This window comes from Oricola sp. (genome assembly GCF_022763245.1).
In the GTDB taxonomy this organism is placed as follows: domain Bacteria; phylum Pseudomonadota; class Alphaproteobacteria; order Rhizobiales; family Rhizobiaceae; genus Oricola.
The window spans coordinates 566,580-620,757 of record NZ_JALEGV010000040.1; the positions used below are offsets into that span (position 1 = coordinate 566,580).

The window sequence follows — 54,178 nt, forward strand, 5'->3', positions numbered from 1 at the left end:
TCAGGCCTTCGGGTCGCTCGCGGCGGCATGCGCGGCCGCCTGCCTGCGCCACATGCGCAGGCTATAGGGCAGGAACGCCCAATAGGCGAGAACCGAGAGCGTCAGCGTTTCCCAGGTGAAGGTCGCGAGCATCGCGACATAGAAGACCACGCCGAGGATCAGCGGCATCACCTGCGCGCGCGGGATGCGCGCGCCGAGCGTCTTGCCCGACCAGACCGGCAGGTTTGACACCATCAGGAACGCGACGAGCAGCGTGTAGACGGACACGATGCTCGCATAATACCAGTCCGGCGCGATGCCGAGGAAACCCAGATAGACCGGCAGCAACACCAGGAACGCGCCCGCGGGGGCGGGAATGCCGGTGAAATAGGCGCCCTGCCATTGCGGCCGTTCGCGGTTTTCCAGCATGACGTTGAAGCGCGCCAGCCGCAGGCAGCATGCGATCGCGTAGAGAAGCGCGGCGATCCAGCCGAGCGACCGCGCCTGGTCGAGCACGAAGGCGTAGAGGACCAGGGCCGGCGCAACGCCGAAATTGACGATGTCGGCAAGCGAATCCATCTCCGCGCCGAATTTGGAGTTGCCCTTGACCAGCCGGGCGACCCGGCCGTCGATGCCGTCGAGACAGGCGGCCAGCAGGACCATCAGCACCGCGTGGTCGAAGCGGAATTCGAAGGCCAGGCGGACGCCGGTCATGCCCGCGCAGATGGCGAGCACCGTGATGATGTTGGGCAGGACGAAGCGCAGCGGTATGTCGCGCAGGCGCTGGTTGTTGCTGTTGTTGTTCGCGGTCTCCTCGCCGTCTTCGACGGGGCCGTCGGGTTCAAAGGGCGGAAACGGGCCTTCGGTCTGCATGGCTCAGCTCGTGCGGCTGGGCGGGCGAACCGCCTCTGCGTGATAATCGGCGACCACGGTTTCGCCGGCGATGGTGGTCTGGCCGGGAAAGACGCGAGGCACGGCGCCGGCCGGCAGATAGAGGTCGAGGCGCGAGCCGAAGCGGATCATGCCGAACCGGGCGCCGGCCGAAATCTCGTCGCCCGGCTTGACCCAGCACAGGATCCGGCGTGCCACGAGGCCGGCGACCTGGACGACGCCGAGCTGGCCGCGCGGCGTTTCAATGACCAGACCGTTACGCTCGTTTTCGGTGCTCGCCTTGTCGAGATCGGCGTTCAGGAAGCGGCCCGGCCGGTATTCGACCGAGGCGACGCGGCCGCGCACCGGGGCGCGATTGATGTGCACTGAGAAGACGTTCATGAAGATGGAGACCCGCATCATCGGCGTCTCACCGAGGCCGAGCTCCGCAGGCGGAACGACCGGGGACACCGCCGAGACCCGGCCGTCTGCCGGGCTGATCACCAGATCGTCGTCGACGGGCGTGACGCGCGGCGGATCGCGGAAGAAATAGGCGCACCAGGCGGTCAGGAACAGGCACGGCCAGAACAGCGGCGCCCAGAGCCAGCCGAGAAACAGCGTTGCGGCGGCGAAGGCGCCGACGAAGGGCCATCCCTCCCGGTGCACGGGCACCAATGTCTTTCCGATCGTCTGGACGAGGCTCAACTCAGCTCTCCGGCAATTGCGACAAGGGCTCCATCTATGGCCAAGCACGGCGCGATGCAATCCGCCCGCGTGGATGGACGCAACCAATCCGCCGCCTCCGCGTTGGATCAGCGCACAGGACGATGGAGGATATCATGACCACGATCTACGACGAAATCCGCGAAGACCACGACAAGCACCGCGACCTGCTGAACCTACTGGCCGAAACGACGGGCGACAGCGAAGAGCGCCGCGACCTCTGGGCCGCCTTCTATTACGACGTCAAGGCGCATGCGGCCGCCGAGGAAGAGACCTTCTACGCGAAGATCATGGCCAAGCCGGACGGGCAGGACGACGCGCGCCATTCCGTCGCCGAGCACAAGGAGATGGACGACATCATGGAGGAGCTCAACACGATGGGCTTCGACAACCCGGGCTGGCTGACGCGCTTCAAGACGCTCAAGCACGATTACGAGCACCACATGGAGGAAGAGGAGGAAGACATCTTCTCGACGGCCCGCGAGGTGCTTTCCGACGATGGCGACGGCAGCTACGCCGAACGCTTCCTCGACCGCAAGGCGAAGGAACGCGAACTCGTCGACGAGAAGGCGGAAGCGAGCCTGGAGGAGTAAGCCGCTCCGACCACCCGGCGCGGCCGGCCTCTTTCACTCGGCCGCGTGCTGTGGTTCAATCCGCGCATGCTCATATTCACGAAGATCATCCACTTCCTCAGCTTCAGTGTCGGCATCGGCGGCGGCGTCGCCGCGATGCTGGCCGGCATTCGCGCCAAGGGCGCGCCGGCCGACGCCGTGCCGTTGCTTCGCAGCCTGCAGAAGACGCTGGGCCGCCTCTCCTTCGGCGCGATCGTGCTGCTGTGGGTGACGGGCATTGTGCTGGTTTATGCGGCGAGAGGCGGATGGGGCGAGCTCAACGTCGTTTTCTGGCTCAAGATCCTGGCGGTGATCGTGCTGACCGCCGCTTCACTCACCGGACAATATTACGGCCTGACGGCCGCCAGGCGCGATCCGGCCGTGATGGGACCGCGCATGGCGAAGATCGGCATGACCGCGAGCACCGCCGGCGTCGCGGCCTTGATCCTCGCGGTCCTCGCCTTCAATTGAGCGATCTCACGAGCCGCTGGTGAAGCCGCGCGTCGAGATGCGCTGACGCGGCGCCGTCTCCTGTTCCTCTTCGCCCGGCTGCGGCACCCGCTTGCGCACCAGGATCCCCATCTCGTCGGTTTCGCGTGCTTCGCGCAGCTTGCGCTCGGCTTCGATGGCCTCCGACTGGCGGGCCCACATCTGCGCGTAGAGGCCCTGCTGCTCCAGCAGTTCGGAATGGGTGCCGCGCTCCGCGATCTGGCCTTCGCGCAGCACGATGATCTCATCGCAGCCGATCACGGTGGACAGGCGGTGGGCGATGATCAGCGTCGTGCGGTCCTGCGAGACGAAGTCCAGCGCCTGCTGGATCTCCTGTTCGGTCGCCGTGTCCAGGGCTGAGGTCGCCTCGTCGAGCACCTGGATCGGCGGCGCCTTGAGGATCGTGCGGGCGATCGCGACGCGCTGCTTCTCGCCGCCGGAGAGCTTCAGGCCACGCTCGCCGACCATGGTCTCGTAGCCGTCGGGCAAGGCGCGCAGGAATTCGCCGATCTGCGCCAGTTCGGCCGCCTGCTCGACCTCGGCGTCGGTCGCGTCGGGACGGCCGTAGCGGATGTTGTAGCGGATCGTGTCGTTGAACAGCACGGTGTCCTGTGGAACCATGCCGATGGCGGCGCGCAGGGATTTCTGCGTCACCTCGCGCACGTCCTGCCCGTCGATCGTGATCGAGCCTTCCTGCACGTCGTAGAAGCGGTAGAGCAGACGCGAGATGGTCGACTTGCCCGCCCCCGACGGCCCGACGATCGCCACCGACTTGCCGGCCGGCACCTTGAAGCTGATGCCCTTGAGGATCGGGCGCTGCGGATCATATGCGAACTTGACGTCATCGAAGATGATGTGCCCGTCGCGTACGACGAGATCGCGCGCATCCGGCTTGTCGACGACCTCGGGCTCGACGTCCAGGAGATCGAACATCTGCTCGATGTCGGTCAGGCCCTGACGGATTTCGCGATAGATGAAGCCGATGAAGTTGAGCGGAATCGAAAGCTGGATCAGCATCGCGTTGATGAACACGAAGTCGCCGAGCGACTGGGTTCCGGCCTGCACGGCGCTGGCCGACATCCACATCATGATCAGCATGCCGGCGCCGAAGATGACGGCCTGACCGAAATTTAGCCAGCCGAGCGAGGTCCAGACCTTGGTCGCGGCCTGTTCGTAGCCGGCCATCGCACCGTCGAAGCGGCGCGCCTCCATCTCCTCGTTGCCGAAATATTTCACCGTCTCGAAGTTGAGGAGCGAGTCGATCGCCTTGGTGTTGGCGTCCGTATCGGAATTGTTCATGTCCCGGCGGATCTGGATGCGCCAGTCGCTCGCGCGGATGGTGAACCAGCCGTAGAGCCAGATCGTCACGGCGGTCACGGCGACATATTGCCAGCCATAGGCGAAGCCGAAGATGACGGCCACCAGCAGGAATTCCAGGATGGTCGGCGCGGTGTTAAGGATCGTGAAGCGGACGATCGATTCAATGCCCTTGGTGCCGCGCTCTATGATGCGCGACAGGCCGCCGGTGCGGCGCTCAAGGTGGAAGCGCAGCGACAGGCCGTGCATGTGCACGAAGGTGCGGTAGGCGAGCTGGCGGACGGCATACTGGCCGACGCTCGCAAACAGCGCGTCGCGCAACTGGTTGAAGCCCGCCTGGGCGACCCGGAAGAAATTGTAGGCGACCACCAGCATGGCCGGCGCGAGGACGAGCGCCGGCACCCAGCCAGGTGCCTTGAGTTCGCTGTCCAGCGCATCGGTCGCCCATTTGAAACCGTAGGGCACGAGCATCAGCACGAGCTTGGCGATCACCAGATAGACGGTGGCATGCACCACGCGCAGCTTCAGGTCGGGCCGTTCGGTCGGCCACATGTACGGCCAGAGATTGCGGATGGTCTGCAGCGTCGAACCGCTGTCAGCAGAAACCGTTTTTGATGCCAAGGATCAGTCCAGTCCGGATTTGCCGGCGGTGCAGCAGTTGTCGGCGCAACACCGGTCGATAAGGGAATTGAGTTCGCGCGACACGCTCATCAGCGCCTCGCGGTTCAAGCGGTAGGAGGAGCGCGGTCGCTGGCGCTCGTGAATGATCAGCCCCGCGTCGAGCAGGACCTTGAGATGTTGCGAGACGGTCGATTGCGCCAGGGGCAACGTATCGACCACATCGCGGCAGGCGCAGCCCTCATTGCCCGACAGATGCGCCAGGATCGCCAGCCGCGCCGGATGGGCGAGAGCCGACAGGCGTTCCGCGATGGTCTCGGTATCCATGACGCCTCACTTCATCGTCTATCGGCGATATACGATCAGCAAGGCCGCCAAACAAGGCCGCCGAAACGAAACAGGCCGGAAATTTCCGGCCTGTCGATCACGTCACTCTTCGGCTGCCTTTTTCGGTAGCTCGAAAATCTGCCCGGGCCAGATCCGGTCGGGATCGCGGATCTGGGGCTGGTTGGCGAGATAAATCGTGGTGTAGCGAATGCCCTGCCCGTAGACCCGCCGCGAGATGTGCCAAAGCGTGTCGCCGCGGCGGATGATGACCGCCGAATTCGTGCGGTGCAGCGTTCCGCGCACGACGATGTCCTCGCGCACCTCCGGCGGGCCAGCCGGCAGTTCAACCGACGGCTTCGGCGGCACGACGACGGCGACCTGCTTCGGCTCGGCAGCCTCCGCCTCGCCCTGCGCCGACGCGACGGCTTCGGCTTCCGCCTGGGCTTCGGCGGCGGGTTCCGTCACGTCTTCGGACGCGCTTTCCTCGGCCACGCGCTCTTCAGCGGCGGGTTCCCCGGTCGTGCTTGCCTCGGCCACACTCTCCTCGGCGACCGCGTCTGGTGCGGCCTCCGTCTCTGCCTCCGCGGACGCCGTCTCGGACGGCTTTGCGGGCTCGGCGTCGGCCGATGCGACCTCGGCGTCGGCCTCCGTGGAGGCCTCTTCCGGTGCGACGGCAGCTTCCTGGGTCTCCTCGGAGGCAGGCTCGCCGGCTGCCGCGACATCCTGCGAAGCGTCGGCCGGGGCGGCGTCAGCGGCGGCTTCCGTGCCTTCAGAGGTGGCCTCGACGGTTGCGGCCGGCTCGGCCTCCGCCGATGCGACCTCGGCATCGGTGTCGGCCGTGTCAGGCGATCCGGCGGGAAGCGCTTCGGCCGTCTCGGTCTGAGCGTCCGGCGCCGTCTCTTCGGTCGCGGCCTTCGGGGTTGCCGCGTCCGCGGTCGCCTCCGGTGCGGCGGGTTCCACCTGCGCCGTCTCCGGCTCGCCCGCCGGCTGCTCTTCACTCACGGTCGCGGGACCGGCGACCGCGGCGATCCGCTCGCCCTCGGTGCGGGTGAAGGGCACGGCGGCGCGCGCCAGCACCTCGGCCGTGCCGGGATCGATGACGTCGGCGCGAATGATGTAGTCGCCCACGGGAAGGCTGCGCCGGGCCTCGACCAGGAACTCGCCGCCGGGACCGGCGACCGTGTCGCCGAGCAGGAATTCATTGGCGTATACGCGCACCTGCGCGCCCGACGGGGCGACGCCCGCGACGAAGACCATGTCGTTTTCGATCTCGACGGCGGCGATGCCGACCACGGGCTGAGACGCGGTCTCGGCCGGCATGGTCTCGCGCGACGTGTCGGCGGCAGCGACTTCCGTTTGCTCTTCAGCCGGTTCAGCGCTTTCAACCTGCGCCTCGGCGGTTTCGTCGGTCGCTTCGGCGGTCTCGCTTGCGGCTTCTTCAGTCGCAGTCTCGGACGGCTCTTCAGCGGCGGCGACCTCGGTCGCTTCCTCCGCGGCTTCGACAGTCTCGGTCTCGGCGACCTCTTCCGCGTCGCCGGTCTCGGGCGCCGCTTCGGCGGTTTCGGTGTCCGACGGCTTCGGCGTGTTGATCAGCCGCGACGGCTCGCCCGGCCTTTCGACCAGCGCCAGCACCTCGCCTTCGCGCCCGGGTTCGGGCACCGAGACGATCGCGGTCTCTTCCGACATCGCGACGTCGCCGTCTTCCTGGATCGCGCGCAGGACGATGTCGTAATCGCCCGGTGCGAGCGGTTCGTCGAGAACCGCAACGAAATCGCCATTGGGCTCGGCCGTCGTGGTGGCGATCGTGTCGGAGCCCGACAGCACTTCGATCGTGGCGTTCGGCGCGGCCTGGCCTGCGATCACCATCGAGCCGTCCGGCTCGACGCGCAGGAGCCCGAAACTCGGAATGACGACACCGGCCTGAACGGCCCCGTCTGCGGTCGCGGACGGCGTCTCCTCAGCGGCGGCGGCAGCCTCTTCCGGCTGGTTCGTTGCCTCGGCAGCGTCTTCCGCGCCCTTGGCTTTGACAGCCTCGCCTGCCTCGGCGGCAGGCTCTTCCATCGCCGTGGCCTCGGGCGTCTGCTCGTCCGATGCGGCCGAGGGCGCTTCCTCGGTGGCTTCGATCTCGCTGCTCAGCCCGACATGGGCGCCGAACTCCTTCTTGAGCCAGGCATTGATGCCTTCGGCGTTGTGCGGCGCACTCAGAAAACCGACGAGCCCGATGAGCACACAGAAAGCCAGGACGGAAAACTTGTTGCTGTTCATGAATTTCCAACCAGTTGATCACCCCCTTCATAACATCGCGGATCGGCTCTGCTCAACAATTGTCAAGGCGCGGGAAATCGCCGCGGCCGCTTTTGCACAGAAGCGCGCACCTTGACGGGCCGTTCGCCCCCGGCAATAGGAAGAAGATGACCTCCATCGACCCTATCCGCTCCGTCTGCGTCTATTGCGGCTCCTCGCCCGGCAACGACCCTTCCTACATCAATTCCGGCCGCCTGCTCGGCCGCATGCTGGCCGAGGCCGGGCTGCGCCTCGTCTACGGCGGCGGCACCAAGGGAATCATGGGCGCGGTCGCCCAGGGCGCGATGGATGCCGGCGGCAAGGTGACCGGTATCATCCCGCGCTTCCTGATGAACAAGGAAGCGACCGAGGAGGCGCTCGGCGCACTGGACGAGCTGATCGTCACCGAGGACATGCACCAGCGCAAGCATCGCATGTTCGAGGAAGCCGACGCCTTCGTGACGCTGCCGGGCGGCATCGGCACGCTGGAAGAGGTCATCGAAATCATGACCTGGGCGCAGCTGGGCCGGCACACCAAGCCGATCGTGCTCGCCAACATCAACGGCTTCTGGGATCCGCTCTCCACCCTGCTCGACCACATGCGCGACGCGGGCTTCATCCACACCGCCCACCGGGTCAGGCCGCTTGTCATCGACGCGGCCGGCGACATCGTGCCGGCGCTGCTGGCAGCCGGCATGCACGACGAGGGCGACGAAGCCATCATCGAGCGCCTCTGAGGACGGCGGCGGGGTGTCCATGCCAGACGATCCGCGCCGCATCGATCCGGACGAGCCTGACGGGGACGAACTCGACGCGGAAGCCTTCGACAAGGCGGGCCGGCTCTTCACTTACGCCTTCGACACCGAAGGTCACCTCGTTTCAGACGACAGCGAGCCCGCGTGGCGCTGGACCGGCTACGGCCTGACGGACGCCCGCGCCCGCTCCTCGATCACCGCGCTTGAGGACCTGCCGGTCGAGGCGAGGCGCTGCCTTCTCGCGAGCGGGCGGCGCGTCTTCATCAAGCAGGCTGGCGGCTGGATCTACGGGACCATGCCGGACATCCACCATCGCCACTACACCGAATTGCCGGAACTCGGTCTCGTGCATTTCGCGCTCAACGCCCGGACGCTGGTGACGGCGCGCAAGCGGCCGCTGCAGACCGTCGACGACATCCGCCACGACATCGAGAACGCCCGGGCGGCCTTCGCGTCGCCGGCCGCGGTCGTGGACGCGATTCTCTCCCGGCTGCTCGACCAGCTGGAGGACAGGCTGGAGGATCTCTTCGAACACCTCGACAGCATCGAGGACAGGGTGATCGGCGGACGGTGGACGGGCGAGCGCGACCGGTTGGCGCCCTTGCGCCGCCGCGCCATCCAGGCGCATCGCCACCTGTTCCTGGTCGCCGGGATCTTCCGCCCGCTGCCCACCGGCGAGATCGGCAGCGTCGCGCCGCAGATCGTGCCCTCGATCGAGAACAGCGCCGCGCGGGCGGGATCGCTGCTGCATGACAGCGAGCAGTTGCAGGCCCGCGCCCTGCTGGTTCAGGAAGAGATCATGGCGCGGCTGTCCGAGCGCACCAACAAGCTGCTCTATCTGTTGTCCGTGCTGACGGCCGTGCTCATGCCCGTGACCATCATTTCGGGCCTGTTCGGCATGAACGTCCAAGGCATCCCATTCACCCATTCGCCGCTGGGCTTCTGGGAAGCGGCCTTCCTGTCCGCGATCGGCTCGGCCGCGATCTTCCTGTTCGTGCGCCGGCAGCACGGCCGGCGCGAGTGAACGGTCAGGACCGGCGGAACAGCGACAGGGTGTAGAGGGCCAGCGCCGCCCAGATGAACAGGAAGGCGATCAGCTGCCAGTGGGAGAAGGGTTCGCCGAAGACGAACACTGCGATCAGGAAGATCAGCGTCGGGGCGGAATATTGCAGGACGCCGACCGTGGTGAAGCGCAGCGCCCTCGCCCCGTAGGCATAGAGGATCAGCGGCAGCGCCGTGACCGGGCCGGCGAGCAGCAAGAGGCCGACGTCGCCCGCGCCGGTCGGGCCGAAATGGGTGGTGCCGGCAGCGACCTGCCAGACGATCACCACGAGCGCCGGGACGGACAGGAGCAGGACCTCCAGCATGAAGCCCTGGGTCGGGCCGATCGGCACCGTCTTGCGGAAGAAGCCGTAGAGGCCGAAGGAGAAGGCGAGCGTCAGCGACACCCAGGGAAGACCGCCCGCCTTGAAGGTCAGGATCGCGACCGCGATCACCGCGCAGGCGATTGCCACGGCCTGCAGCCGGTTGAAGCGCTCGCCGAGGAAGACGGCGCCGAGCAGCACGTTGACGAGCGGATTGATGTAATAGCCGAGCGCGGTCTCGACGGTGTGACCGGTCGAGATGGCATAGACATAGACGCCCCAGTTGAGCGAGATCAGCCCGGCCGTCAGCGCGGCGAAAGCGAGCGTGCGCGGCGAGCGGAACGCGGCGCGCAGATCGGCGGTGCGCCGCTGCAGAAGCAGGATCAGGCCGGCGACCGGGATCGACCAGATGACCCGGTGGGCGACGACCTCCCAGGCGGGCATGTGCGAGACCGCCTTCATGTAGAGGGGCAGACCGCCCCACAGGAGATAGGCGCCCATCGCATAGGCGAAGCCGGCCAGCGGCTCTCGCGGCTGAGGCTGGGCGCCGGCACTTTCACGGACAATTGTTCGGGACATCGTCGCTGCCTACACCCGGCCCTTCGCCCCGGCAATCGCGCGATTGTCATGGCGACAATCGCGCAAGGCCGTCAGCCGGATCGCCGCCCGCGCGCCAAGGCGCGATACAGCGCCTCGGGCGTGACGCCGATCTCGACGGCGAGTTCCTTCCACTGGCCCTTCTCCGGCAGGTCGCCGAACCAGGCGCGCCAGCGGGCAAGCCGTTCCTCGATCGTTCGGGCGGCGAGGATCTCGGAGCGGGCGCGGGCGTTCTGGATGGACCGGGCGAGATAACGCGTCCACTCCTCCGCGAAAGCGGGGTCGCTGCGCAGCCGCTCGCGGAACCGGGCCGCCGGCACCGAGAGGACCGAGCCCGCCGCGACGCATTCCGCGCTGCAATGATAGACATCGGAATAGATGGAGGCTTCGGCCACGGTGTCGCCGCCCCTCGCCTGCTGGAGGACGACCGCGTCGCCGCCCGCCCCGTAGCGCACCAGCCGGAACATGCCGGACTGAACGGCGAAGAGGGACGACACCGGGTCGCCCTGGCGAAACAGGCTTTCGCCGGGTTCGAGCCGGCGCGGGTCTCCGGCCATCGCGGCAAGGGTCTGGAAGATCGCAGCGGACATGATCGCAATCATGTCGTGCGCGACGCTGCGATGGCAAGGAACGACCGCAGAAATGCGCGTCCGCCATGGAGACCCGACGATGTTGACCCGCCCCCTTCTCGCCGCCCTGACCACCACCGCCCTCACGGTTCCTTCGCTTGCCCGGGCGGAGACGTCCTCGCCCTATGCCGGACAGGAGACGCGGGCGATCAAGAGCCTGTCGGAGGCCGACTTGGAGGAGTTGCGGCGCGGCGGCGGCTGGGGGCTCGCCAAGGCGGCCGAGCTGAACGGCATGCCCGGGCCGGCGCATGTGCTGGAGCTGGCCGGCGAGATCGGCCTCACCGCCGAACAGGTTGCGGCCGTCGAAGCGCTGCGCGACGAGATGCAGGCCGCCGCGATCGAGACCGGCGCAAGGCTGATCGCGCTCGAGACCGAACTCGAGGCGGGGTTCAGCGACGCGACGATCACCGAGGCGGAGCTGAAGAGCCTGGTGATGCAAATCGCCGAGACCCGCGGCGAGCTGCGCTTCATCCACCTTCGCACGCACCTGAAGACGGTGCCGGTTCTGAACCGGCACCAGGTGATGATGTACAACCAGCTGCGCGGCTACGGTTCAGGCGCCGACGGGCATGGCGGGCACACCATGCAGCACGGACAGTAGCGCCTACTCCGCCGCCGCAAGGCCGGCGTGGCCGCGGTTCTTCATCAGCTTGAAGGTGATGGAATCCATCAGGGCCTCGAAGGAGGCGTCTATGATGTTTTCCGACACGCCGACCGTCCACCAGCGCATGCCGGAACTGTCGGCCGATTCGATCAGCACGCGGGTGATCGCCTCGGTGCCGCCATTGAGGATGCGCACCTTGTAGTCGACCAGTTCCAGATCCGCGATCTCGGCCTGGTATTTGCCGAGGTCCTTGCGCAGCGCCATGTCGAGCGCGTTGACCGGACCGTTGGAGGATTCGGCGACCGACATACGCTCCTCGCCGTCGACATTCACCTTCACGACCGCCTCCGCGACGGTGACGATCTTGCCGACGGCGTTGTGGCGGCGTTCGACGAGCGAGCGGAACGAGACGACGTCGAAGAAATCCGGCACCTCGCCCAGCGTGCGCCGCGCCAGCAATTCGAAACTGGCGTCCGCGCCCTCATAGGCATAGCCGATCGCCTCGCGCTCCTTGACGATCGCGATCAGCGTGTCGAGGCGCGGATCGCTCTTGGCGACGACGACGCCACGACGATTCAACTCGTTGATGAAGTTGGACTTGCCGCCCTGGTCGGAGACCATGATGTGGCGCACATTGCCGACCTTTTCCGGCTCGACATGTTCGTAGGTCGACGGATCCTTGATCAGGGCGGAGGCGTGGATGCCGGCCTTGGTCGCGAAGGCGGTCGCGCCGACATAGGGCGCCTGCTGGGCCGGCGAGCGGTTGAGCAATTCGTCGAACCAGCGCGACAGCCGCGTCAGGCCTTCCAGCTTGCCCGAACCGATGCCGATCTCGAAGCGGTCCGACCATGCCGGCTTCAGCGCCAGCGTGCCGATCAGCGTGACGAGATTGGCATTGCCGCAGCGCTCGCCGATGCCGTTCAAGGTGCCCTGCACCTGGCGGACGCCGGCATCGATGGCGGCGAGCGAGTTGGCGACGGCCTGTTCGGTGTCGTTATGGGCGTGGATGCCGAGGCGATCGCCGGGAATGCCGGACGCGATCACCGCGGCGACGATCTCGCGCACCTCGTGCGGCTGCGTCCCGCCATTGGTGTCGCAGAGCACGATCCAGCGCGCGCCGGCATCGAAGGCCGCCTTGGCGCAGGCGAGCGCATAGGCCCGGTTCGCCTTGTAGCCGTCGAAGAAGTGCTCGCAATCGACCAGCGCTTCCTTGCCGACGGCGACGGTCGCCTCGACAGAGTGGCGGATCGATTCCAGGTTTTCCTCGTTGGTGCAGCCTAGCGCGACGCGCACATGCAGGTCCCAGCTTTTCGCGACATAGCAGACGGCGTCCGACTTCGAGCCGTTCAGAGCGGCGACGCCCGGATCGTTGGAGACGGAGACCCCTGCCCGCTTGGTCATGCCGAAGGCGACGAATTTCGCGGCACTGGTGCGCTTGCGCTCGAAGAAGGCCGTGTCGGTGGGGTTGGCGCCCGGATAGCCGCCCTCGACATAGTCGAGACCGAACTCGTCCAGCATCTCGGCGATGGCAATCTTGTCCTCGACCGAGAAATCGATGCCGGGCGTCTGCTGCCCGTCACGCAGTGTCGTGTCGAAGAGATAGATGCGTTCGCGTTTCATGGTCCTACCCGTCGCGGCCGGTGCCCGGCTCCTTATTTTCCGGCGAACTTATCGGTCGCCCGGATCAGCCGGTCAAGGATGCCCGGCTCCGAATATGCGTGTCCGGCGCCCTCGATCAGGTGGAAATCGGCCCTCGGCCAGGCCTTGTGCAACTTCCAGGCGTAGCGGGCCGGGCACGGCATGTCGTAGCGGCCGTGGACGATGACGCCCGGAATGTCGGCCAGGCGGTGCGCGTCGCGCAGCAATTGCCCCTCCTCCAGCCAGCCGCCATTGACGAAGAAATGGCACTCGATGCGGGCGAAGGCCTCGGCGTATTCGGCCTCGGCGAAGGGGTCGCTGGTCTCGGGCTCCGGCAACAGCGTGATGACGTTGCCTTCCCAGACGCTCCAGGCCTTGGCCGCCTCGATGCGCGTGGTGCGGTCGTCGCCGGTCAGACGCCGGTAATAGGCCGACATCATGTCGCCGCGCTCGGCCTCGGGGATCGGCGCGCAGAAGGCTTCCCACCGCTCCGGAAACATCTCCGAGACGCCGAACTGGTAGAGCCAGTCGAGTTCGGGCCGGGTGACCGTGTAGATGCCGCGCAGAACCAGTTCGCTCACGCGGTCGGGATGGGTCTCGGCATAGGCGAGCGCCAGGGTCGAGCCCCAGGAGCCGCCGAAGACCTGCCATTCGTCGACGCCGACCATCTCGCGCAACCGCTCGATGTCCGCGACGAGATGCCAGGTGGTGTTGGCCTCGAGCGAGGCGCGCGGCGTGGACTTGCCGCAGCCGCGCTGGTCGAACAGCAGGACGTCGTAAAGCGCGGGATCGAAGAGGCGCCGGTGGCCGGGCATGATGCCGCCGCCGGGGCCGCCATGCAGGAAGACGGCCGGCTTGGCGCCCGGCGTGCCGACGCGTTCCCAATGGATCTCGTGGCCGTCGCCGACATCGAGCATGCCGCTCTCATAGGGTTCGATCGGCGGGTAGAATGTGCGCAGTTCGGACATCGTTCCTCTCAGATCACGCCGGCATAGAACAGCACCGCGATGACGACGAGCACGACGAGGACGCCCTTGCCGATCAGGCCGTAGAGCAGCCATTTGGGCATCTGGGTCTGCGGATTGCGCTCGGTCATCGGCTCCGTCCTATTCCGGCTTGTGACAGACGGCCTCGATGTTGTGGCCGTCGGGATCGCGCACGAAGGCGCCGTAATAGTTGTCATGGTAATGCGGGCGCAGGCCCGGCGCGCCGTTGTCCTCTCCGCCTGCGGCGATCGCCGCCGCGTGGAAGGCGTCGACCTCGGCGCGGCTTTGCGCGGTGAAGGCGACATGGATGGGCGGGGTCTGTTTCTCTCCCTCGCTCAGCCAGAAATCGGGCTTGCCGCGACCGTAGCCGCCGACCTTGCGGCCGCCCACGAATTGAGGCGGCACGACCATCAGCAGCGAGGCGCCGAGCGGCGCAAGCGCCCGGTCGTAAAAGGCCTTCGCCGCGTCGAAGTCGCTGACGCTGATGCCCATGTGATCGATCATCTCATCGTCTCCTCGTTGTTTCCCATATCGGTGGCCGGAGGCCGTGCCGCCACGCGGCGAAACGTCCCGTCAGGCGGGCGGCCACACGTCCGTGTCGTGGTCCGGATGCTGGCGACTCTCGACGCCCGCCATGAAGGCCGCGCCTTCCGGCGTGTCGGCGGAATTGACCGTCGGGAGCGCCGACAGGCCGTCCACGAAGGACAGCTTGTCATGCGGATTGACCTGAACGACCGGCGGGGCGCGCTCCGGATCGTCGAGCGACCCGAGCGAGACCTCCACCTCGCCGCCCCAATCATAGGTCAGCGGCGTGCCGCACTCCGCGCAGAAGCCGCGGCCGACCTTGTTGGAGCTCGCGAAGATCTTCGGTTCGCCGCGTGTCCAGACGAGGCCCTTCGCCGTGACGAGCGGGCCGAAGAAGGAGCCGAACGCCTTCTGGCACATGCGGCAATGGCAGATCGAGGCGCGGCCGAACCCGTCGCAGCGATAGCGCACCGCGCCGCACTGGCAGCCGCCGGTGATCGGTTCAGCCATGATCGCCCTCCATCGGCCATTCCTCGGTATCGTGATCGGGGTGCTGGTGGTTGGTCGTGCGGATCGTCTCCAGGTCGTCTTCGGAGAAATCGTCCTCGGTGACCTTCTGGCGGGTATCGACCCATTCGGCGAGGAAGGGCAGCCGCGATTCAACCGAGTCCTCGGAGAGGGGCTTGCAGCTCGCCGGATCGTCGAGCGAACCGAGCGTGACGGCGATGTGGTCGCTGTCGAGCGGATCGAAGAACAGCGGCGTTCCGCAGTCGCGGCAAAAGCCCCGCCGGACGATGGCCGAGGAATGGAACCAGCCGGGTTCGCCGCGGGTGACCACGAAATCGGCGCGGGCGACGCCGGCAAGCGGCATGAAATAGTTGCCGGCGGCCTTCTGGCACATGCGGCAGTGACACAGATGCGGGTTTTGCAAAGGCGCGTCGACGCGGTAGCGCACCGCGCCGCACTGGCAGCCGCCGGTGATGCGATCGGTCATCTCAATCCTCCATCGGCCAGCGATCCGTGTCGTGGTCGGGATGCTGGCGGTTCTTCAGCCCGGCCTGGTACTCGGCATAGGCGGTTTCGTCATCGGCGGGGAGCGCCGGCAGGCCGTCGAAGAAGGCCAGCCGCGCGGAATGGTTGACCTGGTGGTTCGGCGCGACCGCCATCGGATCGTCGAAGGCGCAGATCGCCAGTTCGACGCCGCCGTCATGGGTGTAGGTCAGCGGCGTTCCGCATTGCGCGCAGAAGCCGCGCCGCACCTTGTCCGACGACTGGAAATAGGACGGCGACCCGCGCGTCCACTCGACGTTTTCGGTATCGACCTCGACCAGCGCGGCAAAGGGCGAGCCGAACGCCTTCTGGCACATGCGGCAATGGCAGATGCCGGGGTTGTGCGGATCGGTGGCGCGGAAGCGGACCGCGCCGCATTGGCAGCCGCCGGAATATGCGGTCATGGCTCGGCCTCCCCAAGGACGTTTGCGTGTCGGCCCCGAATGGATTGGACAGAACGGCCGGCGGGTCAACCGCGAACATGCCAAGGCGGCCCGTCTCCTGACAGGAGGCGGGCTGACGAAGCCGTCGAAGGGCGGGCGGCTCAGGAGGTGTCGGGGCCCTTCCAGGCGTAGCGGGCGAGGAGATCGCATTCGACGAGCACTTCCTGAAGGCCCGTCTTCGGGCGGCGCATCCAGCCGGGCGGGCGGCCGGGACGCATCGGCGCGAAACGCTTCGGCCGGCAGGTCGCGCGAGACCGCCTCGCCCGCCAGCGGGCAAGCCGCAGGGCCTGGCCGTCGAGATCGGCCATGGCGGTCCGCAAGGCGACGATGCGCCCGCAAAGGCCGCGCGCGTCGACCGGTTCATAGGCCGGCAGCGCAGGCGCGGCCGGCCACGCGGCCGAGGCCGGGCGGTCGAGCGCGGCGATCTCGGCGGATGTCAGCCAGGGATCGGCCGCGGACTTGACCGGATCGAAGAGCCGGAACGCCGGGACTTGCGCGGGATCGGACTTCGGTTCCTGGCGGCCGGGTTTCGGCATTCCGGCCCGAGAGGCCCGCGCGGACGGCGCGGCGACGGCGAGCCTGCAGGCCGCCATCACGATCAGCCGGCGAAGCGCGTATTCGGCGGGGCGCAGGACGGCGAGGATGCGGGCATGGAGGCCGCGCGACACGGTCTCGACGAACGGCCGCCCCGTGGCGATGCCGGCCAGCGCGAAGAGCCGCGCGACGACGAGTTCGAGCGCCTCGAAATTCCTGGCGATCGCGCTCTCCCAGTCGAATTCATGCCGGTTCGCTTCCATGCGGCAAGGCTAGGCCGAAGGTGGCGGAGGTGGATGGAAAAGTGGCGGGGAGCGGGAAAAGTACGGCGGATCAGGGGGTTGGGCGGTGCGTGTGCGGGTGGGTTTCCACCGGGTGCGGCCCCTCAGCCGGCCGGGGCGAGCCAGTTTTCGACCCGCAGGCCGGGTACGCGCTGGAACTCGCGGACATTGTCGGTGACGAGCGTCATGTCCCCGGCGAGCGCGTGGGCGGCGATGAACATGTCCGCGGGGCCGATCGGCGTGCCCGCGCGCGCCAGATCCAGCCGGATTCGGGCGTAGGCCCGGGACGCGTCCGCGCCATAGGCGACGACCTCGATGCGCTCGAGCATGTCCTCGACGAGTTGCGTCAGCCTCGGCGAACCGCGCTTGGCCGCGCCGAAGCGGAGTTCGGAGGCGACGATCGCGCTGACGCATGCCTCCTGCACGCCGGTGTCGACCAGCATCCGCACGGCGTCTCCTTCCGGGAACCGGATCATGTGGGAGAGAATGTTGGTGTCCAGCATGTAGCGGAACGCGGTCACAGCTCCACGTCCTCGGCCGGCAGCAAGCCCTCGTCGACATCCGGGAACTCCTCGTCCCACGGCTCGATGGTCTTGAGCCATTCGACGAGGTCTTGCTTCTTCGCCGGCTCGATGATCAGCCTGTCGCCTTCCTTGCGCATGACCGCCTCGTCACCGGGCAGTTCGAACTCGACCGGAATGCGCACGGCCTGATTTCGGCCGTTCCTGAACAGTCTGACGTGACGTTCCTCGCCCATGGCAGGCCTCCGATTTGGCATATGCCTGAACATATGCCAAACGGGGGCGGAGTTCAACGGCCCGGGTCTTCGCTCGCTGGAAAGGCCCTCATCCGTCTGCGCCGGTTCACGGAACCGGCGCATCCACCTGCCCAGGGTCGAGCCACCGGTCTCGACCCGTCCTTCGGACCCCACCAGGGGGAGAAGGGAGGCGCTTGTTGCGTCTGCCTGCGTCTGCCTGAGCTCGCAGGCGGCCATTGCAACGATATGGCGGAGCATGGGACGCTGGACCTGCCTTCTCCCCTCGTGGGAGAAGGTGGATGCGGGCCTTCCGTGAAGGGCCGCAGACGGATGAGGGGGCCTGCGATGGGGAAGGACGTCCGGCGTTTGCGCGCGTTCGCGCGCGAGATGCGAGGCAATCCGACCCAGGCGGAGGAGCGCCTGTGGGGCGCGTTGCGCAATCGGCGGCTCGACATGCTGAAGTTCCGCCGACAGGTTCCGATCGGTCCCTACATCGCCGATTTCGTCTGCATGGAGGCGAAGCTGATCGTCGAGGTGGACGGGACGCAGCATGCGGAAAGCCGTAGAGATTCCCTTCGCGACACAGATCTCGAAGCGCGCGGCTTCCGCGTCTTGCGATTCTGGAACGACGAGGTGATGCGCGAACTCGACAGTGTCTGCGCGACGATCATCGCTTTTTCGCGGGACGCATCGCTGCGGCAAGACTGGCGCTGAGCCATGCGCTTTTGCTCCAGCAGTTCGTCGCTCGAAAAGCCAAATCGTTGGCTTTTCGTCCGCTAAAGCGGATCGCTCCTCACCCCCTCATCCGTCTGCGCCGGTTCACGGAACCGGCGCATCCACCTTCTCCCACGTTGGGGAGAAGGGGGAGCCCGCGATAGTCCGCCTACCTCTTCACTTCCCAGGTGGTGATGCGCTCTCCGGTTTCGGAGTCTTTTCCGTCCTTTAGCTGGATGCCTTCAGACAGGAGTTCATCGCGGATGCGGTCGGCCTCGGCCCAGTTCTTGTCGCGGATGAAGGCGAGGCGTTCATCGATGCGGGCCTGGATTTCCAGTTTTCTCGCGTCCGAAACAGACGCAATCATCCAATTCGCATCGTAGTTGCGGAGATCAATGCCGACAAAAGACAATGCAGCGGCGAGCTGCGCTCGCCTCGAATAGTCTTCATCAAGCGCTGCCGATGAATCTGAAGTCGCGCCGCCATTTTGATCACTGCGGGCATAAACGGGAGGCTTTGCAGCGAGGTCCCTAAGAACTGAGATCGCCTTCGGCGTGTTCAGATCATCACAGAGTGCATCCACGAAAGCGGCAGGCGGAGCCACCGCTTCGTCAAATTCTGCTATCAGGCGATACTTGCCTAACTCAGTTGCGGCTTCCTCGAGCCTTTGAACTGAGAAGTCGATTGGTTCGCGGTAGTTCGTCATCAGCATCGCATAGCGAAGCACGGCGCCCGGCCAAGAGAATTGGCCGAAATTCTCCGTCGCCATCAGTTCGTGGATGGTGAAGAAGTTGCCCTCGGACTTGGACATCTTCCTGCCTTCCACCTGCAGGAAGCCGTTGTGCATCCAGTAATTGGCCATGCGCTCCGTGCCGTGGGCGCAGCAGGACTGGGCGATCTCGTTTTCGTGGTGCGGGAAGATCAGGTCGAGCCCGCCGCCATGGATGTCGAAGAGCTTGCCCAGGTGATGCTCGCTCATGACCGAGCACTCGATGTGCCAGCCGGGGCGGCCGTGGATGGTCACCGCGCCGTCGGGCGTGTCGAAGGTCGCGTCCCAGCCGGGCTCGTCGGGATCGGATTCCTTCCACAGCACGAAATCGGCCGGGTTCTTCTTGTGCGCCTCCACCGCGATGCGCGCGCCGGCCTGCTGCTCGTCGAGATTGCGCTTCGACAGGCCGCCATAGGCGGGCATGGAGCGGACGTCGAACAGGACCTCCCTGCCCTCGCCGCCCGAAGCGACATAGGCGTGGCCGCCGGCGATCAGCGTGCCGATCATCTCCACCATGCCGTCGACGTGTTCGGTCGCGCGCGGCTGCACGGTCGGCTCCAGGCAGCCGAGCGCGGCGGTGTCCTCCAGATATTGCGCCAGCGTCTTTTCCGTCACCGCGCGGATGGCAGCGTTGAGGCTCATGCGGCCGGCGTCGATCTCGTCGCCATAGTCGCGCAGCGCCCGCGCGTTGATCTTGTCGTCCACGTCGGTGATGTTGCGGACATAGGTCACGTGGTCGGCGCCGTAGACATGGCGCAGCAGCCGGAACAGCACGTCGAAGACGATGGCCGGGCGGGCGTTGCCGATATGGGCGTAGTCGTAGACCGTCGGACCACAGACATACATGCGCACGTTCTCGGCATCGATCGGCGCGAAGACCTCCTTCTGCCGGGTCAGCGTGTTGTAGAGGGTCAGGACGGGTTTTTCGGTCATGTCGCGCTCGTTTGCAGGAATTGCAGAGGTCATTGGCAAGGCTGCCGCCCAAAGGCAACCCGTCGCGAAAACGGATGTGCCCGCCTGAAACCGGAAGTTGTCAATCGCTCCCCAGTTTTTCTTTCATGAGGGGGCAAAATTTTGCGATCACGGAATTATGATGAAAGGGCCTTCACAAGAGGCACGGCTCCGGGAAGTCCTTGGCGGACGCCCCCATCGTCAGCCACGGAAGGTCGCCCCCACGCCCACGGACCAGGGAATTAGGGCGACCGCCCCGGCGCCGTATGCTCCACCACCAGACTGAGAGCCAGGGCGAACATCACCGCAGCGATGGCGATGTCGAGCACCCGCCATGCGGCGGGCCTGGCGAAGACCGGCTGCAGCAGGCGCGCGCCGTAACCGAGCGCGAAGAACCACGCAAAGGACGCGACGACGGCGCCCGCGGCGAAGCCGAGGCGGGCCAGCCCCTCGTGGCCGGCCGACACGCCGCCCAGCAGCACCACCGTGTCGAGATAGACATGCGGGTTGAGGAAGGTGAAGGACAGGCAGGTCGCGACGGCCTTGGCCAGCGACGTGCCCGCCCCGCCCTCGGCCTGCATCGCCGCCGGGCGCCAGGCGCGGCGCAGCGCGATGGCGCCATAGGCGAACAGGAAGGCCGCACCCGCCCAGGCGACCAGCCGCGTCGCGGTCTCGCTGGCGGCGACCAGCGAACCGAAGCCGCCGACGCCGACCGCGATCAGCGCCGCGTCGGACAGCGCGCAGATCATGCACAGCACGAAGACATGCTCGCGCAGCAGGCCCTGGCGCAGGATGAAGGCGTTCTGCGCGCCGATGGCGACGATCAGGGACAGGCCGAACAGGAAGCCCGACAGGCTCGCGGACGCGATTTGCAGTGACACGTGGGAACTCCGGGGCTCAGAGCAGCGACATCTGGCCGCCGCCACCGGTCGGGGCGGCTTTCTTGTCGGCGTCGAAGCTGCGCGGTTCGACCCGGTCCTGGATGTCGGGCGACGTGTTGGCCACCTTGTTGACCCTGTCGGAGACCGGGACCGCCTCGAAGAAGCCTTCCGGCGCAGGACCGAGCAGGTCCTTGACGTCGCGCGGCTCCTGGCTGCGGCAGTCGAGCCAGCGCGCGAATTCCGCCTGCGGGATGACGACCGGCATGCGGTTGTGGATGGCGGCGATGTCGGTCGAGGCCTCGGTGGTGCAGATCGCCGCCGAATCCAGTTCCGAGCCCTCGGGCGACATGTAGCTTTCGGTCAGTGCGGCGAAGCCGACGAGGCCGCCATCGGCCGGCCGGATCCAGTAGGCCTGCGACTGGCCGGACGCCTTGTCGCGGCGCCATTCATAGAAGCCGGAGGCCGGGATGAGCGCGCGGTGATGGCGCATGGCGGCGCGGAACGAGGCCTTTTCGGCGGCCGTCTCGGCGCGGGCGTTGATCAGCAGCGGAAAATCCTTCGGGTCCTTGACCCAGGACGGCAGCAGGCCCCAGCGCACCAGCTTCGCCTCGCGGTCGGAGCGGTTGGAGCCCGGCTCGCGCGGCGGCGCGGAGGTGACGACGAGGATCGGCTGGGTGGGCGCGATGTTGTAGCGCGGCGGAAAATCCTCCACCTCGTCGAGCGCGAAGAAGGCGCCCACCTCCTCCGGCGTCTGCGAAAGCGCGAAGCGGCCGCACATCAGCGGCGCGCCATCAGCCGCGACCTGAACAGTTCGACCGCGCGCTCGGCGGCGTCCAGCCGGTTTTCGGCGGCCTTCAGCTCCTTGCGCTTGACCTCGACGTCGCGGCGGCGATCGGCGATCGTATCGACCGTGGCTTCGGCGAGCGCATCCATCGTGTCGTCCAGCTCGTCGCGCTGCCGCTCGACCGCGCTGCGCGCCGAATGCAGTTCGCTGCCGACCTTGTGGGCCTGTCGGTAGTCGAAGGCGAGATCGGCCGGGCAGGCCTGCGACGCGCCGCTGCCGTTCAGCCCCCGGTCGAGGCCGTTTTCGGGCGTGCAGTGGTAGCGGATGCCGAGATCCCAGCCGGCATGCCAGGCGGCGACATCGACCGCGGCGCCGAATTTGTTGCAGGCTTCCTGGTGGCGGGCGATATAGGATTGCTGCCGGCCGGCATTGCCGTCGGTCTCGCCGAGCTGGCGCCAGTCGGTCGTCAAGCACTGTTCCTCGTTGAGCGTCTGACAGCCCGTCAGGCCCAGCACGACGGCAATCGCCGTCACGGCAAGACCTCCGCTGACAATGGTTGCCGGCGTTGCCTTCATTCCGATGTACCCCGTGTTCGCACGTGCTACAAACTGCATCACAGACGACGCATAAGCAACATGGACAACACGCAATCCTTTCCCCTCATGGCCGTTTCGGCGGCAGTGCAAGACCCCGCGAGCGGCGCGTTCCTGCTGGTGCGGCGCGGCCGTGCGCCGGCCAAGGGCCAGTGGGCCTTTCCGGGCGGGCGGGTGCATCTCGGCGAGACGCTGGCCGACGCGGCGCGGCGCGAATTGCAGGAGGAAACCGGGCTTGAGGGCGCGGACATCCGCTTCCACGCGCTGTTCGAACTGATGAGCGACGGATCGGACGGCGACACGCCGCACCACTTCGTGCTGGCCGTGCATCGCGGCACCGCGTCGGGCGTGCCGGTGGCCGCCGACGACGCCGACGAGGCGCGCTGGTTCGACCTCGACGCCATGGCCGCGCTCGACGTCACCCAGAGCACGCTCGACTGCGCGCGCGCCATCGCCGCGGACAGCTGACGCCGCCTTGATCGCGCCCTCTTCGCGGTGTCGAAGGGCGGGAAATGTCGAATCCCGGCAACCGCATGCGGCAAGGGGCTGAGGAACGGATTCAGGTTGGCGCGTCCCGGCCGATCGGCTAGGAGACGACAAGGCGATGCGGATCGCGACCGGTCCGCGACAGGCGGAGCGAGGCGAGCGTGTTCAGCGGAAAATCGACGATCGGCGCGATCGCACTGGCAACGTCCCTCATGGCGGCCGCCCCCGCCCCGGCACAGATTTCGGCCACCGTCCCCTATGACGAGAGCCTGCTGCGGCTGGCCGAAGTGCTCGGCTCGATCCACTATCTGCGCAATCTGTGCGGCGAGGAATCGAACGAGTGGCGCGACCAGATGGAAGGCATGCTGGCGGCCGAGAACCCCGAGCCTGTGCGCCGCGCGCGGCTGATCGCCAGCTTCAACCGCGGCTACCGCACCTTCGACAGCGTCTATGTCACCTGCACGGAACAAGCACTTGCCGCAGCGGAACGCTACATGAGCGAAGGTGCCACCCTGAGCCGAGAGATCACCAATCGCTACGGCGAATAGGCGAACGTGATCACGTTTTAAACATGCGTTAACGGTTTTTCCGCTTGACGCTTTTTTTCTTGACGCGCACCCGATATGTTAACGGCGAGTAAATGACGTGTGCCATTTTGATCTGGTGCAACCGAGTATGATGGACGTAACGATCAACGAAATGGACGAGCTCATCGCGCGCGAAAAACGCATCGCGGCGATGGAGGTTCACAGCGAAGCCTGGGCCGACGGCACGATGGAAGGCATCGACGCCGCGATCCTCGCCGATGCGGCGATTGCGACGGCGCTTGAGGAAACGATCCGCGACCAGGGCGAAGACGCCGCCCTTGCGCTGGTCGAGACGCTGCGCGACCGTATCCTGTGCGGTGAATTCACGCCGGACCGGACGGTGCAATAGGCTCGCCCGAGCGACCCGCGGGGACTTGATGACGATCTGCGCCCGACGGCCTGGAGATCGCAGGCGACGCGCCGGCCCGGCGACGCGCGCGCGGTCGCGCGCGATGCGCCTATTCGCCCCGCTCATCTGCCTGTCCACATTCGCGCTTCCCCTCGCGGCGCACGCCGGCGAGGACGCCCCCTCGCCCGTCGCGATCGCGCAGGCCGACGGGCTCGCGCCGCCGCCGTCGGGGCTGGTGCCGCTGCCCGACCCGATCCCCCGGCCGAGCTACGAGGATCCCGAGAACCCGCTGGCACGCCCCGGAGGCGCGCCGGGCGGCGCCATGCAAACCGCCGAGCCGGTGATCGGCGGCGACAACGACGCCCTGCCCGAGGCCGTGCGGCGCACGCGCGCGATGATCATGGAGGCCGCGCGCAACGCGGATTTCGAGGCGCTGCGCCCGCTGATCGACGCCGGCGCGACGCAGCTCTCCTTCGGCGACATCGACGGCGATCCGATCGACTTCATCCGCACGCTTTCAGGCGATCCGGAGGGCTTCGAAATCCTGGCGATCCTGCTGGAGGTGCTGGAGGCGCGCTATGCCGTGTTCGACCCGGGCACGCCGCGCGAATACTATGTCTGGCCCTATTTCACCGCGACCTCGCTGGAGACGCTGACGCCGGTGCAGCGCGTGGAACTGTTCAAGCTCGTCACCTCCGGCGACTACGAAGACATGCGCACCTTCGGCGCCTACATCTTCTACCGCGCCGGCATCACGGCCGACGGGCGGTGGATCTTCTTCGTGGCAGGCGACTGAGGGGCGAACGGCGCCTTTGAGGCGGAACCGGCCGATGCTTGTGCGCCCGGTCGCGGCATTCACCTCGCCAAGAGGAATGGACGGCAAGTTCCTGCTGTCAGACCGATAATCCTGCCCGTTCATGCCAATTCATCGAGACGGCATCGCCGCTGACGCAGGTCAAGCGAAATATATCGACGAGCCCTTGCTGCGGCCGCGGGCCCTCAATGCACGCTCCCGGCCTTTCGACCTGTGAATAACTTCAATTCGATGCAACCTGCGGAGTCTTCGCCCCCAATCTCAGGTTGAGAGACCTCTGAAACGGTGCTAGTGAAAATACTTAGTGGGATGTGAGGGGGCGAATCGTTGAGGACTAGTTGTCATTGCGCGCCTGTACGCGCAGCCCTTCCGAGCATTCGGGCCAACACCGTTGCACGTGCGGCAATTCTTGCTTCCACAATGCTTTGTCCATTGCCCGCCGCCATGGCCGCCAATCTCGTCATAAGCAGCACCCAGAACGAGGGCACGAATGCGTCCGTCTCGACGACGGCGCCAGACGACATCATCATACAGTCGGGCGGCACGCTGGATTTCCAGGGCAATGGCGGCGCCAGTTCTCTGACATCGGGGGGCGGCGACCTGACCGTCGACGGCGGCGGCACGCTCAGACACAGCGGAAGCGACACGCTCGGCATCACCGCGACGATCTCCAACAGCGGCACCATCCAGTTCACGTCCGGCGCCGGCGCCACGACGATCGGCAATTCCGTGAACAACAACTCCGTCGGCAGCTTCGACATCCAGGCAGGAAGCGGCACGGTTTCCATCCTCGGCACGGTGACAAACACCGGAACGTTCACGAATGCCGGAACCGCACTGATCTCCTCCGCCCTTTTGAACGGGGGAACCTTCACCAATTCCGGCACGACGGACGTGACCGGCGTGTTCACGACCAATGGGGGCATGATTCAGAACTCCGGCACGCTGAACGCCCAGGGCACCTTCACCTTCAATGGCGGACTGTTCAACAATACCGGCACGTTTGCGGGGACCGGCGCAGTCGACTTGTTCGGCGGCGAATTCGAGAACAACAATACGCTGACGTCCAACGGGCTGCTCAGGGTCGACGGCGGCATTCTCGACAACAACGGCACGCTGAACGCGAATGCCGGAATGAGCTTCACGTCCGGCACCTTCGACCACACCGGCGTGCTGAACCTCACGGGCGACTTCACCGGTTCGCTCACGAACAACGGCACCTATTCTCCCGGCGGAGACGACACGACCGCCACCAATGCCATCTCCGGCAATTTCGTCCAGAATTCCGGCGGCGTTCTCTACATCGACGTCGGCACGACGGATGGCGACGCCGACATGCTCGACATCGCCGGAACAGCGACGCTCGCCGGAACGCTCACGCTCAACCCGCTCGGCGTGATCGCCCCGACGAACGAATATGTGATCCTCGAGGCCGATGGCGGCATCAGCGGCACATTCGACACCGTCACGCAGACCGCCGCCATCACGCAGGAGGTCGAGATCGCCGGCAACCAGGTGATCCTGCAGGCGACCGCCGATTTCGAGGCGAATGCCGGCAACGACAACCAGGAGTCCATCGGGCAGGCTCTGAACGCGATACTCGGCGCCGGCGGCGGCGATGTACAACCGCTCATCACGGCGCTGGCCGGTGTCGTCGATGTCGGCGAATACCAGGCCGACCTGGACCAGCTCTCGCCGGAACTCTTCCTCGCCGAGCAGACGTCGTCGCTGTTCGCCGCCGGAGCGTTCACCGGCACGTTGCTCTCCTGCCCGCAGGCGGGGCCGGGCCTGCCTGCCGCCGTCGCGGAGGGCAATTGCGTGTGGGCGGAGGCCGATCTGGATCGCCACGACCGCGGCGCCACGTCGCAGACCGTCGGCATCTCCAGTGATTTCGGCGGCATCGCCGGCGGCTTCCAGTCGCAGATCGGCGGCCGCTGGTTCGCCGGTGTCGCCTTCGGCTACGAAACCGGGAGCATTGACGCCGACACGGGCGCGACCAGCGATCTGGACCGCTATCACGGCGGCGCGGTCCTGAAATATGTCAGCGGCCCCGCCCTGCTGGCGGCGACCGTCACGGTGGGCTCGACCAGCTATTCGTCCATGCGGGTCGCGAATGTCGGCGCCCTGACGACGACCAACAGGTCGAGCCACGACATGCTGGATGTGACCGCGCAGGTCCGCGCGGCCGGCCTGTTCGAAGCCGGCGGCGTCTATCTGAAACCGATGGTCGATCTCGGCGCGACATATCTGGACCGCGACGGCTTCAGCGAGACGGGAGATGCGTCGACCGCACTGACGGTTGCCGGCGTGAGCGAGACCTATCTGTTCGCCTCCCCCGCCCTCGAAATCGGCGCGACGACGCAGATCGCCGACACGATCAGCCTGCGCACGTTCACGAGGGCCGGCGCGACCTTTTTCGCCGATGACGAAATGGTCTCGAACGCCACCTTCTCGGGCGCGCCGACCGGCACCGGCCAGTTCAGCGTCGCGGCGCCTCTCGACGATTTCTACGCCAATGTCGAAGCCGGGATGATCCTGTCCGCGGGCGACAGCCGCACGCTGGAATTTTCCTACCGGGGCGTGTTCTCGTCCGGCAGCAGCCAGAATGGCGGCGCCGTCAAGGCGACGATCGGCTTCTAGCAGGCCAGCGCCCCGGCAGTCAGGCCGGATGCGAGAAGGTAGCCCTTCAGTCGCGCTTGCAACATGTCCCCGCCTCCAGCGTGGAACCGGCCGGCGAATGCCGATCGGTGTGGAGTGCCCGTCGGCGTCATGTCCGCGTCACGAAGCATCGGTATCCGCCCGTCCGTGATGAATTCGGCTTCCTATATTGTCTGCACCTCTCCGCGCAGCGGCAGCACGCTTCTGTGCAGGATGCTCGCCGCGACGGGCGTCGCGGGGGATCCGGAGTCTCTCTTCTACCGCCCGGCGCTCGACGACTGGATGACAAGGCTCGATGTTCATCCGCAAGGGACGACGGAACGCGAACGCCTGGACCTGATCATGCAGGCGGCGATACGGCGGGGGCGCGGCGAGACGCCCGTCTTCGGGCTGCGGCAGCAACGGCCGAGCTTCGACTTCCTCTGCCGACAGCTGGCGATCCTGCACCCCGGCGCGACGACCGATCTGGATCGCATCGAGCGCACCTTCGGGCCGACGCGGTTCATCCATCTGACGCGGCCGGACAAGCTGGACCAGGCGGTCTCATACCTGAAGGCGCAGCAGACCGGCCTCTGGCACGTGGCCGCCGACGGATCGGAATGGGAGCGGACCGCCCCGCCCCGGGCTCCCGTCTACGATGCGGCCAGGATCAGCGACTGCGTCGACATGCTGGACGGTTATGACCGGGGCTGGAACGCGTGGTTCCATCGCGAGGGGATCGAGCCCGTCCGCATCACCTACGACGAACTCTCCGACGCCCCCGGCGCGACGCTGCGCCTTGTGCTGGAACGTCTCGGGCTCGACCCTCGGGCCGCCGACGGGATCGAACCGGAGGTCGGACGGATGGCCGACGCGACCAGCCGGGACTGGATTGACCGGTTCCGCGCGGGGACGGCGCAGCGCTGACCGACCCGTCCGCGGGACGGCGGACGGGGCGCCATGAATCGCCTGCCCCTACGCCTTTCGCGAGCGGCGCAGGCGCAGGACGAGGGCGACGAGGCCCATGGCGAGGAACAGGAGGGCGACCGGGCGCTCGAGGAAGAACAGCAATCCGTCGTCGCTGAGCAGGAATGTCTGGCGCAGCGCGCGTTCCAGGCCCGGGCCGAGGATGAACGCGATGATGAAGGCGGCGGGGCTCATGCCCAGCTTCTTCATCACGAAGCCAGCGATCCCGAAGACGGTCATCAGCACCATGTCGAAAACCTCCTGTTCGGTCGAATAGACCGCGACGTAGCAGGTCAGGAAGATGACCGGGTAGACGACCCGCGACGGGATCCTGGCGATCAGCCGCCCGAGATACGCCGCGCCCCAATAGCCGGCGACGAAATAGGTGGCGATGCACAGAAGCCCGGCGGCGAAGATGCCGTAGACGAGGTCGTGGGACGTCTCGAAGACGCGCGGGCCGATCTCGATGCCGTGGACGAGCATGACGCCGGACAGGAGCGCGGCGGCCGTGCTGCCGGGGATGCCCAGCGTCAGGAGCGGGATCAGGTTCGACCCCGAGGTGGCGTTGTTCGCGGCTTCTGCCGCCGCGATGCCCTCGATCTCGCCCTTGCCCCAGGTCTCGGGCGTCTTCGACCGGCGCCTGGCTTCGGAATAGGCGACGAAGCTGGCGACCACCGAGCCGAGGCCCGGCAGGATGCCGACGCCGGAGCCGATGACCTGCGACCGGCAGATCGTCGGGAAGACGCGCTTGTAGTCGCTCCAGGTCAGCCGGCTGTCGTCGGGATGGGTCGGCGTGCCCGCGACCGCCTCTTCGGCCGCGCCCGCCTTCGTGTCGCCGGCCTTCTCGAAGACCTCGGAGAGCACGAAGAGGCCGAGGAGCACCGGCACGAGGCCGATCCCGTCGAAGAGGTGGAACGAGCCGAAGGTGAAGCGCTCGCCCGCCGTGATCGGATCGGTGCCGACCAGCGACAGGAGCAGGCCGAGCACAACGCTGGACAGGCCCGTGACGATCGACTTGCCCAGGAGGCCGCCGATGATGAGGAAGGCGCAGGCATAGATTCCGACGAATTCCGGCGGGCCGAGCCGCGCGGCGTAGATCGCGAGGAACGAGGCGCCGAAGATCAGCAGCAATTCGGAAAACACGTCGCCCTGCGCCGAGGCGACGACCGCCATGCGCAGCGCCTTGCCCTGCTTGCCCTGCCGGGTCAGCGGAAAGCCCTCGATCTGGGTGGCGGAGGCCTGCGGCGTGCCGGGCGTGTTGAACAGGATGGCGGGGATGGAACCGCCGAAATCCGACGACTTGCTGACGGCATAGATCATCGCGAGCGCCGGCAGCGGGCCCATGTAGTAGGTGACCGGGATCAGGAGCGAGATCATCGCGCCGGACGACAGGCCGGGGACGGCGCCGCCGATGAGACCGATCAGCGTGCCGATGATCGTGAAGAGAACTGCCTGCCACGAAGAAAACAGCGCAACGAAGCCGTCGACGAGACCCATGGGGATTTCCTTGCCGTGTCCGGGATTATTGGAGGCCGAGCATGTGCCGGATCTGCAGCGCGAACGAGTAGGAGTCGTAGCGCAGGATGCTGCCCGGCTCTTCGAACAGGCCCAGCAGCACGAAGAACACGAAATAGTAGACCGCGACCGCGACGATCGGGAAGACGACGAGGCGGACGATGCCGCGGCTTCCGAACAGATAGAGCATCAGGCTCATCGCGACCGCGGTCGGAAGCGCGTACTGGAAGAGCAGGATCGCCTCGATATAGGCGAAGGCCAGGACGACGAGCGCGGCGACACGCCCGGCGCCGCGCCACTCCGCCGACACCGCCCCGGACCTGGCCCACCGCAGCGCGGCGGGCAGGTTCGACACGATCTGCACGATGGCGAGAAGGAAGCCGGCGCCGATCGCGAAGGACGGGAGGCCCCGGGCCCCGAGGCCCGAATCCGCCGGCTCGACATAGATCTTGCCGAGCTGGGTCGCCATCACCGCGCAGACCGCGAGGATGACGACGCCGACGGCGCATTGCCGCAGGGCGTCGGTCCCCTGCCCTTCGCTGTGGTCGCCGGCCGTCACGAGATCACTCCGCGAGGCTGGCGCGAACCTCGGCCACCGTCGGGGCCCAGGCGTCGGCGAGCGACTGCAGGTAGGCGAGGCTCTCGTCGGCGTCGCGGTAGACGACGGCCTGCTGGGCCTTCTTGGTCAGCGCCTTGAAGGCCTCGTGACCCGTCGCCTGCTCGACCGCCGCGGACATGCAGGTGACGAATTCGTCGGACAGGCCGGCGGGGCCCGCGAGCACGATCGGCGACGAAGTCGGGACGAAGGGAATGTCCTGCTCCTTCAGCGTCGGGATGTCGTCGACGATCGGGTCACGCTCGTCGGACAGCACGCCGACGGCATGCAGCTCGTCGGAGAAGGCCGGCAGGGTGTGCGCGCCGCTGGCGGAGAAGTCGACCTCGCCGGACAGAAGCGCGTTGCGCGTGCCGGCGCCGCCCTGGAACGGCACGTCCTGGGTCATGTCCAGAATGCCGTTCTTCTCCAGGAAGGCCGTCACGCCGACATGGCTGACCGAGCCGCGGCCGGGATGCGACCAGCGGACGGTCTCGCCGGCCTCGTTCTGGGCCTTGATGAAGTCGATCAGGTCCTGCGCGGTCCTGACGTCGGTCCCCTGCCGGACGACCAGCGCCTGGTTGGTGACGCCAAACTGCGCGATCGGCCGGAAATCGTCGAACCAGGAAATGCCCTGGTCACGCAGCATCGTCGACATCAGGCCGCCGCCCATCGCGACGACCTGCAGCGTGACGCCGTCGGGATCGGCCGCCTTGACGAACTTCATCGCCGGCACCTGCGCGCCGCCCGGACGGTTGACGATGACCATCGGCGTCCCGTCGAGAAACTCCGGGATCGCGGAGGCGAGGATGCGGGCATAGCTGTCCGTGCCGCCGCCGGCGCCGTAGCCGACGATCGCCTTGACCGGGCGCGTCAGGCCACAGCTGTCGGCGGCCGCGGGCGCCGCGGCACCGGTGGCGACAAGCGCCGCGCCCATGAAAAGGCCGAGCGTTCTGCGGGTGATGGTGTTCATGAATTCCTCCCTGTTGGATCGTGATGGTTCATTGGTCGTTCGTTGTTTCACTGCCCGTTGTAGCGGGCCCTGAAGAGCGGCTTGAGTTCGCTGAGCGGGCGCTTGTCGCGGATCATCTGGCGCGAGCGTTCCTCGGCGGCCTCGGTCTTCTGCGCCTCGGCGAGGATCGGCTCGACAAGCTCCGGCGGGATGACGCAGACGCCGGAATCGTCGGCGACGACGAAGTCGCCCGGCTGGACGAGGATGTCGTGGATGGTGACGGGGCCGTTCACCTCCATCGCCTCCATGCGGTATTTGCCGGTCTTCGGCGTGCCGCCGCGGCACCAGACGGGGAAGCCGAGGTCGCGGATCGTGTTCACGTCGCGCACGGCGCCGTCGACGATGGCGCCCGACAGGCCCTGCATCTTGGCGACGAGGCAGGACTGGCCGCCCATGTTGGAGGCTTCGACATTGCCGCCGAAATCGACGCAGAGCACGTCGCCCGGTTCGGCGAGATAGTGGCATTCGCGGCTCGACATGCGGATCGGGTCCTTGTCGAGCGTGCCCTGGGTCGGCGTCTTCCGTTCCGGCACGTTGCGCAGCGTGACCGCCGTTCCGGCGATGCGCATCCCGGGCAGCAGGTTGGGCAGGTGCGAATGCGCGATCGCGCCGCAAATGCCGTGCGCGTCGAGGCTGTCGGCGACGCTGGTGGTCAGGTCGGTCAGCTCCAGATAGGCCTGGCGGACGGCTTCCGAGACACGGGGAAAATCGAGCTTGCTGATGCGTTCGATCGGCACCTCGCCCCAAATGCGCCCCGAGCGCTCATACTCTTCGTATTCGTTCCGGATGGTCTGCGACACGGTCATCTTGTTTTCCTCTTTCGTCACGATTGAACCGGCTTCGAGCGCACTGCCGAGGCCTGCGGTATGAGGGCGACCTGCGCGCTCAGAAGGGAGACGTAGTTTTCCGTCAGCGCCTCCGTCAGGCCGCCGCTGGGGCCTGCCAGCGTCAGGACGCCGAGCAGTTCGCCCTCCGTCGAGATCGCCGGACAGGCGACCGCGAAGGCGTCCTGGGTCAGTTCGGAGACGCTGACGTCGTAGCCGCGGTCGCGGATCTCGGCGACGCGCGCCTTCAGGCGGTCGGCGTCGGCTTCCGGCAGGTCCTTCAGGACCCGCTGGCGCAGGGCCTCCGGGCCGAAGGCCAGGATCACGCGGCCCGACGCGCCGGACGCGATCGGGCGGGCCTGCCCTTCGCTCACGGTGTAGCGCAGCGACGTCATCGGCTCCTGCTTGCACAAGACCAGCCGCGACATGCCGTCGGTGATCGAGAACATCGCCGTCTTCTCGGTCTCGGAGACCAGCGTCCTCAGGATCGGCCGCACGGCGGAGGCGAGATCGTCGTAGCGCGGCCTGACGAGCTGGCCCAGCCGGAAGAGGCTCGGCCCCAGGAAGTATCGGCCGGTGTCGGGATCGAGGAACAGGAACCCCCGCGACGCGAGCGTGCCCGTCAGGCGCATGACCCGGCTGTACTGGAGGCCGGTCATCGCCTGCAGGTCGACGGCCCGCAACCCGACATCGTTTTCGAAGCACTCCAGCAATCGGAGCGCAGCGACCACGGCCTCGACATGACGTTCTGACTCTATTGACATCTCTACTCTATAGATATAGTCTCTATTATTGAAATCTGTTTTTCATGCCGGCGGTCCGATGTCAAGAGCATCGGGCCGTGCGAGGCGTGGCTGTGCAGCGGAAATCGGGCCCGCCTTGATGGCCATGGCGCGACTGACCGGCCGGACGCTGAGATGCATGCGGATCAGGTGTTGGAAATTGCGCGGATTGCGGGAGGATGAGGGAGAGGCGTCAGACGCCCCAGCGAGCTACGAGGCAGCTCTAGAAGGACAAATGGAAACCGCGGATCCCACAAAGCAGACACGCGGAATGAGGCGCAGGTCTTGAAGGAGGTCAATCTCACCAGCTCCGGCGGCTCCGCAAACAAGCACTGCTACGGCCTGCACGCTTCTTCGCGTCAGCTTAGCGACTGGCCGGCCTTGGCATCTCCTGGCGCGGAGCTTCAGGTGAAGCACTCGCGATTGAGGGCGATGAACAACTGAGTTGCCCCCCTAGAGACGCCCGCAATCAACACAGCCCACTGCCAGTCCACAAAAGACAGCACTACACTCCAGCCAATACAGCATTTTTACTAAAGATGACGCACACCAGACCACGATCTCTATCTGCACCCTGCTTAGAATCGCGCGCCGATCCTGCCTTCTGCTGAAATTCTAGCGCCGCACAGCGGAACCTCGAATACAAATCATAGTCGTTGAAATTATGATTTGAAAAACATCAAAATCCAACACACTCGGTAAGAACATATTTCAAAATCTATTCGGATCAAACCGCTACGAAACGAATTCACTAGACACGCCACACCTAATTCTGAAGCTCTAATTCAAATTGAAAGTGTCGGAATACCTGCAATTCTCAAAGTATCTAGAAACAAATTCATCTAATATTATTGATTTTGCAACCTGTATTTCGTTCGCATAATCAAGCGAGAATCTCTCGACAACAGTCCAGTCCCAGTCCTGACTGCACTTAACTTCCGCGCGATATCCAAGCGTCGCGGGCCCGATCGCTACTGTTATCGGCTCACCGTTATTCTTATAGACTTGTGCGGCCAACATCGCTCTCGGCACGATCTTTCGCCGGTCCACTACTATAAACCCATCCTGGGCAAAACTAACTACGGGTACGCCGAGGACAATAGCGCCGATTGTGAGCGCAAAAAAACGAGACCTACTACGACACTTTGAAATCACAAACCCACCCCTCTCTAGGTCATCAAAATACCGATTTCTTCGCATGCGTGAATGAAAACTACACCAATATGTACGACAATTGATTAATCATCACAATCAAACACCCTAGGTCACCCAATATGAACACAACCGCGAAGATGATCTCATAGCATCCAATCAACCGACGGGCAGCTTCAATGACCATTGAGATTTTTACAACCCCGCAAAAGATCTTTGATATCATGCACTATCTCTTCGACATCACTCTCTCCGTCATTCTCCCTTCCAGTCCTCACCACCCTTGGAATCCCGCCTCCCCGAACCGATATGTATCGTGAGCGGGCAAATCGGAGGGGTTCGATGGTGGGTGTTCCGAAACTGACGCGGGAGTCCTTCGAGGCGTCGCATGACCTTGCGCGGACGCACGGGTCGTCGCGGTGGTCGCTGTTCCGCCGCCTTGTCATCTTCCAGATCAAGCTTTTCGCCGACGGGTTGCGCGATCTCGTGCTCAGCCCGATCTCGTTCGTCGTGGCCGGGATCGGCATTCTTGTGGGCGGGCGCAATCCGCATGGGGCGTTCGACCGGCTGATGCAGGCTGGCCACATCACCGACAACTGGATCGACCTGTTCGGCCACCACGCCAGCCGGGGCGACCGGCCGAGCCTGGAGCGGATGATCGACCAGGTGGAGCGGGCGTTGCGCGAGGACCACGCGCGCGGCGGCGTCACGGCCGAGGCCGAGAAGCACTTTCGGACGCTGGCTGAGGAACTGCGCCGGCGCGCCGCCGGATCAGGCCGGCAGGGCTTCGCTGAATAGGACCGGCTCGCCCTCGGCGGGCGTGACGATCTCGCCTTCCCACATCACCCGCTTGCCGCGAATGAGCGTGCCGACCGGCCAGCCGGTGACTTGCCTGCCGTCATAGGGCGTCCAGCCCGCCTTCGAGCCCGCCTGTTCGTTGCGGATCGTTTCCTTGCGCTTCAGGTCCACGATGGTGAAATCGGCGTCGTAGCCGGCGGCGATGCGGCCCTTGCGGGCGATGCCGAAGATGCGGTTCGGGCCGTGCGACGACAGGTCGACGAAGCGCTCCAGCGTGAGTTTGCCGGCATTGACGTGGTCGAGCATGATCGGGACCAGCGTCTGCACGCCGGTCATGCCGGAGGGCGAGGCCGGATAGGGCTTCGACTTTTCCTCCAGCGTGTGCGGCGCGTGGTCGGAACCGAGCACGTCGATGACGCCCTGCCCCAGGCCGCGCCAGACGCCGTCGCGATGGCGCGACTCGCGCACCGGCGGGTTCATCTGGATCAGCGTGCCGAGACGGGCGTAATCGTCGGCGGTCAGCGTCAGGTGATGCGGCGTCGCCTCGGCGGTGGCGACATCCTTGTGGTTCTCGAGGAAGGCGATCTCTTCGGCCGTCGAGATGTGCAGGACGTGGATGCGGGCACGCGTCTCGCGGGCGATGCGGACCAGCCGCTCGGTGCACATCAGCGCCGCCGTCTCGTCGCGCCAGACCGGATGCGAGGACGGGTCGTTCTCGACGCGCAGGCCGGCGCGCTCGCGCAGGCGGAACTCGTCCTCTGAATGGAAGGCGGCGCGGCGGCGCGTGTTGCGCAGGACGGAGGCGACGCCCTCGTCGTCCTCGACCAGCAGGTCGCCGGTGGACGAGCCCATGAAGACCTTGATGCCGGCGGCGCCCGGCAGGCGCTCCAGTTCGCCGACGATGCCGGCGTTTTCGCGCGTGCCGCCGACCCAGAAGGCAAAATCGCAATGCATGCGGTGCCGGGCGCGGCCGATCTTGTCGGCGAGCATCTCTTCGCTGGTGGTCAGCGGATTGGTGTTCGGCATCTCGAAGACGGCGGTGACGCCGCCGAGCACGGCCGCGCGCGACCCGGTCTCCAGATCCTCCTTGTGCTCCAGCCCCGGCTCGCGGAAATGGACCTGGCTGTCGATGACGCCCGGCAGGATGTGCAGGCCGGTGCAGTCGATCGTCTCGCCGGCATCGGCGTTGGCGAGCGACCCGATCGCCACGACGCGCCCGTCGCGCACGCCGATGTCGCGGGCGCCCTGCCCGTCGTGATTGACCACGGTGCCGTTTTTCAAAAGAAGATCGAAGGTCTGGCTCATGTCGGTCCTTTGCCTGTCCGTCCGGTGCCGCACACCGCTTGCCGCGCGTCTGTTGCAGCACATCTCTTGCCGCATCACTGCACCGGGATTACGTAGCAGGCACACCGAAAGCAAGCGCACACGGCGATCCCGACCCCATGCCCATACATTTTCCGACAGGCCGAAGCCTGATCAGCGTCACCGGCGAGGAAGCCGAACACTTCCTGCAGAACCTCGTCACCTGCGATGTCGAGACCCTGCCCGAGGACGTCGCCCGGCCGGGCGGCCTTCTGACGCCGCAGGGCAAGATCATGTTCGATTTCCTGGTGTCGCGCGACGGCGCGGGCGGCTTCCTGATCGACATCCGCTCCGATCTCGCCGGCGATTTCGCGCGCCGGCTGACCATGTACAAGCTGCGCGCCAAGGTTTCGATTTCCGAGTCGGACGAAAGGGTTGCGGCGGTTTCCTGGCAGATCGAATCAGGTGCGGGCAATGGACGGGCCGTGAGGGATTCGCGGTTTCCGGAGGCCCTTCGCGTGATGCGTCATCTTGGCGACGCGCCGGCGGGCGACGACGACGCCGAGGGCTGGACGGAGCTGCGCATCGCCCATGGCGTGGCCGAGAGCGGGGCGGATTACGAGGCCGGCGACGCCTTTCCGCATGACGTCTCCTTCGACCAGAATGGCGGCGTCGATTTTCGCAAGGGCTGCTATGTCGGCCAGGAAGTCGTCTCGCGCATGCAGCATCGCGGCACGGCGCGGCGCCGGCTGGTGATCGCCGCGGGCGACGCGCCGCTTCCCGCGCCCGGAACGGCGTTGACCGCCGGCGGCAAGACGGTCGGCACGCTCGGCAGCGTTTCGGGCACGCGGGCACTGGCGCTGGTGCGGCTCGACCGGGCGAAGGACGCGATGGACGCCGGCACGGAGATCGCCGCCGAGGGACATCCTGTCACCTTGTCGCTGCCGGCCGGTGTCGGCTATCGCTGGCCGGAAAACGCAGCCGACCAGGGAGACTGACGATGCCCGACCGCGAGGGCGCGCCGTCGCGCGCATGGCAGCGCATGCTGTCGGGCCGGCGTCTCGACCTGCTCGACCCCTCGCCGCTCGACATCGAGATCGCCGACATCGCCCACGGGCTGGCGCGCGTGGCGCGCTGGAACGGGCAGACGCATGGCGTGCACGCCTTCTCGGTGGCGCAGCACTCGCTGGTGGTCGAGGCGATCATCGGACGGCTGGCGCCGGATTGCGGGCCGGAATTGCGGCTCGCCGCGATGCTGCACGACGCGCCCGAATACGTGATCGGCGACATGATCTCGCCCTTCAAGAAGGTGCTCGGCGGCAATTACAAGACGGTCGAGGCGCGGCTGGAGGCGGCGATCCACATCCGGTTCGGCCTGCCGCCGCACCCGACCAGGGCCGTGCATGCGAAGATCAAGCGCGCCGACCAGGTCTCGGCCTTTTTCGAGGCGACGATGCTGGCCGGCTTCTCCGAGAAGGAAGCCGTCACCTATTTCGGCCGGCCGCGCGGGGTGTCACCGGACGGGCTCGACCTGACGCCGAGACCGGTGGCCGAGGTGCAGGCCGACTATCTGGCCCGTTTCGCCGCCATCGAGGCCGAATTCCAGACCGCGCGGACACCGCGCAAAAAGCGAGCCTGACCATGCCCTATCTCGTCGTCTGCCCCCTGTCTCAGCTTCACCAGACCGCGCTTGCGACTGGCGCGAAACGCATGCTGACCGTGATCAACAGCGGCACGCCGGTGGAGCGGCCGGCGGAGATCGCCGAGGAAAACCACCTGTTCCTGGGATTCAACGACATCGCGGTGGCGATGGACGGCATGACGCTGCCCGGCGAAGAACATGTGCGCGCGATCCTCGATTTCGCCCGTGAATGGGATCGCGAACAGTCGATGATCGTGCATTGCTTCGCCGGGATTTCGCGCTCGACCGCCTCGGCCTACATGATCGCGCTGGCGCTCAATCCGGAGCTCGACGAACAGGAGCTGGCGCATGAATTGCGCTTTCGCGCGCCGTCCGCGACGCCCAATCCGCGGCTGATCGAGATCGCCGACGCGGTGCTCGGCCGGCAGGGCCGCATGGTCGACGCCATCAAGGCCATCGGGCGCGGCGAATACGCCTTCGAGGGCGAACCGTTCAAGCTGAACATTTTCGGTGAAGACGACTAGGCTTGCGCGCGACTTGTGACGGGCGCCGTTGCGGCGCTTGTCTGAAGGACGGTCGTCAGGCTGGCAGATTCGCTGCGTAATGGCGCTCTCGGCCCGGCATGATGTTGACGTTTTCGAGGTCGCCGCCGGCCCAGCGCATCACCTTCGGATCCATCACGCGACGCCAGAGCGGCGGGATCGCGGCGAGGACGAAACAGCCCGGATAACCGCTCGGCAGGCGCGGCAGGTCGGCGAAATCGCGCAGCGCCTGATAGGGGCGCATCGGATTGGCGTGATGGTCGGAATGGCGCTGCAGATGGAACAGCAGCAGGTTGGAGACGATGTGGTTCGTGTTCCATGAATGGCGCGGCGCGCAGGGTTCGTGGCGCCCGTTCTCCATTCGTCGCCGCTTCAGCCCGTAATGCTCGACATAGTTCGCCTGCGTGAGCTGGAGCCAGCCGAACAGGTGATGGATGGCGATGAAGGGCAGCGCCGCCCATCCGAAGACGGCGACCAGCATGCCGGCCACCACCAACGCCAGCGCATAGCCCTGGAGAATGTCGTTGCGCCAGTGCCAGAACGGCAGGCCTCTCGCCCGAAGGCGGGCGCGCTCGAGGCCCCAGCCACGCAGCGCCGTGCCCGGTATCTCGCGGAGCGCGAAACGGTAGATGCTCTCACCCAGGCGCGCCGATGCCGGATCATCGGGCGTGGCGACCAGCACGTGATGACCGCGATTGTGCTCGATCGTGAAATGGCTGTAGGCGGTCAGCGCGCAGACAAGTTTCGCCGCGAACCGGTCGGACGCCGTGCCGCCATGGCCGAGCTCGTGGCCGACGGCGAGGCCGCCGCCGGACGCCGCCCCCGCGCCGATCGCCAGCGTCGCGAAGGCCCAGAGCGGCAAGTGCATCGAGGCCGCGACCGCCGTCGCCGCGATGAAGCTGAACCAGAGAACCGGGATCGAGCAGTAGAGCAGCAGGCGGTAGTAACGGTCCCGGCTCAGCGCCTCGACGACCTCTTCCGGCGGGTTGGCCGTGTCTTCGCCGACCAGCGCATCGAGGACCGGCACCAAGACGAAATAGAAGATCAGCGGAAATGCGGCCCAAAACGGATTTGCGCTTTGCCAGAGAAGCAGGGCGCAGACGCCGGGAACGGCGGGCGACAGGACAGACAGCCACCACAAATGCCGCTTGGTGTCGACATAGCGGATTTCTGCGCCATCGCATCTTGCCGCAACGAAGATCATCCCGGCCTCCTCCGGACGCGCAGTATCCGGCCGGCGGTCGATTTGCGCAAGCGCGGCGGACCTCCAAACGGTGACGGGCGGCCCTTTCGGACCGCCCGCGAGGCGCGATGCCCTCCCGTGAGGCGGCGCGCGGTCATGCCCCTGAACCGCGCGCGCCCTGCGGGGCCGTGATGGTGCTTGTGGCTTACCAGCCGAAGACGAGCGTTGCGCCGGTGCCGTTGTTGCCGTTCTGCGTGACGTTGGCGTTGGTGTTCTCGCCGAACTGGAACACGCCATAGGCGTTGTTGTTGCCGTTCTGCTGCAGCGTGCCGCTGTGGCCGTTGCCCTGCTGGTGAACGACGCCGTAATTGCCGCTGCCGTTCTGGCCGATGCCGGCCATGTTGCCGAGGCCGAGCTGGTTGATGTTGGCGCCGTTCTGAAGGCCGTTGATGATGCCGTAGATCTGCAGGCCGGTGCGCATGGCTTCGGCTTCCTCGGGGGAGCCTGGAACGATGTCGATGGCGATCTGGCCACCGGCATGGGCCGGAGCCGAGAAACCGGCGGTTGCGATGACGGCGGCGGTGAGACCTGCGATGATTGCGTTGCGGGGCATGTTGCTTCTCCTGTCTGGTTTTTTCGGCATTTGCCGTTCGATGACCCCACAATGGCCCACCCGCTCTGAACCGAACCGGAACCCGCCGTTCAGAAAGCGTTCATCGGCACGATTTCCGAAAAAAGAAACGGGCCCCGGCGTGCCGGAGCCCGTTTTCACTCATTGCGCGGCCGGTCAGATGCGTTCGGCGCACTGATAGTCGTGGCCGCCGGCGCTGACCTCGAGGCGCACGTCGTAGGTGGCTCCGCGATTGCCCAGCATCACCGTGCCGAGCCGGACCGTATCGCCGCGACCGGCACTGAAGGCGCCGCCCTGGTTGATGTTGGCGCTGCCGCCGCCACCGGCGCTGGTGACCTTGAGGCGGTAATTGCCGCTGACGGCCGCGTCGGCATGGACGACGCCGCGCAGGACGAGCGCGCCGTTCATGGTGGACTGCTCGATCTCGCAGCTGAGCGCCTGTTGGGTCATGTCGGCTTCTCCGGCGCCCGCGCTGCAGCCGGCCGCGCCGAGTGCGACGAGAATGGCGGCGGCGCTTGCGAAACGCGTCTTGCGTGTCTTGAACATGGTTCTTCTCCTTGTTCGGCTCCAATGGGCGCTGCCGGGCGGAGGGGATCCGGCCCGGCAGCTTCGACGATTTTCGCGACCTGTTACGGGCAGGTCTGGACGAAGGCCGCCACGTTGCCGCCACCGGTCTGGCTGACGCCGGCCGAGCAGCCGTTGCCGACCTGGACGCCGGCCGCGATGTTGCCGTTGCCGTCCTGGCTCAGGATGGAGGTGTGGTTGGTGCCGAACTGGCCGACGCCGGCGGCGTTGCCGTTGCCGTTCTGCCAGGTCTCGCCGTAGTTGTTGATGCCGTCCTGGCCGATCGCGGCGGTGTTGCCGTTGCCGTACTGTTCGCTGACGGCGCCGTTGAAGATGCCGTTCTGGAAGATGCCGATCTGGTTGCCGAAGCCGGACTGTGCGCCACCGGCCTGGTTGCCGAAGCCGAACTGGTCGAGGAAGACGTCGTTGGCGGAAGCCGGAACGGAAGCGATGCCGGCGAGGGTTGCGATGGCGACTGCGATGAGAGTTTTACGGGGCATTGTCATTCTCCTCTGGGTTGCGGTTCTGATCCGCGTTTCGATGCCCCAGTTGTAGAAAGCCGCGTCCGAACCCGGTCTGAACCCGGCGTTCAGAAACCGTTCATCGGCAAAAAAAGTTTCGCAGCCCCCTGAAACGCCCTCCGGCAAGGCGCGAAAAGGCGCCGCGCGGGGCGCGAAAGCCGAGAAAATTGTGGGCGCAGCCGCCTGCGGTTCCAATCGATGGAACCTGCCTTATGTGTTTGGCCTTAACCTAGGCCGCGCGTCCGATCCGGCGCGGCGCGACACTGCGATAAGAAAAAGGGGACACTCATGGACGGCACTCAGGAAACGGTCGCAAACACGGTGACGGGCTTCGTCGGCGTGGTTGAATCGGTCTGGGACCGCGCGAGCGCGCTCATCATTGAATATTCATTCTCGGTCGTCGGGGCGATCCTGATCCTGATCATCGGCTTCATGGTGGCGGGCTTCGTGCGCCGCTGGGTCTATTCGGCCCTGAAGCGCTTCCGCAACAGCGACGAGACGCTGAACCTGTTCCTCGCCAAGTCGGCGCGCTACGCGATCCTCATCCTCGTCTTCGTGACGGTGCTGACGCAGTTCGGGGTGCAGACCGCCTCGATCATCGCCGCTCTCGGCGCCGCCGGCATCGCCATCGGCCTGGCGCTGCAGGGCACGCTGCAGAACATCGCCGCCGGCATCATGCTGCTGTTCCTGCGGCCGTTCCAGGTGGGCGATTTCATCGAGACCCAGAACGCGACCGGCGTGGTCAAGGAGATCGGGCTGTTCGCCACCGAATTCGAGACGCTGGACGGCCTCTATCTTCTCGCGCCGAATTCCGAGGTCTGGGGCAGCGCGGTGACCAACTATTCGCGCAAGCCGAAGCGGCGCTTCGACCTGGTGGTCGGCATCGCCTATGACGACGACATCAACAAGGCGTTTGCGGCGTTCCAGTCGATCGTCGACGGCCACGACAAGGTGCTCACCGATCCCGAGCCCTTCATCTATGTCTCCAACCTCGGCGACAGCGCCGTGGAAGTGACCTGCCGCGTCTGGATGAACACGCCGGACTGGTGGACCGTGTCGCGCGAGCTGATCAAGCTGGCGAAGGAACGCTTCGACGCCGAAGGCCTGTCGATCCCCTTCCCGCAGCGCGACGTGCATCTCTTCTCGGAGACGCCGGCGCCGGCCGCCGCATAAGGCGCGGGCGTCACGCCTCGATGCGGATGTCCAACCCGACATCCAGCGTCGGGGCGGCCATGGTGATCTTCGAGGTCGAGATGTAGTCGACGCCGGTTTCGGCGATGGCGCGGATCGTCTCGAAGCGGACATTGCCGGAGGCTTCGAGCTTCACCCGGCCGCCATTGTCGGCCTTGTTGATGCCGACGGCCTCGGCAAGCTGGTCGTTGCTCATGTTGTCGAGCAGCACGGCGTCGGGCGTGGCGGTCAGCGCCTCGCGGAACTGGTCCAGCGTATCGACCTCGACCTCCACGGCGACCAGATGGCCGGCATAGGCGCGCGCGGCGCGCACCGCCTCGGCGACGCCGCCGCAGACGGCGATGTGGTTGTCCTTGATCAGGATCGCGTCATCGAGGCCGTAGCGGTGGTTGGAACCGCCGCCGCAGCGCACCGCGTATTTCTCAAAGGCGCGGTGGCCGGGGATCGTCTTGCGGGTGCAGGTGACCTTTGCGTGCGTGTGCGCGATCTCGTCGGCGAAGCGGGCCGTGTAGCTGGCGATGCCCGACATGTGCATCAGGTAGTTCAGCGCGACGCGCTCGGCCGACAGGATGGCGCGCGCATTGCCCGAAATGGCGGCAACCACGTCACCGGGCTCCACCCGGTCGCCGTCGGCGCATTTCGCCTCGAAGCTCAGGCCCGGATCCGTCAGGCCGAAGGCGGCCTCCGCCAGCCCCAGACCGGAGATGACGCCGCTCTCACGCGAGGCGAGCACGACGGAAGCCGTGGCGTCCGGCCGGATCGTCGCGTTGGTGGTGATGTCGCCGGCGCGGCCGAGATCCTCCAGGAGGGCGGCGCGGACCGCCTCCTCGACCATCAGGCGCGGCAGGCTCGGAAGAAGGGCGGCGGGCGTCTCGGCGTCGGCGGTCATGGTCAATCCTCCAGAAGCGCGGGAATGGTCGCCTCGGCCTGCTCCAGCGTGGCGAAGGTGCGGCGCCTCCATGCCGGGTCCTCGGCGGGATAATCGGTGCGGAAATGGCCGCCACGGCTTTCGGTGCGGTTGAGCGCGCAGACGGCGATCAGCTTGGCGGTCGCCAGCACGTTGGCGAAGCGCTCGGTGTCGGCCTCGCGCTCCAGCGTCATGATCGTGCGCAGCGCCTGGCGCATGCCGTCGCCATTGCGCAGCACGCCGAGATGCGCGCTCATCGTGTGGCGCAGGCGCTTCATCTGGTCGGTGTCGGGGCGCGGCTGGATGCGGCCGCTGTCCTTCGAGCCCTGCGACCAGTCGGCCGGGGCGTCGGCCAGATCCTCGCCCGGCAGCGCGTCGGCGATGCGGGCGGAGAAGACCACGGCCTCCAGCAGCGAGTTGGAGGCGAGCCGGTTGGCGCCATGCGCGCCGGTGGAGGTGACCTCGCCGCAGGCCCAGAGGCCCGGAAGCGAGGTGCGGCCGTCCATGTCGGTCCAGATGCCGCCCATGAAATAATGCGCCGCCGGCACGACGGGGATCGGCTGGGTCACGGGATCGATGCCGGCTTCGCGGCAATAGCCGTAGACGGTCGGGAACTCCTCGGCGAAGCTCGCGCCGACGGCCGTCGTGCAATCGAGGAAGGCGCCGCGGCCGGCCTGGACCTCCGCGAAGATGCCGCGGGCGACGACGTCGCGCGGGGCAAGTTCTGCGTCGGGGTGGATCGGCACCATGAAGCGCACGCCGTCGGCGTTGAGAAGCGTCGCGCCATGGCCGCGCAGGGCCTCGGTGGCGAGCGGCGCGGGATCCTTGCCGACATTGATCGCGGTAGGGTGGAACTGCACGAATTCGAGATCGGCGAGCCGCGCGCCCGCGCGGGCGGCCATGCCGACGCCGCCGCCGCGCGCCTCGGCCGGATTGGTGGTGACCTCGTAGAGATGGCCGATGCCGCCGGCCGCGATCACCACCTGCGATCCGCGCAGCGTGACGAGTTCGCCGTCGCCGCCCTCATCGTCATGGCCGCGCGCCTCTAGCCCGACGACGCGCCCCTCCTCCACGAGCAGCCTCTCGGCGACGAAGCCGCCGAGCACACGGATCGACGGCGTCTTCTTCACCGTCTCGACCAGCGCCTGCATGATCGCGCGGCCGGCCATGTCGCCGCGCACGCGCACGATGCGGCTTTCGGAATGCGCCGCCTCGCGGCTGACCTGGAGATGGCCCTCGAGGTCCCGGTCGAAGGGCACGCCGTAGTCGAGCAGGTCATGGATGCGGTCGGAGGCCTGCGTCGCCATCATGCGGGCGACCGCCTCGTCGACGATGCCGTCTCCCGCGACCAGCGTGTCGGCGACGTGTTTTTCCACAGTGTCGCCCGGCCCGACCGCCGCCGCGATGCCCGCCTGCGCCCAGGCCGACGACGCGCCCGTGCCGATCGGCGCCGCCGTGATGACGGTGACCGCCTTCGGCGCCAGTTTCAGCGCGCAGAACAGGCCAGCGAGCCCGCCGCCAATGATGAGTACGCTCTCAGTCTCGGTATTCAATTCCGCCCGGTCCCCTCACTGTCGGCCGCATCCACGCGACCGACATCAAATTGTCACGCTACCCCTTACGCCGTAGCGGGGCCCCGGCGCCAGCCCCCCGGCTTCGGCGCACGACGGGCACTCAGTGCTTCAGGTTCACCATGCGCTCCACGGCCAGGCGGGCGCGGTCGGCGATGGCGGGATCGACGAGGATTTCCTCCTTCATCTCGCACAGCGAGTCGAGGATCTTCGGCAGGGTGATGCGCTTCATGTGCGGGCACAGGTTGCACGGCTTGACGAAGTTCACCTCCGGCACCTCCGAGGAGATGTTGGACGCCATGGAGCATTCGGTGACCAGCAGCACCTTGGGCGGCTTGCGGTCCTTGACGTAGTTGATCATGCCCGAGGTGGAGCCGGTGTAGTCGGCGATCTCGACGACCTCGCGCGGGCACTCCGGGTGGGCCACGATCTCGATTTCCGGATCGGCTTCCTTGTAGGCGAGCAGTTCTTCCGCCGTGAAGCGCTCATGCACCTCGCAATGGCCCTTCCAGGTGAGGATCTTCACCTTGGTCTGGGCGGCGACGTTCTGCGCCAGATATTCGTCGGGGATGCAGAGCACCTTGTCGACACCGAAGGATTCGACCACCTGGACGGCGTTCGACGATGTGCAGCAGATGTCCGTCTCCGCCTTCACTTCCGCCGACGTGTTGACATAGGTGACGACCGGCACGCCGGGATAGCGTTCGCGCAGCAGGCGCACATCGGCCCCAGTGATCGATTCCGCCAGGCTGCAGCCGGCCTTCATGTCGGGGATCAGCACGGTCTTGTGCGGATTGAGCAGTTTCGAGGTCTCGGCCATGAAGTGCACACCGCACTGGATGATGATCTCGGCGTCGACCTTGGTCGCTTCCTTGGCGAGTTGTAGCGAGTCGCCGACGATGTCGGCGACGCAGTGATAGATTTCCGGCGTCTGGTAGTTGTGCGCCAGGATGACGGCGTTGCGCTCCTTCTTCAGCCGGTTGATGGCGGCGACATAGGGCGCATAGACCGGCCATTCCATCTTCGGAATGTGATCCTTGACCTTCTCGTAGAGATCCGCGGTCTCCTCGGCGACCTGCGGCGTCCATTCCAGCGTCGGACGCTCGATGACGCCGAACCGTTCGGCGGCGCTCTGCGTGGTCGTGCCCGTGGCAATGCTGCTTACCTGCGGTGAATCGCTCATTTTCACTCTTCCCGTCGCGCCCGCTTTTCGCCGGCTTGTTCTCGCGGTTCGGCAGCTTTCCGCGCCCGGTTTGAGCCGGGCCGGCGCTGCCTTCCGCCAAGGTCTTGGTATCTAGTTGACGCCAAAGCGCCCCGATTTCAATCCCTTGACGCGCATTGGCGCCATGCGCAGGCGGTGCGAGGCTAGCCCGCCAGCGTCCACAGAAGCGCGCTGATGGTGACGAAAGAGGCCACCGTCGTCGCCAGCAAGGCGACCGCGGCCATGCCCTCGCCGCCATATTTCTGGGTGAGGATCGGGTAGACGCCGAAGATCGGCATCGCCGCCGTCAGGATGAGCGCCTCGCGATAGGGCGATTCAATGGGCGCGAAGCCGAGATGGGGCACGAGGAACAGGGCCAGGAGGATCAGGGCCGGGTGGACGAGCAGCTTGCCGACCACGATCGGCACGATGCGCCCCGCGAGCCCGGTGACCGGCATGCCGACCAGCGTGCCGCCGATGAAGAACAGCGACAGGGCGGCGCTCGACTGCGCAAAGAGATCGACCGACCGCATCACCGGCGCGGGCAGCGGCAGGCCGCTCAGCGACACGACGAGGCCGGCGGCAAGGCCGATGACCAGCGGATTGAGGGCGAGCCGCCCGAGCGCGTTCGCCAGGACCTTCAGCGGATGCCCCTCCTGCCCGCGCCCCCTTTCGGCGAGCATCAGCAGGAGCGGAATGATGAAGACGTTCTCGACGACCATGTTCATCGCCAGGACGGTGCCCGCGACGGACGGGTAGATGAGCAGCATGATCGGGAAGCCGACAAAGCCGCTGTTCGGGCAGGCCATGCCCATGACGGAGACGGCGGAGATGCTGCGATCGCGGCCGAAAACCCGACGCACGACGACGTATCCGAGCGCCACCATCGCGATCGATCCGGCGAGATAGGCGGCGATATAGGCCGGATGGGCGATCTCGCCGACCGGCTTCTGCGCGATGGCGCGGAACAGAAGCGCCGGCAAGGCGATGTAGAGCGTGAAACGGCCGAGCGCACGGACGTTGTCGGCGGAAAACAGGCCGAAACGGGTGGCCAGGAATCCGACGGCGATCGTGATGTAGATCGGAACGGTTACGGAAAGAACTTCAAGCACGGTCCGGCACGTGTTGGGCAGGCAGGTCGCGCCCTCTCTAGCGCGCGGCGCCCGCCCGCGCCAGCACCGAATTCCGCCGGCACACGCTTACGTTGCGGCACATGCGCCGGGGTGCCGAAACCGGCCTGACGGTCACATCAGGCGGGCCATCGCCTGTTTGAGGGCGGCGAGCGGCAGCGTGTAGGGCGGGTAGCGCAGTTTCGGGTCGAACCAGGTGGCGCGGCGGACGACGGCGCGGTGGTGGGAGAAGGTGTCGAAGCCGGACTTGCCGTGATAGGCGCCCATGCCACTGGCGCCGACGCCGCCGAAGGGCAGGTCCATGTTGAGCATCTGGGCGAAGACGTCGTTGACGGCAGCGCCGCCTGAGGAGAGCGTGCCGACGATCCCGTCCGCCCATTTCGTGTCGGAGGAGAAGACGTAGAGCGCCAGCGGCTTCGGACGCTCGCGCAGGGCGGCGGCTTCGGCGGCAAGATCGTCGCAGGCGATGACCGGCAGGACCGGCCCGAAGATCTCGTCGGCCATGACGGGATCGTCCCAGGAGACGTCGGCGATCACGGTCGGCGCGATGTAGCGAGAAGCGCGGTCCGTCTGGCCACCGGCAACCACCCTGCCCCGCCCCAGGAAACCCGCCAGCCGGTCGAAATGGCGCTCGTTGACGATGCGGGCGTAATCGGCGCTTGCGGCCGGATCCTCGCCGTAGAACTCGGTGATCGCCGCTTTCAGCGCCTCGGTCAGTTGTGACTGCGCCGCGCGTTCGACAAGGACGAAATCGGGGGCGATGCAGGTCTGGCCGGCGTTGAAGAACTTGCCCCAGGCGATGCGCCGGGCGGCGACCTTCATGTCGGCGTCGGCGGCGACGATGCAGGGGTTCTTGCCGCCGAGCTCCAGCGTGACGGGCGTCAGGTGTTCGGCGGCGGCGGCCATGACGATCTTGCCGATCCGCGTGCCGCCGGTGAAGAAGACATAGTCGAAATCCTGCGCCAGAAGCGCCTGGGTCGGCTCGACGCCGCCCTCGATGACGGCAAGCACATCCGGATCGAAGGCCGCGCCGATCATGCGCGCCATGACCGCCGAGGTCGCCGGCGCGAGTTCCGACGGCTTGATGACGACGCAATTGCCCGCAGCCAGCGCGGCGACGGCCGGCGCGAGGACGAGGTTGAGCGGGTAGTTCCACGGCCCGATGACCAGCGCGCTGCCGAAGGGCTCGCTGACGAGGCGGCTCGACCCCGGCAGGAGAAGCCAGGGCGTGCGCACGCGTTTCGGCCGCGCCCAGCGGGCCAGATGCTTCAGCGCCATGTCGATCTCGATCAGGACGATGCCGATGTCGCTGGTATAGGCCTCGGCGGGCGGACGGCCGAGATCGCGCTTCAGCGCGTCGAGAATGTCGGCCTCGTTGTCGACAAGGCACTGCCTGAGCGCACGAAGCTGGCGCTTGCGGAATTCGAGCGACCTGGTCGCGTCGGTGCGAAAGAGGCGGCGCTGCCTCTCGGCGATCCCCTCGGCCGTGACGGCCCCGGCCGCCTGCGGATCCGGCGTTTCATGCGCATTCATCGCGGCGCCTCCCCTTCGCATTTCTTGCCATTGTCGAGATAATCGCTCCCCGGCCGAACGCCAAGAGCAATCCGCCCCCTCGCCCGCCGGCGGGGTGTTGACTTCGCCGAATATATCAATAATTCTTGAAATATGGATAAATCGAATGCGATCGAAGCGCTGCATGCGCTTGCACAGGACACGCGGCTGGCGACCTTCCGGCTCCTGGTCAAACACGGCGCCGAGGGCATGGCAGCCGGCGACATCGCCGACGCGCTCGGCGTGAAGCAGAATACCATGTCGGCCAACCTCGCCGTTCTGGCGCGCGCCGGCATGGTGCGCAGCGCGCGCGAGGGTCGCGTGATCCGCTATTTCGCGGATTTCGACGGCATGCGCAGCCTGCTCGCCTTTCTCATGGAGGATTGCTGCGGCGGCAATCCCGATCTCTGCAAACCCGTTCTGGACGAAGTCATCTGCGCTTGCTAGCGCCCGTCGGAGGATCCCGCGATGCCTGGTGAAATCTACAATGTCCTGTTCCTGTGCACGGGCAATTCCGCCCGTTCGATCCTGGCCGAGGCCATCCTCAATCGAGAGGGGCTCGGCCGCTTCAAGGCGTGGTCGGCCGGCTCCCACCCCAAGGGCGAAGTGCATCCCTATTCGATCGACCTCCTGGAAAGCCTGAATTTCGACACGTCCTTCGCCCGCTCGAAGGACTGGGAGGAGTTCACCGCGCCGGGTGCTCCTGCGATGGACTTCGTCTTCACCGTCTGCGACCAGGCGGCCGCCGAGGCCTGCCCGGTCTGGCCCGGCCAGCCGATGACGGCGCATTGGGGCGTGCCGGACCCGGCGGCGGCGCAAGGCAACGAGGCCGAGAAGCGGCTTGCCTTCTCCGAGGCCTTCCGCATGCTCAACAACCGCATCTCCGTCTTCACCAGCCTGCCTTTCGCGTCGCTCGACAGCCTGGCGCTGCAGAAAGAGCTCGACGCGATCGGCCGGAAAAACGAGGCCGATCAGTCACATCGGGAATTTTCATGACCAACATTCTCATCCTGTGCACCGCGAATTCGGCGCGGTCCATTCTCGGCGAGGCCATACTCGCCAAGCTGGGCGAAGGCCGCGTGCAGGCCTTCTCCGCCGGCTCCACGCCGCGCGGCACGCCCAATCCGGACGGCATCGCGCTGCTGCAGGCCTACGGGCACGACACCAGCGCTTTCCGGTCGAAGAGCTGGAACGAATTCGCCGGCCCGGACGCGCCGAAGATGGATATCGTGATCACCGTCTGCGACAACGCCGCGGGCGAGACCTGTCCCTTCTGGCCCGGCGCGCCGGTGCAGGCCCATTGGGGGATCGAAGATCCGGCGGGACGTGGCGAGACGGATGCCGAGCGCCGCGCCGCCTTTGCCGACACCTACCGGCTGCTGGAACTGCGCGTGCGCGCCCTGATGGCCCTGCCCTTCGAGGAAATGAACCCCGCCGACCTGAAGACGGCGCTGAACACGATCGGCGCGCTGGAAGGCGCGACCGAGATGGCAGCGGGGAACGCCGGCTGAGACCATGACGGACAAGACGGGACTGGACTGGACGGACGACAAGAGCCTGCCGAACATCGTCGGAGAGGCGCTGAAGCCCATCGATGTGTCGGCGCTGCGCGGCGGCACGGTGTCGGACCACAAGCCGCGCGTGCTGATGCTCTACGGGTCGCAGCGCGAACGCTCCTACAGCCGCTTCCTGACCTATGAGGCCGCGCGGCTGCTCGACCATTTCGGCGCCGAGGTGCGGGTGTTCCATCCCGACGGCCTGCCCCTGCCCGACGCCACCGAGCCGGACCATCCGAAGGTGCAGGAGTTGCGGCAGCTGTCGCTCTGGTCGGAGGCGCAGGTGTGGTGCACGCCGGAGCGGCACGGCGCGATGTCGGCGACGATGAAGGCGCAGATCGACTGGCTGCCGCTGTCGCCGATCGGCGGCATCCGCCCGACGCAGGGCCGCACGCTGGCGGTGATGCAGGTCTGCGGCGGTTCGCAAAGCTTCAACGCCGTCAACCAGATGCGCATTCTCGGCCGCTGGATGCGGATGATCACCATCCCGAACCAGTCCTCCGTCGCCAAGGCCTGGCTGGAATTCGACGAGGCGGGCCGGATGAAGCCGTCGGCCTATTACAATCGCGTCGTGGACGTGATGGAGGAGTTGATGAAATTCACGCTCCTCACGCGCGACATCTCCCCCTACCTGACCGACCGCTACTCGGAGCGCGTTGAAAGCGTGGAAGAGGCGCACAAGCGGGTGAGCCTGAAGAGCATCTGAGGGCTTCGGCGGTCAGGACCGGCGGAATTCAACGTGCAGCGAAATTGAATCGACGTTCAATGAAATTCATCGTTGGCCCGCATTGTTCGCTTGGCCTTCACCCCATTCCGTTCTAGGTCTCTTCGGCTAGCTTGGAGGAAGACGGGATGACGACAGTCTCAAGAAGCGAACCGGGTTTCCCCTGGCTGATCATCGCAAGCGGCTGCCTGATCGCGGCGCTGACCTTCGGTCCACGCTCGGCGATGGGGTTCTTCCAGCTGCCGATGCTCGCGGACACCGGCTGGTCTCGCTCCGAATTCGGCCTCGCCATGGCGATCCAGAACCTCATGTGGGGCGTCGGGCAGCCTTTCTTCGGCGCGCTCGCCGACAAGCGCGGGACCTGGCGGGTCCTGGCGTTGTCTGCCATCCTCTACGCCTCCGGCCTGTTCATGATGTCCGCGCCGCAGAACATCTGGTTCCTGCATATCGGCGGCGGATTGCTGGTCGGGCTCGGCATCGCGTCCGGCTCGTTCGGCATCGTGCTGGCCGCGTTTGCGCGCAACGTGACGCCGGAGCAGCGCTCCATGGCCTTCGGGCTCGGCACGGCGGCGGGGTCGGCAGGCATGTTCCTGTTCGCGCCCTTCAGCCAGATGCTGATCGACGCGATGGGCTGGTCGGATTCGCTGCTCGTCATGTCGGCGATGATGCTGATCGTGCCGGTGCTGGCCTTTCCGCTGCGCGGCAATTCGTCGTCCGGCACGCAGAAGCAGACCGATGTCGAGCAATCCATCGGCGAGGCCCTGCGCGAGGCCTTCGGCCACCAGAGCTATCTCCTGCTCACCGCCGGCTTCTTCGTCTGCGGTTTCCAGGTGGCGTTCATCACCGCGCATTTTCCCGCCTATATCGGCGACATCGGCATCGACGCGCGCTTCGCCGTGATCGGCATCGCGCTGATCGGCTTCTTCAACATCATCGGGTCGCTCGCCTCGGGCGTGATCGGGCAGAAATATTCCAAGCCGATCTTCCTGGCGCTGATCTATGTCGGGCGCTCGATCGCGGTGACGGCCTTCCTGCTGTTGCCGCAATCCGGCACGAGCGTGGTCATCTTCTCGGCCGTGATGGGGCTGTTGTGGCTGTCGACCGTGCCGCCGACCAACGCGCTGGTCGCGATCATGTTCGGCACGCGCTATCTCGGCATGCTCGGCGGCATCGTCTTCTTCTCCCACCAGATCGGCTCGTTCCTTGGCGTCTGGCTGGGCGGGTTCCTCTACGACATCTATGGCAGCTACGATTCCGTCTGGTGGCTCGGCGTGGCGCTCGGCCTGTTCGCGGCGGCCGTGCACTGGCCGATCAAGGAGCGGCCGGCCGCACGGCCCCAGCTGCAGCCGGCGCAGTGACCATGCGCGCGCTGCGGGTCGCCCTCGCCCTGCTCGCGCTGACCACCGGCGCCGTCCGCGCGGACGGCGTCTTCGCGCCGGTGGAGCCGCGACCGGCGGCGAGCGCCGATGTCGAGATCGTCAACTCCATCGGCAAGACGCATGTCCTCGCCGATTTCCTGCCGGTCGGCGAAGCGGCGATCCTGCATTTCTGGGCGACGTGGTGCGGGCCGTGCCGCGAGGAGTTGCCGGGGCTCGCATCCTATGCGCAGGCGCTGTCCGACGACGGGCTGCGCGACCGGCTGATCGTCATCGCGGTGGAACCCTCACCGCGCGAAAAGATCGACCGTTTCCTCGACGATCTCGGCCTGGCGGGTTTCGTTACGCTGCAGGATCGCAAGAACCGCTCCGGCCCGCTGTTCGGCCTGTTCGGCATGCCGGCGACGATCCTGCTCGACGCCGAAGGGCGCGTGGTGGGCCAGCATTCGGGACCGCTCGACTGGGACGACGCGGCGATCCGCACGGAACTGGCCGCCCATCTGGACGGCTGATCCCCGGCTTGCGACCTCGCCTCAGTGCTGATGGCCGACGTGGCTGTGGTTGCGTGCGTCGGCGTCTTCGACCTGGAAGAACATCTCGATGTGCCCGAAATCGAACTCGATTTCGATCAGGTGCTCCTCTCCCTTCGCCAGCGGCCCGTGCAGGCCGTCGAGGCGCAGCGCGAGGCCGTTCGGGGCGAGCGTCATCTCGGTGCCGGCCTTGATCGGCACCGGCGGCAGGACGACATAATCCGGCTCGCCGTCCTTCAACTGGAAACCGACCAGCTCGACCGTGTCGGCGATCTCCGCTTCGCCGCCGGTGATGGCGATGTCGTGATCGGACATGTTGTCGATGTCGACGAAGACGAGCGCGCTGCGGCCCGAAGTCGCGCGGGTCCAGGCATGCAGGGTGCGGACGCCGTCGGCCTCGCCTTCGTGGTGCGAATGGTCGCCCTCGTCGTGATCGTGGTCTTCGGCGTGTTCGCCTTCCTCGTGATCGTGGTCGTGCTCCGCTTCGGAATGCGCCGCGTCCTCGGCGTGCGCGTGATGCACGGAGACAGGCTGCAGAAGATAGATCGATGTTGCCAGAACGGCAGCCAGAGCGCGGATCATGGGAAGCCCCTTCGATGTAATGTTGTTACGCCCGCAGGTCTGTAATGATGTTCCGTGACAGCGCCATGAAGGCCGGCGTCAGGGCGAGGAGAACCGTGAGGCTGACGAAGCCGGCGACGAGGTGGAATTCCGGCCAGCCCAGCGTTGCGGTTACGAGAATGTCGGTGCGCGCGGTGACGACCCGTGAAATCGCGCCGACGGCGGCGAAGCCGACGCCGATGCCGGCAAGCGCGCCGGCGCCGATCAGGGCTGCGGCATAGGACCAGACGACGGAGAAGACGAAGCGGTCGGGCGCGCCGAGCGCGCGCAGCAGCGCCAGCCGGCGGGCATAGAGCCGGGTGAGAACGACGAGCCCCGCCAGAACGCCGGCGGTCACCAGCACCTGGGTCAGCACGGCCATGACGCTCATGACCTGGCGGATGTCGCCGAGCATCGAATGCAGGCCCGCGAGGACCGCGCCCGGAAAGAAGGCCATCGTCTTCTCGGTGGTGAATTCGGAGCGCAGCGCGTAATTCGCCCAGAGCTGTTCGGCGCGCACCAGCACCGCCGGCGTGCCTGGGAAATAGTCCGCGTCGAAGGGCGGACCGATCTGGCCGGCGCGCTCCGGCGCATGGCCGCTCGCCAGCCCGTGCACGGCCCAGACCCCTTCAACCGGCACGAGGAGCGCCTTGTCCCAGGGGCTTCCTGTCAGATCCATCTTGCCGACGACGGTGATGCCGTAGCCCTCATGGGCGTCGTGCTCGGCTGCGTCGCCGACGCCATGGGCCGGCGTGAAGGTGTCGCCGACGGAGAGCGGCACCCGGGCGCCGGCCACGGCCTCCTCCAGCCCGGCGAACATGCGGCCCTGCTTCAACTCGCCGGCCAGATGGGTGACGAATTGCTGAGTGG

Annotated in this window: 60 protein-coding genes (1 of these 60 running past the window's edge); 23 read left to right on the forward strand and 37 right to left on the reverse strand. The window is 66.5% G+C overall.

The features are described 5' to 3' along the window. On the reverse strand, nucleotides 1–852 hold the full coding sequence (gene pssA, locus MRY80_RS20175; protein ID WP_293292912.1) for a CDP-diacylglycerol--serine O-phosphatidyltransferase: 852 nt from the start codon (nucleotides 850–852) through the stop codon (nucleotides 1–3). Nucleotides 853–855: 3 nt separating this feature from the next. Continuing rightward, a complete protein-coding gene (locus MRY80_RS20180; protein ID WP_293292914.1) occupies nucleotides 856–1,554 on the reverse strand; it encodes a phosphatidylserine decarboxylase in 699 nt (232 codons plus the stop codon). 134 nt (nucleotides 1,555–1,688) lie between these two features. Here MRY80_RS20180 and MRY80_RS20185 point away from each other — a divergent pair, with 134 nt between their 5' ends. Beyond that, the gene (locus MRY80_RS20185) at nucleotides 1,689–2,165 is read left to right on the forward strand and encodes a hemerythrin domain-containing protein (protein ID WP_293292915.1); all 477 of its coding nucleotides are present in this window, start codon (nucleotides 1,689–1,691) and stop codon (nucleotides 2,163–2,165) included. 66 nt (nucleotides 2,166–2,231) lie between these two features. Then, nucleotides 2,232–2,654 (forward strand): hypothetical protein, encoded by a 423-nt coding sequence (locus MRY80_RS20190; protein ID WP_293292916.1) that lies wholly within the window; start codon nucleotides 2,232–2,234, stop codon nucleotides 2,652–2,654. Between the two features lie 6 nt (nucleotides 2,655–2,660). Here the strand turns inward: MRY80_RS20190 and MRY80_RS20195 are convergent, their stop codons facing one another. The 3 genes from MRY80_RS20195 to MRY80_RS20205 all read right to left on the reverse strand — a co-directional run bounded on the left by MRY80_RS20195 (nucleotide 2,661) and on the right by MRY80_RS20205 (nucleotide 7,199). Next, complete coding sequence (locus MRY80_RS20195) at nucleotides 2,661–4,610, reverse strand: ABC transporter ATP-binding protein/permease (protein ID WP_293292917.1); 1,950 nt, start codon at nucleotides 4,608–4,610, stop codon at nucleotides 2,661–2,663. 3 nt (nucleotides 4,611–4,613) lie between these two features. Beyond that, on the reverse strand, nucleotides 4,614–4,934 hold the full coding sequence (locus MRY80_RS20200) for a metalloregulator ArsR/SmtB family transcription factor (RefSeq protein ID WP_293292919.1): 321 nt from the start codon (nucleotides 4,932–4,934) through the stop codon (nucleotides 4,614–4,616). Nucleotides 4,935–5,036: 102 nt separating this feature from the next. Further along, nucleotides 5,037–7,199 (reverse strand): LysM peptidoglycan-binding domain-containing protein, encoded by a 2,163-nt coding sequence (locus MRY80_RS20205; RefSeq protein ID WP_293292921.1) that lies wholly within the window; start codon nucleotides 7,197–7,199, stop codon nucleotides 5,037–5,039. Between the two features lie 146 nt (nucleotides 7,200–7,345). On the opposite strand from MRY80_RS20205, the gene MRY80_RS20210 reads away from it, so the two are divergent. Continuing rightward, on the forward strand, nucleotides 7,346–7,954 hold the full coding sequence (locus MRY80_RS20210; RefSeq protein WP_293292922.1) for a TIGR00730 family Rossman fold protein: 609 nt from the start codon (nucleotides 7,346–7,348) through the stop codon (nucleotides 7,952–7,954). A 19-nt stretch (nucleotides 7,955–7,973) separates the two neighbouring features. Next, nucleotides 7,974–8,996, forward strand: coding sequence for a CorA family divalent cation transporter (locus MRY80_RS20215; protein ID WP_293292924.1), 1,023 nt, complete (start codon nucleotides 7,974–7,976; stop codon nucleotides 8,994–8,996). Nucleotides 8,997–9,000: 4 nt separating this feature from the next. Here MRY80_RS20215 and rarD read toward each other — a convergent pair whose 3' ends face one another. Together rarD and MRY80_RS20225 are read right to left on the reverse strand one after the other, a co-directional pair. Beyond that, nucleotides 9,001–9,915 carry an EamA family transporter RarD gene (gene rarD / locus MRY80_RS20220; RefSeq protein ID WP_293292926.1) on the reverse strand — a complete coding sequence of 305 codons (915 nt, stop codon included), beginning with the start codon at nucleotides 9,913–9,915 and terminating at the stop codon, nucleotides 9,001–9,003. A gap of 71 nt (nucleotides 9,916–9,986) precedes the next feature. Beyond that, a complete protein-coding gene (locus MRY80_RS20225) occupies nucleotides 9,987–10,523 on the reverse strand; it encodes a Crp/Fnr family transcriptional regulator (protein WP_293292928.1) in 537 nt (178 codons plus the stop codon). A gap of 79 nt (nucleotides 10,524–10,602) precedes the next feature. Between MRY80_RS20225 and MRY80_RS20230 the strand changes: the two genes are divergently transcribed. After that, a complete protein-coding gene (locus tag MRY80_RS20230; RefSeq protein ID WP_293292929.1) occupies nucleotides 10,603–11,163 on the forward strand; it encodes a hypothetical protein in 561 nt (186 codons plus the stop codon). 3 nt (nucleotides 11,164–11,166) lie between these two features. On the opposite strand, the gene cimA is transcribed toward MRY80_RS20230, so the two are convergent. The 9 genes from cimA to MRY80_RS20275 all read right to left on the reverse strand — a co-directional run bounded on the left by cimA (nucleotide 11,167) and on the right by MRY80_RS20275 (nucleotide 17,380). Then, complete coding sequence (gene cimA / locus MRY80_RS20235) at nucleotides 11,167–12,786, reverse strand: citramalate synthase (RefSeq protein ID WP_293292930.1); 1,620 nt, start codon at nucleotides 12,784–12,786, stop codon at nucleotides 11,167–11,169. 32 nt (nucleotides 12,787–12,818) lie between these two features. Continuing rightward, nucleotides 12,819–13,772, reverse strand: coding sequence for a prolyl aminopeptidase (gene pip / locus MRY80_RS20240; protein WP_293292932.1), 954 nt, complete (start codon nucleotides 13,770–13,772; stop codon nucleotides 12,819–12,821). Between the two features lie 138 nt (nucleotides 13,773–13,910). Continuing rightward, nucleotides 13,911–14,294, reverse strand: coding sequence for a VOC family protein (locus MRY80_RS20245; RefSeq protein WP_293292934.1), 384 nt, complete (start codon nucleotides 14,292–14,294; stop codon nucleotides 13,911–13,913). Nucleotides 14,295–14,363: 69 nt separating this feature from the next. Further along, nucleotides 14,364–14,825: a GFA family protein gene (locus tag MRY80_RS20250; protein WP_293292936.1), complete on the reverse strand. Its 462-nt coding sequence runs from the start codon at nucleotides 14,823–14,825 to the stop codon at nucleotides 14,364–14,366. Beyond that, the gene (locus tag MRY80_RS20255; RefSeq protein ID WP_293292938.1) at nucleotides 14,818–15,309 is read right to left on the reverse strand and encodes a GFA family protein; all 492 of its coding nucleotides are present in this window, start codon (nucleotides 15,307–15,309) and stop codon (nucleotides 14,818–14,820) included. The genes MRY80_RS20250 and MRY80_RS20255 overlap by 8 nt, the downstream gene beginning before the upstream one ends. A 1-nt stretch (nucleotide 15,310) precedes the next feature. Further along, the gene (locus tag MRY80_RS20260) at nucleotides 15,311–15,769 is read right to left on the reverse strand and encodes a GFA family protein (protein WP_293292940.1); all 459 of its coding nucleotides are present in this window, start codon (nucleotides 15,767–15,769) and stop codon (nucleotides 15,311–15,313) included. A gap of 140 nt (nucleotides 15,770–15,909) precedes the next feature. Continuing rightward, nucleotides 15,910–16,605 carry a hypothetical protein gene (locus MRY80_RS20265; protein ID WP_293292941.1) on the reverse strand — a complete coding sequence of 232 codons (696 nt, stop codon included), beginning with the start codon at nucleotides 16,603–16,605 and terminating at the stop codon, nucleotides 15,910–15,912. Nucleotides 16,606–16,727: 122 nt separating this feature from the next. Next, nucleotides 16,728–17,144, reverse strand: coding sequence for a type II toxin-antitoxin system VapC family toxin (locus MRY80_RS20270; protein ID WP_293292943.1), 417 nt, complete (start codon nucleotides 17,142–17,144; stop codon nucleotides 16,728–16,730). Beyond that, complete coding sequence (locus MRY80_RS20275; protein ID WP_293292944.1) at nucleotides 17,141–17,380, reverse strand: AbrB/MazE/SpoVT family DNA-binding domain-containing protein; 240 nt, start codon at nucleotides 17,378–17,380, stop codon at nucleotides 17,141–17,143. Before MRY80_RS20275 ends, MRY80_RS20270 begins: the two co-directional genes overlap by 4 nt. 345 nt (nucleotides 17,381–17,725) lie before the next feature. Here MRY80_RS20275 and MRY80_RS20280 point away from each other — a divergent pair, with 345 nt between their 5' ends. Continuing rightward, nucleotides 17,726–18,094, forward strand: coding sequence for an endonuclease domain-containing protein (locus tag MRY80_RS20280; RefSeq protein ID WP_293292945.1), 369 nt, complete (start codon nucleotides 17,726–17,728; stop codon nucleotides 18,092–18,094). Between the two features lie 169 nt (nucleotides 18,095–18,263). On the opposite strand, the gene cysS is transcribed toward MRY80_RS20280, so the two are convergent. From cysS to MRY80_RS20300, 4 genes are all read right to left on the reverse strand, one after another. Then, a complete protein-coding gene (cysS, locus tag MRY80_RS20285) occupies nucleotides 18,264–19,796 on the reverse strand; it encodes a cysteine--tRNA ligase (protein ID WP_293292946.1) in 1,533 nt (510 codons plus the stop codon). 260 nt (nucleotides 19,797–20,056) lie between these two features. Then, nucleotides 20,057–20,683, reverse strand: a complete 627-nt coding sequence (locus MRY80_RS20290) for a LysE/ArgO family amino acid transporter (RefSeq protein ID WP_293293061.1) — start codon at nucleotides 20,681–20,683, stop codon at nucleotides 20,057–20,059. A 28-nt stretch (nucleotides 20,684–20,711) separates the two neighbouring features. Beyond that, the gene (locus MRY80_RS20295) at nucleotides 20,712–21,473 is read right to left on the reverse strand and encodes an SOS response-associated peptidase (protein WP_293292947.1); all 762 of its coding nucleotides are present in this window, start codon (nucleotides 21,471–21,473) and stop codon (nucleotides 20,712–20,714) included. Beyond that, nucleotides 21,473–22,012: a DUF2799 domain-containing protein gene (locus MRY80_RS20300; RefSeq protein WP_293292948.1), complete on the reverse strand. Its 540-nt coding sequence runs from the start codon at nucleotides 22,010–22,012 to the stop codon at nucleotides 21,473–21,475. The genes MRY80_RS20295 and MRY80_RS20300 overlap by 1 nt, the downstream gene beginning before the upstream one ends. 102 nt (nucleotides 22,013–22,114) lie before the next feature. Here MRY80_RS20300 and MRY80_RS20305 point away from each other — a divergent pair, with 102 nt between their 5' ends. The 6 genes from MRY80_RS20305 (at nucleotide 22,115) to MRY80_RS20330 (ending at nucleotide 27,872) form a co-directional block, all read left to right on the forward strand. Further along, on the forward strand, nucleotides 22,115–22,540 hold the full coding sequence (locus MRY80_RS20305; RefSeq protein WP_293292949.1) for an NUDIX hydrolase: 426 nt from the start codon (nucleotides 22,115–22,117) through the stop codon (nucleotides 22,538–22,540). Nucleotides 22,541–22,770: 230 nt separating this feature from the next. After that, entirely contained in the window at nucleotides 22,771–23,106 is a 336-nt protein-coding gene (locus MRY80_RS20310; protein WP_293292950.1) for a TIGR02301 family protein, read from the forward strand. 130 nt (nucleotides 23,107–23,236) lie between these two features. Then, nucleotides 23,237–23,494, forward strand: coding sequence for a hypothetical protein (locus MRY80_RS20315; RefSeq protein WP_293293062.1), 258 nt, complete (start codon nucleotides 23,237–23,239; stop codon nucleotides 23,492–23,494). 103 nt (nucleotides 23,495–23,597) lie between these two features. Then, the gene (locus MRY80_RS20320) at nucleotides 23,598–24,290 is read left to right on the forward strand and encodes a hypothetical protein (protein ID WP_293292951.1); all 693 of its coding nucleotides are present in this window, start codon (nucleotides 23,598–23,600) and stop codon (nucleotides 24,288–24,290) included. A gap of 450 nt (nucleotides 24,291–24,740) precedes the next feature. Further along, a complete protein-coding gene (locus MRY80_RS20325) occupies nucleotides 24,741–26,948 on the forward strand; it encodes an autotransporter domain-containing protein (protein WP_293292952.1) in 2,208 nt (735 codons plus the stop codon). 129 nt (nucleotides 26,949–27,077) lie between these two features. Beyond that, nucleotides 27,078–27,872 (forward strand): Stf0 family sulfotransferase, encoded by a 795-nt coding sequence (locus MRY80_RS20330; protein WP_293292953.1) that lies wholly within the window; start codon nucleotides 27,078–27,080, stop codon nucleotides 27,870–27,872. A 48-nt stretch (nucleotides 27,873–27,920) separates the two neighbouring features. On the opposite strand, the gene MRY80_RS20335 is transcribed toward MRY80_RS20330, so the two are convergent. Genes MRY80_RS20335 through MRY80_RS20355 form a run of 5 tightly spaced genes read right to left on the reverse strand, consistent with a single transcriptional unit; the run spans nucleotide 27,921 to nucleotide 32,618 of the window. Then, complete coding sequence (locus MRY80_RS20335) at nucleotides 27,921–29,408, reverse strand: tripartite tricarboxylate transporter permease (RefSeq protein WP_293292955.1); 1,488 nt, start codon at nucleotides 29,406–29,408, stop codon at nucleotides 27,921–27,923. Nucleotides 29,409–29,433: 25 nt separating this feature from the next. Further along, the gene (locus MRY80_RS20340; protein ID WP_293292956.1) at nucleotides 29,434–29,985 is read right to left on the reverse strand and encodes a hypothetical protein; all 552 of its coding nucleotides are present in this window, start codon (nucleotides 29,983–29,985) and stop codon (nucleotides 29,434–29,436) included. Between the two features lie 4 nt (nucleotides 29,986–29,989). Continuing rightward, entirely contained in the window at nucleotides 29,990–30,991 is a 1,002-nt protein-coding gene (locus tag MRY80_RS20345) for a tripartite tricarboxylate transporter substrate binding protein (protein ID WP_293292957.1), read from the reverse strand. Between the two features lie 47 nt (nucleotides 30,992–31,038). Next, entirely contained in the window at nucleotides 31,039–31,836 is a 798-nt protein-coding gene (locus MRY80_RS20350) for an RraA family protein (protein WP_293292958.1), read from the reverse strand. A gap of 17 nt (nucleotides 31,837–31,853) precedes the next feature. Next, nucleotides 31,854–32,618 (reverse strand): IclR family transcriptional regulator, encoded by a 765-nt coding sequence (locus MRY80_RS20355; protein ID WP_293292959.1) that lies wholly within the window; start codon nucleotides 32,616–32,618, stop codon nucleotides 31,854–31,856. Nucleotides 32,619–34,130: 1,512 nt separating this feature from the next. Between MRY80_RS20355 and MRY80_RS20360 the strand changes: the two genes are divergently transcribed. Next, nucleotides 34,131–34,586, forward strand: coding sequence for a hypothetical protein (locus MRY80_RS20360; RefSeq protein WP_293292960.1), 456 nt, complete (start codon nucleotides 34,131–34,133; stop codon nucleotides 34,584–34,586). Here MRY80_RS20360 and MRY80_RS20365 read toward each other — a convergent pair. Further along, nucleotides 34,560–35,966 carry a dihydroorotase gene (locus tag MRY80_RS20365; RefSeq protein WP_346433413.1) on the reverse strand — a complete coding sequence of 469 codons (1,407 nt, stop codon included), beginning with the start codon at nucleotides 35,964–35,966 and terminating at the stop codon, nucleotides 34,560–34,562. The two genes, MRY80_RS20360 and MRY80_RS20365, sit on opposite strands and share 27 nt — an antisense overlap. A gap of 62 nt (nucleotides 35,967–36,028) precedes the next feature. Between MRY80_RS20365 and MRY80_RS20370 the strand changes: the two genes are divergently transcribed. The 3 genes from MRY80_RS20370 to MRY80_RS20380 are packed head-to-tail and all read left to right on the forward strand — an operon-like array spanning nucleotide 36,029 to nucleotide 38,054. Next, nucleotides 36,029–36,886: a folate-binding protein YgfZ gene (locus tag MRY80_RS20370; protein WP_293292963.1), complete on the forward strand. Its 858-nt coding sequence runs from the start codon at nucleotides 36,029–36,031 to the stop codon at nucleotides 36,884–36,886. A 2-nt stretch (nucleotides 36,887–36,888) separates the two neighbouring features. Continuing rightward, nucleotides 36,889–37,527, forward strand: a complete 639-nt coding sequence (locus MRY80_RS20375) for an HD family hydrolase (RefSeq protein ID WP_293292965.1) — start codon at nucleotides 36,889–36,891, stop codon at nucleotides 37,525–37,527. A gap of 2 nt (nucleotides 37,528–37,529) precedes the next feature. Then, nucleotides 37,530–38,054: a tyrosine phosphatase family protein gene (locus tag MRY80_RS20380; RefSeq protein WP_293292966.1), complete on the forward strand. Its 525-nt coding sequence runs from the start codon at nucleotides 37,530–37,532 to the stop codon at nucleotides 38,052–38,054. Nucleotides 38,055–38,109: 55 nt separating this feature from the next. On the opposite strand, the gene MRY80_RS20385 is transcribed toward MRY80_RS20380, so the two are convergent. The 4 genes from MRY80_RS20385 to MRY80_RS20400 form a co-directional block, all read right to left on the reverse strand. Then, entirely contained in the window at nucleotides 38,110–39,276 is a 1,167-nt protein-coding gene (locus MRY80_RS20385) for an alkane 1-monooxygenase (RefSeq protein WP_293292968.1), read from the reverse strand. A 184-nt stretch (nucleotides 39,277–39,460) separates the two neighbouring features. Beyond that, a complete protein-coding gene (locus tag MRY80_RS20390; protein WP_293292970.1) occupies nucleotides 39,461–39,868 on the reverse strand; it encodes a curlin in 408 nt (135 codons plus the stop codon). A gap of 174 nt (nucleotides 39,869–40,042) precedes the next feature. Beyond that, nucleotides 40,043–40,432 carry a curli-like amyloid fiber formation chaperone CsgH gene (gene csgH, locus MRY80_RS20395; protein WP_293292972.1) on the reverse strand — a complete coding sequence of 130 codons (390 nt, stop codon included), beginning with the start codon at nucleotides 40,430–40,432 and terminating at the stop codon, nucleotides 40,043–40,045. 83 nt (nucleotides 40,433–40,515) lie between these two features. Next, on the reverse strand, nucleotides 40,516–40,950 hold the full coding sequence (locus MRY80_RS20400; RefSeq protein WP_293292973.1) for a curlin: 435 nt from the start codon (nucleotides 40,948–40,950) through the stop codon (nucleotides 40,516–40,518). A gap of 309 nt (nucleotides 40,951–41,259) precedes the next feature. Between MRY80_RS20400 and MRY80_RS20405 the strand changes: the two genes are divergently transcribed. After that, the gene (locus tag MRY80_RS20405) at nucleotides 41,260–42,144 is read left to right on the forward strand and encodes a mechanosensitive ion channel family protein (RefSeq protein ID WP_293292974.1); all 885 of its coding nucleotides are present in this window, start codon (nucleotides 41,260–41,262) and stop codon (nucleotides 42,142–42,144) included. A 10-nt stretch (nucleotides 42,145–42,154) separates the two neighbouring features. On the opposite strand, the gene nadC is transcribed toward MRY80_RS20405, so the two are convergent. The 5 genes from nadC to MRY80_RS20430 all read right to left on the reverse strand — a co-directional run bounded on the left by nadC (nucleotide 42,155) and on the right by MRY80_RS20430 (nucleotide 48,504). Further along, complete coding sequence (gene nadC, locus MRY80_RS20410; RefSeq protein ID WP_293292976.1) at nucleotides 42,155–43,051, reverse strand: carboxylating nicotinate-nucleotide diphosphorylase; 897 nt, start codon at nucleotides 43,049–43,051, stop codon at nucleotides 42,155–42,157. A gap of 2 nt (nucleotides 43,052–43,053) precedes the next feature. After that, nucleotides 43,054–44,622: an L-aspartate oxidase gene (locus tag MRY80_RS20415; RefSeq protein WP_293292978.1), complete on the reverse strand. Its 1,569-nt coding sequence runs from the start codon at nucleotides 44,620–44,622 to the stop codon at nucleotides 43,054–43,056. A 121-nt stretch (nucleotides 44,623–44,743) separates the two neighbouring features. Further along, complete coding sequence (gene nadA / locus MRY80_RS20420) at nucleotides 44,744–45,823, reverse strand: quinolinate synthase NadA (protein WP_293292980.1); 1,080 nt, start codon at nucleotides 45,821–45,823, stop codon at nucleotides 44,744–44,746. 182 nt (nucleotides 45,824–46,005) lie between these two features. Further along, nucleotides 46,006–46,953: an AEC family transporter gene (locus MRY80_RS20425; protein WP_293292981.1), complete on the reverse strand. Its 948-nt coding sequence runs from the start codon at nucleotides 46,951–46,953 to the stop codon at nucleotides 46,006–46,008. 132 nt (nucleotides 46,954–47,085) lie between these two features. Next, nucleotides 47,086–48,504, reverse strand: coding sequence for an aldehyde dehydrogenase (locus tag MRY80_RS20430; RefSeq protein WP_293292982.1), 1,419 nt, complete (start codon nucleotides 48,502–48,504; stop codon nucleotides 47,086–47,088). Nucleotides 48,505–48,636: 132 nt separating this feature from the next. On the opposite strand from MRY80_RS20430, the gene MRY80_RS20435 reads away from it, so the two are divergent. The 6 genes from MRY80_RS20435 (at nucleotide 48,637) to MRY80_RS20460 (ending at nucleotide 52,690) form a co-directional block, all read left to right on the forward strand. Further along, entirely contained in the window at nucleotides 48,637–48,969 is a 333-nt protein-coding gene (locus tag MRY80_RS20435; RefSeq protein WP_293292983.1) for a metalloregulator ArsR/SmtB family transcription factor, read from the forward strand. A gap of 21 nt (nucleotides 48,970–48,990) precedes the next feature. Next, entirely contained in the window at nucleotides 48,991–49,518 is a 528-nt protein-coding gene (locus MRY80_RS20440) for an arsenate reductase ArsC (protein WP_293292985.1), read from the forward strand. Beyond that, complete coding sequence (locus MRY80_RS20445) at nucleotides 49,515–50,033, forward strand: arsenate reductase ArsC (RefSeq protein WP_293292986.1); 519 nt, start codon at nucleotides 49,515–49,517, stop codon at nucleotides 50,031–50,033. The genes MRY80_RS20440 and MRY80_RS20445 overlap by 4 nt, the downstream gene beginning before the upstream one ends. 4 nt (nucleotides 50,034–50,037) lie before the next feature. Beyond that, nucleotides 50,038–50,784, forward strand: a complete 747-nt coding sequence (gene arsH, locus MRY80_RS20450) for an arsenical resistance protein ArsH (protein ID WP_293292987.1) — start codon at nucleotides 50,038–50,040, stop codon at nucleotides 50,782–50,784. A 146-nt stretch (nucleotides 50,785–50,930) separates the two neighbouring features. Next, nucleotides 50,931–52,160 carry an MFS transporter gene (locus tag MRY80_RS20455; RefSeq protein ID WP_293292989.1) on the forward strand — a complete coding sequence of 410 codons (1,230 nt, stop codon included), beginning with the start codon at nucleotides 50,931–50,933 and terminating at the stop codon, nucleotides 52,158–52,160. A 2-nt stretch (nucleotides 52,161–52,162) separates the two neighbouring features. After that, on the forward strand, nucleotides 52,163–52,690 hold the full coding sequence (locus MRY80_RS20460) for a TlpA disulfide reductase family protein (RefSeq protein WP_293292990.1): 528 nt from the start codon (nucleotides 52,163–52,165) through the stop codon (nucleotides 52,688–52,690). Between the two features lie 21 nt (nucleotides 52,691–52,711). On the opposite strand, the gene MRY80_RS20465 is transcribed toward MRY80_RS20460, so the two are convergent. Continuing rightward, nucleotides 52,712–53,290, reverse strand: a complete 579-nt coding sequence (locus MRY80_RS20465; RefSeq protein WP_293292991.1) for a copper chaperone PCu(A)C — start codon at nucleotides 53,288–53,290, stop codon at nucleotides 52,712–52,714. Between the two features lie 25 nt (nucleotides 53,291–53,315). Next, on the reverse strand, nucleotides 53,316–54,178 hold the 3' portion of the coding sequence (locus MRY80_RS20470; RefSeq protein WP_293292993.1) for an FtsX-like permease family protein. The gene runs 460 nt beyond the window's last position; the window shows 863 of its 1,323 coding nt (coding positions 461–1,323); its start codon lies off the right edge, out of view — the gene reads right to left on this strand; its stop codon occupies nucleotides 53,316–53,318.

Excerpts from the sequence above, each read along its gene's own strand:
- pssA (WP_293292912.1), bottom strand. The coding sequence starts at position 852 with ATGCAGACCGAAGGCCCGTTTCCGCCCTTTGAACCCGACGGCCCCGTC.
- MRY80_RS20185 (WP_293292915.1), top strand. The coding sequence starts at position 1,689 with ATGACCACGATCTACGACGAAATCCGCGAAGACCACGACAAGCACCGC.
- MRY80_RS20190 (WP_293292916.1), top strand. The coding sequence starts at position 2,232 with ATGCTCATATTCACGAAGATCATCCACTTCCTCAGCTTCAGTGTCGGC.
- MRY80_RS20200 (WP_293292919.1), bottom strand. The coding sequence starts at position 4,934 with ATGGATACCGAGACCATCGCGGAACGCCTGTCGGCTCTCGCCCATCCG.
- MRY80_RS20205 (WP_293292921.1), bottom strand. The coding sequence starts at position 7,199 with ATGAACAGCAACAAGTTTTCCGTCCTGGCTTTCTGTGTGCTCATCGGG.
- MRY80_RS20210 (WP_293292922.1), top strand. The coding sequence starts at position 7,346 with ATGACCTCCATCGACCCTATCCGCTCCGTCTGCGTCTATTGCGGCTCC.
- MRY80_RS20215 (WP_293292924.1), top strand. The coding sequence starts at position 7,974 with ATGCCAGACGATCCGCGCCGCATCGATCCGGACGAGCCTGACGGGGAC.
- rarD (WP_293292926.1), bottom strand. The coding sequence starts at position 9,915 with ATGTCCCGAACAATTGTCCGTGAAAGTGCCGGCGCCCAGCCTCAGCCG.
- MRY80_RS20225 (WP_293292928.1), bottom strand. The coding sequence starts at position 10,523 with ATGTCCGCTGCGATCTTCCAGACCCTTGCCGCGATGGCCGGAGACCCG.
- MRY80_RS20230 (WP_293292929.1), top strand. The coding sequence starts at position 10,603 with ATGTTGACCCGCCCCCTTCTCGCCGCCCTGACCACCACCGCCCTCACG.
- cimA (WP_293292930.1), bottom strand. The coding sequence starts at position 12,786 with ATGAAACGCGAACGCATCTATCTCTTCGACACGACACTGCGTGACGGG.
- pip (WP_293292932.1), bottom strand. The coding sequence starts at position 13,772 with ATGTCCGAACTGCGCACATTCTACCCGCCGATCGAACCCTATGAGAGC.
- MRY80_RS20245 (WP_293292934.1), bottom strand. The coding sequence starts at position 14,294 with ATGATCGATCACATGGGCATCAGCGTCAGCGACTTCGACGCGGCGAAG.
- MRY80_RS20250 (WP_293292936.1), bottom strand. The coding sequence starts at position 14,825 with ATGGCTGAACCGATCACCGGCGGCTGCCAGTGCGGCGCGGTGCGCTAT.
- MRY80_RS20255 (WP_293292938.1), bottom strand. The coding sequence starts at position 15,309 with ATGACCGATCGCATCACCGGCGGCTGCCAGTGCGGCGCGGTGCGCTAC.
- MRY80_RS20260 (WP_293292940.1), bottom strand. The coding sequence starts at position 15,769 with ATGACCGCATATTCCGGCGGCTGCCAATGCGGCGCGGTCCGCTTCCGC.
- MRY80_RS20265 (WP_293292941.1), bottom strand. The coding sequence starts at position 16,605 with ATGGAAGCGAACCGGCATGAATTCGACTGGGAGAGCGCGATCGCCAGG.
- MRY80_RS20275 (WP_293292944.1), bottom strand. The coding sequence starts at position 17,380 with ATGGGCGAGGAACGTCACGTCAGACTGTTCAGGAACGGCCGAAATCAG.
- MRY80_RS20280 (WP_293292945.1), top strand. The coding sequence starts at position 17,726 with ATGGGGAAGGACGTCCGGCGTTTGCGCGCGTTCGCGCGCGAGATGCGA.
- cysS (WP_293292946.1), bottom strand. The coding sequence starts at position 19,796 with ATGACCGAAAAACCCGTCCTGACCCTCTACAACACGCTGACCCGGCAG.
- MRY80_RS20295 (WP_293292947.1), bottom strand. The coding sequence starts at position 21,473 with ATGTGCGGCCGCTTCGCGCTTTCGCAGACGCCGGAGGAGGTGGGCGCC.
- MRY80_RS20305 (WP_293292949.1), top strand. The coding sequence starts at position 22,115 with ATGGACAACACGCAATCCTTTCCCCTCATGGCCGTTTCGGCGGCAGTG.
- MRY80_RS20310 (WP_293292950.1), top strand. The coding sequence starts at position 22,771 with ATGGCGGCCGCCCCCGCCCCGGCACAGATTTCGGCCACCGTCCCCTAT.
- MRY80_RS20315 (WP_293293062.1), top strand. The coding sequence starts at position 23,237 with ATGGACGTAACGATCAACGAAATGGACGAGCTCATCGCGCGCGAAAAA.
- MRY80_RS20320 (WP_293292951.1), top strand. The coding sequence starts at position 23,598 with ATGCGCCTATTCGCCCCGCTCATCTGCCTGTCCACATTCGCGCTTCCC.
- MRY80_RS20330 (WP_293292953.1), top strand. The coding sequence starts at position 27,078 with ATGTCCGCGTCACGAAGCATCGGTATCCGCCCGTCCGTGATGAATTCG.
- MRY80_RS20335 (WP_293292955.1), bottom strand. The coding sequence starts at position 29,408 with ATGGGTCTCGTCGACGGCTTCGTTGCGCTGTTTTCTTCGTGGCAGGCA.
- MRY80_RS20345 (WP_293292957.1), bottom strand. The coding sequence starts at position 30,991 with ATGAACACCATCACCCGCAGAACGCTCGGCCTTTTCATGGGCGCGGCG.
- MRY80_RS20350 (WP_293292958.1), bottom strand. The coding sequence starts at position 31,836 with ATGACCGTGTCGCAGACCATCCGGAACGAATACGAAGAGTATGAGCGC.
- MRY80_RS20355 (WP_293292959.1), bottom strand. The coding sequence starts at position 32,618 with ATGTCAATAGAGTCAGAACGTCATGTCGAGGCCGTGGTCGCTGCGCTC.
- MRY80_RS20360 (WP_293292960.1), top strand. The coding sequence starts at position 34,131 with ATGGTGGGTGTTCCGAAACTGACGCGGGAGTCCTTCGAGGCGTCGCAT.
- MRY80_RS20365 (WP_346433413.1), bottom strand. The coding sequence starts at position 35,966 with ATGCGGCAAGAGATGTGCTGCAACAGACGCGCGGCAAGCGGTGTGCGG.
- MRY80_RS20370 (WP_293292963.1), top strand. The coding sequence starts at position 36,029 with ATGCCCATACATTTTCCGACAGGCCGAAGCCTGATCAGCGTCACCGGC.
- MRY80_RS20375 (WP_293292965.1), top strand. The coding sequence starts at position 36,889 with ATGCCCGACCGCGAGGGCGCGCCGTCGCGCGCATGGCAGCGCATGCTG.
- MRY80_RS20380 (WP_293292966.1), top strand. The coding sequence starts at position 37,530 with ATGCCCTATCTCGTCGTCTGCCCCCTGTCTCAGCTTCACCAGACCGCG.
- MRY80_RS20385 (WP_293292968.1), bottom strand. The coding sequence starts at position 39,276 with ATGATCTTCGTTGCGGCAAGATGCGATGGCGCAGAAATCCGCTATGTC.
- MRY80_RS20390 (WP_293292970.1), bottom strand. The coding sequence starts at position 39,868 with ATGCCCCGCAACGCAATCATCGCAGGTCTCACCGCCGCCGTCATCGCA.
- csgH (WP_293292972.1), bottom strand. The coding sequence starts at position 40,432 with ATGTTCAAGACACGCAAGACGCGTTTCGCAAGCGCCGCCGCCATTCTC.
- MRY80_RS20400 (WP_293292973.1), bottom strand. The coding sequence starts at position 40,950 with ATGCCCCGTAAAACTCTCATCGCAGTCGCCATCGCAACCCTCGCCGGC.
- MRY80_RS20405 (WP_293292974.1), top strand. The coding sequence starts at position 41,260 with ATGGACGGCACTCAGGAAACGGTCGCAAACACGGTGACGGGCTTCGTC.
- nadC (WP_293292976.1), bottom strand. The coding sequence starts at position 43,051 with ATGACCGCCGACGCCGAGACGCCCGCCGCCCTTCTTCCGAGCCTGCCG.
- nadA (WP_293292980.1), bottom strand. The coding sequence starts at position 45,823 with ATGAGCGATTCACCGCAGGTAAGCAGCATTGCCACGGGCACGACCACG.
- MRY80_RS20430 (WP_293292982.1), bottom strand. The coding sequence starts at position 48,504 with ATGAATGCGCATGAAACGCCGGATCCGCAGGCGGCCGGGGCCGTCACG.
- MRY80_RS20435 (WP_293292983.1), top strand. The coding sequence starts at position 48,637 with ATGGATAAATCGAATGCGATCGAAGCGCTGCATGCGCTTGCACAGGAC.
- MRY80_RS20440 (WP_293292985.1), top strand. The coding sequence starts at position 48,991 with ATGCCTGGTGAAATCTACAATGTCCTGTTCCTGTGCACGGGCAATTCC.
- MRY80_RS20445 (WP_293292986.1), top strand. The coding sequence starts at position 49,515 with ATGACCAACATTCTCATCCTGTGCACCGCGAATTCGGCGCGGTCCATT.
- arsH (WP_293292987.1), top strand. The coding sequence starts at position 50,038 with ATGACGGACAAGACGGGACTGGACTGGACGGACGACAAGAGCCTGCCG.
- MRY80_RS20455 (WP_293292989.1), top strand. The coding sequence starts at position 50,931 with ATGACGACAGTCTCAAGAAGCGAACCGGGTTTCCCCTGGCTGATCATC.
- MRY80_RS20460 (WP_293292990.1), top strand. The coding sequence starts at position 52,163 with ATGCGCGCGCTGCGGGTCGCCCTCGCCCTGCTCGCGCTGACCACCGGC.
- MRY80_RS20465 (WP_293292991.1), bottom strand. The coding sequence starts at position 53,290 with ATGATCCGCGCTCTGGCTGCCGTTCTGGCAACATCGATCTATCTTCTG.